Origin of the sequence: Microbacterium sp., assembly GCF_040394595.1 — a bacterium.
Classification (GTDB): domain Bacteria; phylum Actinomycetota; class Actinomycetes; order Actinomycetales; family Microbacteriaceae; genus Microbacterium.
This window is the reverse complement of the sequence record NZ_JBEBSA010000021.1, coordinates 1-43,691: the sequence shown is the minus strand read 5'-3', so window position 1 is coordinate 43,691 and position 43,691 is coordinate 1. Positions and strand designations below refer to the sequence as shown.

The window sequence follows — 43,691 nt, the reverse complement described above, 5'->3', positions numbered from 1 at the left end:
CGGGACTTTGTGACGAATAGACGGACCGGACGGGACGCCCCGCGGATGCAGAACCGGACGGGACGCCCCGCGGATGCAGAACCCCACCGGACGGGGCTGCCCCCGAAGGCGCAGGCTAGAGCCCGAGGGCGTGCGCGGCGGACTGCGCACGGCTCACGAGCTCGGCCCGCTGCTCGGCCACCCGCACCGGGGCCGTGCCGCCGACGCCGGTGCGCGAGGCGACGGAGCCCTCGATCGAGAGCACCTCGCGCACCTCGGGGACGAGATGCTCGGACACCGTGAGCAGCAGCTCGTCCGAGGCGGCCTCGAGACCGATCCCGCGCTCCTCACAGGCGCGCACCAGCGCACCCGAGATCTCGTGCGCATCCCGGAACGGCACGCGCCGCTTGACCAGCCACTCGGCCACGTCCGTCGCGAGGGAGAAGCCCTCCGGCGCGAGCGCGGCCATCCGCTCGGTGTCGAACCGCAGGGTCGCGATCATCCCGGCGAACGCCGGCAGCACGACCTCGAGCGTCGCGACCGAGTCGAAGACCGGCTCCTTGTCCTCCTGCAGGTCGCGGTTGTAGGCCAGGGGCAGTGCCTTGAGCGTCGCGAGCAGTCCGGAGAGGTTGCCGATCAGCCGCCCCGACTTCCCGCGCGCGAGCTCGGCGATGTCGGGGTTCTTCTTCTGCGGCATGATGCTCGACCCGGTCGAGTAGGAGTCGTCCAGGGTGACGAAGCCGAACTCGCGGGTGTTCCAGAGGATGACCTCCTCCGAGAGACGGGACAGGTCGATGCCGATCATCGCGGCGACGAAGGCGAACTCCGCCACGACGTCGCGGGCCGCGGTGCCGTCGAGGGAGTTCTCCGCCGGGCGGTCGAGACCCAGCTCGGTCGCGACCAGGGCGGGGTCGAGTCCCAGCGTCGACCCTGCGAGGGCGCCGCCGCCATAGGGAGAGACACCCGCGCGGACACGCCAGTCCGCCAGGCGCTCCAGCTCGCGGACCAGCGGCCACGCGTGCGCCTGGAGATGGTGCGCCAGCAGCACGGGCTGCGCGTGCTGCAGATGCGTGCGGCCGGGCAGGATCGCCTCCGGGTGGGCCTCGGCCTGTGCCACCAGCGCGTCGATCACCCGCAGGATGCCCCGCGCGACGACCTTGGCGTGGTCGATGAGGTACATGCGCACCAGAGTCGCGATCTGGTCGTTGCGGCTGCGCCCCGCCCGCAGGCGTCCGCCCAGTTCCGCGCCGACCTCAGCGATGAGCGCCTTCTCCAGTGCGCCGTGCACGTCCTCGTCGCCGGGGTCCGGCAGGAGCGCGCCGTCGGCGATCCGCGCGGCCAGGGCGTCGAGCCCTTCGTGCATCCGCGCCGCCTCGTCGGCCTCCAGGTACCCCGCGGCCTCGAGCGCCTTCGCGTGCGCATGCGAGCCGGCGATGTCGTAGGGCGCGAGGATCCAGTCGAAGTGCGTCGACCGGCTCAGCTCCGCAAGCTCCGGCGAGGGACCCCCGGCGAATCGGGCGCCCCAGAGCGCGCCCTCATTGGTCCCGTGCGCGCCGGTCACCGGGCGTCCTGCTTCCCGAGCAGCCAGACCAGGAGGGCCTTCTGCGCGTGCAGCCGGTTCTCGGCCTCGTCCCACACCACGCTCTGCGGTCCGTCGATCACCTCGGAGTCGACCTCGTACCCGCGGTCCGCGGGCAGGCAGTGGATGAAGATCGCCTCCGGGTCGGCGAGGCCCATGATCTCGGTGGTCACCTTGTAGCCGCCGAGCTCGCGAAGACGGAGGATCTTCTCCTCCTCCTTGCCCATCGAGACCCAGGTGTCGGTGACGACGACGTCGGCGCCGAGGGCCGCCTCCCGCGGATCGGTCAGGAGGGTGATCGAGCCGCCCGTCTCCGCCGCACGGCGCTCTGCGTCCGCGACCACGTCGGGACGCGGCGCATAGGCCTCCGGCGCCGCGATCCGCACATGCATCCCGGCGGTGACCCCGGCGAGCACGTAGGAGTGCGCCATGTTGCTGCGGCCGTCACCGAAGAACGTCAGCGTGAGCCCCGCGAGCTCGCCCTTGTGCTCGCGGATCGTGAGCAGGTCGGCGAGCAGCTGGCAGGGGTGGAAGTCGTCGGACAGCGCGTTGATCACGGGGACGCGCGTGCCCGCGGCCATCTCCTCCAGGCCGTGCTGCGCGTAGGTGCGCCACACGATCGCGGCGACCTGGCGCTCCAGCACGCGCGCGGTGTCGGAGGGGGTCTCCTTGCCGCCGAGCTGGCTGTTCGCGGTGGAGATGATGAGCGGGGAGCCGCCCAGATCGGCGATGCCGACCGCGAACGAGACGCGGGTGCGGGTCGACGACTTGTCGAAGATCACCGCGACGGTCTGCGGGCCGGCCAGGGCCTTGTTCGCCCAGCGGTCCTTCTTCAGCTCGATGGCGAGATCGAGGATCTCGGCCTGCTCGATGGGGCTCAGGTCGTCGTCGCGCAGCAGATGGCGGGTCACTTCTGCTCCTCCGGGTCGGTCGTGGTGGGGGTGGATGCGGCGACGGCGCTCAGCGCCGCGCCGAACAGGGTGAGGAACTCCGCCACCTCGGCATCGCCGATCGTGTAGGCGGGGGCGATCCGGATGACGTCCTCGGTCGGGGCGTTGACGATGAGCCCCCGCTCCTGAGCGGCCGCGCGGACCTCCCCGGCGACCGGGGCGGACAGCGTGATGCCGATGAGGAGACCGGCTCCCCTGGTTCCGCTGACGAGAGGAAGCGACTCGACGCCCGCGCGGAGCTCAGTGCCGCGGGCACGGACGTTCGCGAGCAGATCGGCGTCCTCGATGTGACCGAGCACCGCGTTGGCCACCGCGCTCGCGAGCGGGTTGCCCCCGAACGTGGAGTTGTGCGTGCCGGGATAGAACAGGTCGCTCGCTGCGCCGAAGGTGATCATCGCGCCGAGCGGGAAGCCGCCGCCGATGCTCTTCGCGAGGGTCACCGCGTCGGGCTCGACGCCGGCGCCCTGGAACGCGAACCACTCACCGGTGCGGCCCGATCCGGTCTGCACCTCGTCGAGGATCAGCAGCGCGTCGTGCGCCCTGGTCAGCTCGCGGGCCGTGGCGAGGAAGCCGTCCGGCATCGGGACGACGCCCGCCTCGCCCTGGATCGGTTCGACGATCATTGCCGCGACGGTGCCGTCGAAGGCCGCCTCGAGGGCGTCCGTCGACCGTGCGACCGTGCGCACGTCCGGCAAGGCCGGCTGGAACGGATCGCGGTACGCCGCCTTGGGGGTGAGGGAGAGCGTGCCCATGGTGCGGCCGTGGAAGGCGCCCTCGACCACGAGGATCGTGGTGCGCCCGCTCCGGTTGCCGTGCAGGCGGGCGAGCTTGATCGCGGTCTCGTTGGCCTCGGCGCCGGAGTTCGCGAGGAACACACGGCCCTGCTCCCCCGTGCCGGCGAGGCGCTTCAGCCGTGCGGCCAGCTCCAGCTGTCCCGGGCTCGCGAAGTAGTTCGAGACGTGGCTGAGGGTCGCCGCCTGGCGCGAGACCGCGTCGACGAACACGGGGTGGGCGTGTCCGAGGCAGTTCACGGCGATGCCGCCGAGGAAGTCGAGGTAGCGCGCGCCCTCGTCGTCCCAGACCGCCGACCCCTCGCCGCGGGTGAGGAGCGCGAGACGGCCGCCGAGGCTCATCAGATCGCGCGATGCGTCATCCTGCCAGTGCGTCATCCTCTGACGACCTCCGTTCCTATTCCCTTGCTGGTGAAGAGCTCGACGAGCACCGAGTGCGGCACCCGTCCGTCGATGATCGCGGCCGAGTCGACCCCGGCCTCGACCGCGTCGAGGCACGCCCGCATCTTCGGGATCATCCCCGACTCCAGGCGGGGCATGAGCTCGGCGAGCTCCGAGGACGTGAGGTGCGAGACGAGCGAGTCGCGGTTGGGCCAGTCGGCATAGAGACCTGCCACGTCGGTGAGCACCACGAACTTGCGGGCCTTGAGGGCGATCGCCAGAGCGGAGGCCGCGGCGTCCGCGTTCACGTTGAGCGACTGACCGGGATGGTCGAGATCGGGGGCGATCGACGACACCACCGGGATGCGACCGGCCGCGAGATGGTCGAGCACCGGCGTCGGGTCGACCTGCACCACGTCTCCGACGCGGCCGAGGTCGACCTCTTCGCCGTCGAGCACCACACCGCGACGACGTCCGCCGAACAGCCCCGCGTCCTCGCCGCTGAGCCCGGTGGCGATCGGGCCGTGCGAATTGATCTTCGCGACGAGCTGCGGGTTGATGTGGCCGGTGAGCACCATCCGCACCACCGAGATCGCCTCGGTGGACGTGACCCGGTACCCGCCCTTGAACTCGCTCGGGATCGCGAGGCGGTCGAGCATGTTCGAGATCTGCGGACCTCCGCCGTGCACCACGACCGGCTGGACGCCGACGTAGCGCAGGTAGGCGATGTCCTGGGCGAACGCGTCCTGCAGCTCGTCGCTGATCATCGCGTTGCCGCCGTACTTCACCACGACGATCTGGTCACGGAACTTCTTCAGCCACGGGAGCGACTCGATGAGGGTCGCGGCCTTGTCCGCGGCGACCGAGGGCGGGGTGTCCTGGATGTCGGTCATGAGGAGTAGGCGCTGTTCTCGTGCACGTAGTCGTGGGTGAGGTCGTTGGTGAGGATGGTCGCCGCCGCATCCCCCGACTTGAGATCGATCACCAGATCGGTCGCACGCGGCGTGAGGTCGACCTCCTCGCGCGGCCGGTCGGGCCCGCCCGCGGTGCAGACCCGCACGCCGTTCATGAACACGTCGACGTCGTAGGGGTCGAACACCGCCCCGGTCGTGCCGATCGCTGCGAGCACCCTCCCCCAGTTCGGATCGTTGCCGAAGATCGCCGCCTTGAAGAGGTTGTTGCGGGCGACCGAGCGCCCCACCTCGACGGCGTCGGACTCGGATGCGGCGCCGCGCACCTCGATCGTGATGTCGTGGCTGGCCCCCTCCGCATCCTGCTGCAGCTTCTTGGCGAGCTGCGCGCACACCTCGGCGAGCGCCTCGTCGAACGCTCCGGGATCGGGACGGACGCCGCTCGCACCGTTCGCCAGGAGGGTCACCTGGTCGTTCGTCGACATGCAGCCGTCGGAGTCGAGCCGGTCGAAGGTGGTCCCCGTCGCCCGGCGCAGCGCCGCGTCGGCCTCCGAGGGCTCGAGGTCGGCATCGGTCGTGATGACGACGAGCATCGTCGCGAGGCCGGGCGCCAGCATCCCCGCTCCCTTGGCCATGCCGCCGATCGTCCATCCGTCGCGCGAGACCGCGACCGTCTTCGCGACGGTGTCCGTGGTCATGATCGCCTCGGCCGCGGCCTGGCCGCCGTCGGCGCTGAGGCCCGCGATGCCCCGCTCGACGCCGTCGAGCACCCGGGAGCGGAACAGCTCGTCACCAGTGCCGATGAGCCCGGTGGAGCAGACCACCACGTCACCGGCGCTGACGCCGAGCAGCTCGGCCGCCTTCTCGGCGGTGAGGTGGCTGGTCTGGAAGCCGAACGCCCCGGTGAAGCAGTTCGCCCCGCCCGAGTTGAGCACGACGGCCTCGACCACCCGGTCGGCGACCACCTGCTGCGACCAGATGATCGGGTTGGCCTTGGCACGGTTGCTGGTGAAGACCGCCGCGCCGACCTTGCGCGGGCCGCGGTTCACGACCACGGCGACGTCGGGCTTTCCGGTCGACTTGAGGCCGGCGGCGACCCCGGCCGCCTCGAATCCCTGCGGGGCGGTGACGCTCACGGGGCGACTCCGTTCACGGTGAGGGCGCGGTCCTCGGGAAGGCCCAGCGCGATGTTCATGGACTGGATGGCAGCGCCGGCGGTGCCCTTGACGAGGTTGTCGACGGCGGTGACGACGGTGACCCGGTTCGCCGCCCGGTCGATCGCGAGGCCGATCAGCGCCGTGTTCGCGCCGAGGACGTCGGCGGTGCGAGGGAAGGCGCCTTCGGGGAGGAGCTGCACGAACGTCTCGTCGCCGTAGGCGTCCTGCCAGGCCGCGCGGATGTCCTCATCGCTCGCATCCGCGACGATCGGTGCCGTGGAGGTGGCGAGGATGCCGCGCGCCATCGGGACGAGCACGGGGGTGAACGATATCCGGATGCGCGCGGGGTCGGTGCCGGAGGCGGCGACGAGCGCCTGCCGGATCTCCGGGATGTGCCGGTGCGTGCCGCCGACCGCGTACGGATTGGCGGTGCCGAGCAGCTCGCTGCCGAGCAGGTGCGGTCTGAGGCTCTTGCCCGCACCGGAGGGGCCCACCGCGAGAACGCTGACGATGTCGCCCGGATCGATCACCCCGGCGGCTACGCCGGGTGCGAGGCTGAGGCTCACGGTCGAGGCGTTGCATCCCGGTGCGGCGATCCTCGTGGCGCCCCGGAGGCTCTCGCGCTGCTTCGCGCCCGCTACCGGCAGCTCCGGGACGCCGTAGGCCCACGGCTCGTGGAAGTCGCCGCCGTAGAAGGCGTCCCAGGCGTCCTGAGAGGTGAGGCGGTGGTCGGCACCGGCGTCGATCACCAGCGGGACGTCGCCGAGCGCGTCGGTGTACTGCCCCGACTGGCCGTGCGGCAGCGCGAGGAAGACGATGTCGTGGCCGGACAGGACCTCGGGGGTCGTGTCCTGCAGCGTGAGGCCGCTCAGCGACCGGAGGTGCGGCTGGTGCTGCACCAGCGGCTGCCCCGCGTTCGAGTGCGCGGTGACGGTGCGGATCTCGATGTCGGGATGCGCGGCCAGGAGACGCAGGATCTCGCCCCCCGCATAGCCTGATGCGCCGGAGACGGCGACGGAAAACGTCATGGATCTACCTTAACGGTCGGGGATGTACGGGCCGGGGCGGCGACACCGGCACTCTCCCCGTCTCTCCTGACGGGCCGTCGCAGCACGACGGGAGCACGGGGTCGCCTAGAGTCGGCGGCCGCCCCGGCGTCGGCGCACGGGGGCGACGCTCACGAGGAGCGAGGCGGAGGGGTGCGCGACCGAAGGCATGCCGCGACGATATCGCCCCCTCCGCGCCGACCGCAAATCCCGGACGTCACACGTCGTGCCCCCGCCCCGCGGCGTCCGCGGGCAGCGGTGCGTCGAAGAACGCGAGCTCATGACGCGCCGCCTCCTCGAAGGCACGGAACATCCGCTCCCTGGTGGCCGGGTCGGCCGCGGCGGCGGTCGCCGCGGTGATCGCGATCGCCCGGTCGGCCGCCTCGGCGAACACCGGATCGGCGTAGGTCGCGAGCCAGGATGCATAGGGGTGCTGCGGATCGCGCGCGCGATCCCCGAACGCCCCGGCGTGCAGACGCTCCCCGAGATCGGCGTAGAGCCAGTAGCAGGGCAGGACGGCCGCGATGAGCACGGCGTAGTCGCCCTGGAACGCCGCCGCCCGCAGGTGGTCCAGATAGGCCGTCGTCGCCGGCGCGGGCTCGGCGCGGAAGGTCCCCTCGACGACACCCTGTTCCGGGGTGAGCCAGGACGCGTGCAGCTCGAGCTCGCCGGCGATCGCCCCCTGCGCGCCCTGTGCCCAGAACGCCTGCTCCTCCGGTGTCGGGGCGAGGCGGGATGCCTCGGCGAGCACACGGGCGTAGTCGCGGAGGTACAGCGCGTCCTGGGCGAGGTAGAACCGGAAGGGGTCCCCCGCGAGCGTGCCGTCGGCGAGGTTCCGGATGAACGGCAGCCCGTCGATCCCCCGGCGCACCGGCTCGATGCGCCGCCACCAGCTCTCGACGACCTCCTCGGCGGTCGGCGCGGCCACCAGCCCGCCGCGGCGGCGGAGCCCAGCGAGGTGATCGGTCGGCCCGTTGCCGCGGCCCACGTCGAGATCGGCTCCGGCACGGAGCGACTCCCGCAGCCACGCGCGGGTCTCCTGCGCGGCGCCGGCCCAGCGGCGCTCATCGTCGACGTCCCCCTCCCAGCGGGCGCCGAGCCTGGTCGCCAGCGCCGAGGACAGCGAGCAGCCTGTTCCGTGCGTCGCGCGGGTGTCGATCCGCGCCCCGGGGAACTCGGCGATCACGCCGCCCGGGCCCACCAGGGCGTCCGGCGCCTCGGCGCCGCCGAGGTGCCCGCCCTTCGCGAACACCCGCACCCCGGTCGCGGCGGCGAGGCGGCCCGCCTGCGCGAGCGCCCCGGCCCAGCTCTCGGCCGTCGGCTCACCTGCGAGCACCGCGAGCTCCGGAAGGTTCGGCGTGATGAGGTCGGCGAGCGGCAACAGCTCCCGCAGCGCCTCCTCGGCGTCGGGGGCGAGCAGGCGGTCTCCGCTCGTCGCGACCATCACCGGATCGAGCACGACGTTCGGCGGAGCGGTCTCCCGCAGCCACGCGCCCACCTCCCTGATGATCCCGGCGTCCGCGAGCATCCCGATCTTCACCGCGTCGATGTCGACGTCGTCGGAGATCGCGTCGAGCTGCGCGCGCAGCACCGCCGCCGGCGGCGTGTGCACGTCGCGCACTCCGCGGGTGTTCTGCACCGTCAGCGCCGTGATCGCGGCCATGCCGTAGCCGCCGTTCGCGGCGATCGACTTCAGGTCGGCCTGGATGCCGGCACCGCCCGAGGGGTCGCTGCCCGCGATGCTGAGCACGCGGGGCGGACGGTCACCGTGCCACGCACGGGCGAAGGCGCGCGTCGCCGACCGGGGGTCGTCCGCCGCGCAGATCGCGGAGACGACGGCGACGCCCGCGGCACCGGCGTCCCGCAGCGCGGCGACGTCGCCGAGGCCGATCCCGCCGATCGCGACGCAGGGCAGCGGGCTCTCGGCGGCGAAGGCGCGGAAGCCGGAGACGCCGAGTGCCGGCGGGTGGTCCGGCTTGGTCGCGGTCGGATGGATCACGCCGACGCCGAGGTAGTCGACCGTCCCCGCGGGCAGCGCGGAGACAGCCTCCCGGTGCGCGGACGTGTTGGCGGTGAGCCCGATGATCGCGTCCGGGCCGAGCGCTTCGCGCGCCTCGCGCACCGGGGCGTCGGACTGCCCGAGATGGATGCCGTCGACGCGTGCGCCCCGGCGCCGGGCCTCGAGCACCGCGCCGAGGCGGTCGTCGGCGACGAGGAGCGCACGACCGGCGATCACCTCGGAGAGCTCGATCAGCTGCGCGAGGAACTCCTCGTCGGAGGCCCGTTTGTCGCGCAGCTGCACCATGCGTGCCCCGCCCGCGACGGCCGCGGCCACGACCGCGGGAACACCGCGCCGGCCGCAGAGCCCCGCGTCGGTGACGAGGTAGACGGACAGGTCGGCGGAGGTCACCCGGCTCACGCGGCGACCTCCTCGACGCGGATGCGTGCCCGCGCGGGCACGTCGTCGGGCCGCAGCCCGTCGAGGGCGTCGAGCAGCGCGGCGGCGAAGGTCCCCGGCCCCGCGGCCCGCGCGGCGGCGTCCTCCGCGGCGAGCGTGTAGACGAGCACCGCCGCCGCGACCGCGAGGAGCGGCTCGTGCTCCGTGGCGCGCGCCGTGCCGAGGAAGGCCGCCATCACGGCGCCCAGGGCGCACCCGCCGCCGGTGACCTTCGTCAGCAGCGCATCGCCGTTCGCGATGCGGATCTCCCGGGCTCCGTCGGTGAGCAGATCCACGGGCCCGGAGACCGCGACCACGCTGCCGTGCGCGCGCGCGAGGGCGCGGGCGGCGTCGGAGGCGGCGTCGGTGCTGTCCGTCGCATCGACCCCGCGGCCCCCTGCGCTCCGCCCCGCGAGCGCGAGGATCTCGGAGGCGTTGCCCCGCACCGCGGTGGGCCGCCGATCGCGCAGCTCGACGGCCAGCGCCGTGCGGATCGGCAGCACCCCGATCGCGACCGGGTCGAGCACCCACGGCGTGCCCGCGGCGCACGCTCCCTCGACGGCCTCCGCCATCGCCGCCCGCTGCTCGGGCGCCGGCGTGCCGAGGTTGACGAGCAGCCCGGACGCGGCACCCGCGAACAGGCCGGCCTCGCCGACGATGTCCACCATCGCGGGCGCGGCACCGAGGGCGAGCAGCACGTTCGCCGTGAAGCCCATGACGACGCCGTTGGTGATGCAGTGCGCGAGCGGAGGCGCCGCGCGCAGGGCGGTGAGGAGTTCCGCGGCGGCGCCCGCCACGGAATCGGGGGACAGTGGACGCACAGGATCGCTCATCGCGACATCCCTTCGCTAGTACGAACTAGATCAGGTTCGACGGGTGTGATCTCAGCCGCTGGGCGGCACCCCGTGTCACTGTCCGCGAGTCTATCGGGCTCCGGACCCCGCGGTGACGAAGACAGCGCCCCGCGCCGAGGCGGGTGCTCGGCGCGGGGCGCTGTTCGCGTGGTTCGGGCCGCTCAGTCGCGGATGACCGCCCCGAAGCGCTCGGTCGCGACGGCGACGCCGGAGAGCTTCGCCTCGGTGGCCTCGGCGGCGGTCAGCGTGCGATCCGGGGCACGGAACCGCAGCGCGAAGCTGAGGCTCTTCGTCCCCGCGGCGACACCTTCGCCCCGGTAGTCGTCCACAAGCCGCGCCGACTCGAGGAGCTCGCCGGCACCGTCGAGCAGCGCCCGGCGCACCTCCGCGGCGGGCACCGCGACATCGACGACGAGCGAGACGTCCTGGGTCGCCGCGGTGTAGGTCGACAACGAGGCGGCGACGATCCGCTCTCCGGCGAGCTCCAGCGCACGGTCCAGGTCGAGTTCCAGCACGACGGCGCGTCCGGGCAGATCGGCGTCGGCGGAGACGGCGGGATGCAGCTCGCCGAGGTAGCCGATGACCTCGCCGCCGATGCGCAACGCTCCGGTGCGGCCGGGGTGCAGCGCCGCGCGGCGGTCCTGCACCACCTCGATCTCCCGCCCGGCGGCCTCGCCGATCACGCGTACGGCCTCGAGGGCGTCGGAGAGCCCATAGGCCTCCGCCGCCCGTCCCGGCTGCCGGGAGACCGCATTGCCGGTGAACAACGCGCCGACGTGGCGCGCCTGCGGCGGGATCGACGCGTCCAGCGCGGCGAGCGTCTCTTCCGAGGGGCGCACGCCGAGCGGCGGGACCTCGTCGGTGCCGTAGGTCACGCCCGGCTCGGGGAGGAACACGACGCCGGTCTCGAAGATCGCGAGGTCGGTCAGGCCGCGCGCGATGTTGCGGTGCGCGGTCTGCAGCAGGCCGGGGATGAGCGAGCGACGCAGGAACGGCGCCTGGCCGTCGAGCGCGTTCGCCAGGCGGATGCTGGGCAGGTGCTCGCCCGAGGCCGACCCGTGCAGGTCGTTCTGCGCCTCGGAGGTGAACGGGAAGGCCGGCGTCTCGACCAGGCCGGCGGCGGCGAGGGCGTTCGCGACCCGACGGCGCCCCTGCTGCAACGCGGTGAGGCCGCGGCCGGAGGGCGGCGTCGGCAGCACGGACGGGATGCGGTCGAGTCCGTGGATGCGGGCGACCTCCTCCGCGAGCGTCCACCGGTCGGTGAGGTCGGGCCGCCAGCTCGGCGGGGTGACGTCCCAGCCCTCCGCCGTCTTCTCGAGGGAGGCGCCGATGGTCTCCAGGGCGCCGGTGACCTCGTCCTCGGCGTAGTCGATGCCGATGAGTCCCTCGACGAAGCCCGCGGGCAGGGCGATCGGGGCGATCTCGACGACCGGACGCAGCGCGCCGCCCTCATCGGTCAGCGTTCCCCCGGCGAGCTCGACCATGAGGTCGGCGACGCGCCGGGCGGCGATGAACGGGATCAGGGGGTCGACGCCGCGCTCGAAGCGCTTGGAGGCCTCGCTCGGCAGCTTGTGCCTGCGGGCGCTGCGGGCGATCGTGACCTGGTCGAACGTGGCCGCCTCGATGAGGACGTTGCGGGTGGTCTCGGTCATCTCGGTGGTGCCGCCGCCCATGACGCCGGCGAGGCCGATCGGCCCGGACTCGTCGGTGATGAGCAGGTCCTCGACGTGGAGGGAGCGCTCCTGGCCGTCGAGCGTCGTCATCTTCTCACCCGGGTGCGCACGGCGCACCGTGATGCCCCCGGTGAGCTTGTCGAGGTCGTAGCCGTGCAGCGGCTGGCCGAGCTCGAGCATCACGTAGTTGGTGATGTCGATCAGCACGCCGAGCGAGCGCATCCCGGCGAGCGTGAGGCGTGCGATCATCCACGGCGGGGTCGGACGCGAGGGGTCGACGCCGCGCACCACGCGGGTGGCGAACTCGGTGGCGCCGGCCGCGCCGCGGATCGGCGCGTCGTCCCGCACCACCGCGGTGAAGCCCGCGGTCGGGTGGGCGACCTCCTCGGCGCTGCGCAGCCCCGGGTCGCGGAAGGCGGCTCCCGTGGCGTGCGCGTACTCGCGCGCGACGCCGCGCACCGAGAAGCCGTAGCCGCGGTCGGGGGTGACGTTGATCTCCACGGCGACGTCGTCGAGTCCGAGCAGCGCGATCGCGTCGGTGCCGACGGGGGCGTCGACGCCGAGCTCGGACAGGATGAGGATGCCGTTGTGCTCGTCGCCGAGCCCCAGCTCGCGCGCCGAGGCGATCATGCCGTCGGAGACGTGTCCGTAGGTCTTGCGCGCCGCGATCGGGAACGGGCCGGGCAGCACGGCTCCGGGCAGCGTCACCACGACCTTGTCGCCGACGGCGAAGTTGCCCGCGCCGCAGACGATGCCGCGGGGCTCGGCCTCGCCGACGTCGACCTGGCACCAGCGGATGGTCTTGCCGTTCGACTGCGGCTCGGGAGTGAACGCGAGCACCTGGCCTACGACGACGGGGCCGGAGATCTCGAAGCGGTGGATGTCCTCCTCCTCGAATCCGACGGTGACCAGCGCCGCCAGGACGTCCTCCGGCGTGGCGTCCGGCGCCACGTCCACGTACTCACGCAGCCACGAAAGAGGGACGCGCATCACACCACCATCCCGAACTGCTCGCTGAAACGGACGTCTCCCTCGGCCATGTCGCGCATGTCCTGCACATCGCTGCGGAACATCAGAGCCCGCTCGATGCCCATGCCGAACGCGAAGCCGCTGTACACCTCGGGGTCGATGCCCGCCGCGCGCAGCACGTTCGGGTTGACCATGCCGCAGCCGCCCCATTCGATCCAGCGCGCCCCGCCCTGGAAGGTGGGGTGCCACAGGTCGAGCTCCGCGGAGGGCTCGGTGAACGGGAAGTAGTTGGTGCGGAACCGCGTCTTCGCCTCGGGTCCGAACATCTGGCGCGCGAAGTGGTCGAGCGTGCCCTTGAGGTGGGCCATCGTGATGCCCTTGTCGACGACCAGTCCCTCGAACTGGGTGAACACCGGCAGGTGCGTGGCGTCGAACTCGTCGGTGCGGTAGACGCGGCCGGGGCACAGCACGTAGATCGGCACGTCGCGCTCGAGCATCGACCGCACCTGCACCGGGCTCGTGTGCGTGCGCATGACGAGGTGGCGCTCGGGCGGGTCGACGAAGAAGGTGTCCTGCATCTGGCGGGCCGGGTGGTCGACGTCGAAGTTCAGCGCGTCGAAGTTGAACCACTCGTGCTCGAGCTCCGGCCCCTCCGCGATCTCCCATCCCATGCCGACGAAGACGTCGCAGACCTGGTCCTGCAGCAGGGTGAGCGGGTGCCGGGCGCCCACCGCGCCGCGCGGGGCGATCGCTGTGATGTCCACGCGCTCCGCCTCGAGACGCGCGGCGGTCTCGGCCTCGGCGAGCTCGGCCTCCTTGGCGGCGAGCGCCTGCGTGACGCGTCCGCGCCCCTGGCCGATCAGCTTGCCGAACGCGGCCTTGTGCTCGGGGGCGACCTGTCGCATCGAGGCGTTCAGCACCGCGAGCGGCGATCCTTCCGCGACGTGGTCGTGGCGGGCCTGCTTCAACGCAGCGGTGTCGGCCGCGCCGCCGATCGCGGCGAGCGCGGCGTCGACGGCGGATTCCACCGCCTCCGGCGTGATTTCGAGAGAGTCGGACACGAGAACCGAGTCTACCGGCGCCTCAGGACGGTCCGGGGACGGGGACCACTGGGAGAACGGCGCCGGCTCGGTGTCCCCCGGTCGACTGCCGGCGCCGCTCTCTCAGTTCGTCGACGGCGGGATGGCGTTCCCCGCGTCGAACTTGCCTCCGGCCCGCTGGAGCGCGATCACCTCGGTGACCGTCGAGCCCTCGTGGATGCGAGGATCGCCCCCTCCGCCCGTGGGCGTGTAGCCCTTGAGCTTCGGCGAGTGCCGCATCCGGTTCTCGACGGTCCTCGCGATCCACGACAGGAGCAGGCAGAGGACGATGTAGATGCCGCCGATCACGAAGGCCGACTGCAGGATGGGCCGCCCCTGCTGGGAGGTGAGCTGCTTGGCGAAGTACAGCAGCTCGGGATAGGTGATGATGAAGCCGAGCGCGGTGTCCTTCAGGGTCACCACGAGCTGGGCGATGATCACCGGCAGCATGGCCCTGATCGCCTGCGGCAGGAGGATGAGGCGCATGACGCCGCTCTTGCGCAGGCCGATCGCGTAGCCGGCCTCCTTCTGGCCCTTCGGCAGCGACTCGACGCCGGCGCGGAGCGCCTCGGCGAGCACGGAGCCGTTGTACACCATGAGGCCGAGGACGACGGCCCAGTACGGGTCCATCCTCATGCCGATCACCGGCAGGCCGTAGTACAGCAGCATCATGAACACGAGCACGGGGATCGCGCGGAACAGCTCGGTGATCGCCATGACCGGGACGCGCACCCAGGCGTGGTCGGACAGGCGTCCGATCGCGAGCGCGAACCCGAGGGCCAGGCTCAGCACCGCGGCGAGCGCGAAGGCGCCGAGGGTGCGCCCGAGCGCGGTGAGGATCCCGATCCACACGTTCGTGAACGAGAACACGTACCACTTCTCGGCCGAGAACTGCCCGGTCACCGCCATCCGATAGATGACGAACCCCAGGACGAGGACGACCACGAGGATCGTGACGGCCGTCAGGATGCGGTTGCGGACGATCGCCCGGGGGCCCGGGACGTCGTAGAGTACGGAGCTCATCGCGCGATCCTCCATCGGTTCTCGAGACTGCGCTGCAGCCAGCTCATCAGCAGCACCAGGATGACGAAGACGACCGCCACCCAGAGCAGCACCTCCATCGGGTTCCCGGGCCGGTTGGGCGCGTCGTTCACGGTCGCGCGCAGGGCCGCGAGCTCGGCGATCGAGAAGCCGGCGGCGACCGTGGTGTTCTTCAGCAGGGCGATGAACACGCTCATCATCGGCGGGACGACGGAGCGGAACGCCTGCGGCAGCACCACGAGCGTCATCACCTGGCCGAACGGCAGCCCGATGGCGCGCGCCGCCTCCGCCTGCCCGACCGGCACCGTGTTGATGCCGGCCCGCAGGACCTCGGCGACGTAGGTCGCGGTGTAGATGCCGATCGCGAGGATGCCGAGCACCGTGTTGGACAGCTCGGGGAGCCCGAGCTGCGGGTATCCGAAGACGAAGAAGAAGAACACCAGGGTCAGCGGCGTGTTCCTGATGAGGTTCACGTAGACGGTGCCGACGCCCCGGGCGATGGGGACCGGGGAGACGCGCATGGCGCCGACGATGATGCCGAGCACCAGAGCGATCAGGCCGCCGACGAAGAACACCAGCAGGGTGTTCCCGATCGCCTGCGACCAGAGGTCGAGGTTGCCGAAGATGACTTCCACGTCATCCTCCCCTTCTCAGACTGGGAGGGGCGGCCGCCGCGCGGCGGCCGCCCCGTCGATGTTCAGTAGGCGTCGACCTTGGGCTGGTCGACCTTGATCCCCGAGGACCCGAGGTCCTTCTCGAAGATCGCCTTCCAGATGGTGCCGCCGTCGGTGAACATGTCGTTGATGTGCGTGCGGAGCACGTCGTCGCCCTTGGCGAGACCCACGCCGTAGCGCTCCTCGGTGAAGAGGCCGCCGGTCACCTTGACGTCGTCCGGGTACTGCGCCGCGTAGCCGATCAGGATGGCCTGGTCGGTGGTCACGGCGTCGACCTTCTTGTCGATGAGGTCCTGCACGCAGGCCGAGTACAGGTCGTACTCCTGCGTCTTGATGTCGGGGAAGTTCGCCTTGATGTTCTGGATCGGCGTGGAGCCGGTCGCCGAGCAGACGGTCTTGCCCTTGAAGTCCTCGAGCTTGTCCGCCTCGGGGTCGCCCTTGCGGATGAGCAGGCCCTGGCCGGTGATGAAGTAGGGACCGGCGAAGTCGATCTGCTGCTTGCGCTTGTCGGTGATCGAGTAGGTGCCGACGTAGTAGTCGATGTCGCCGTTCACGATGGCCTGCTCGCGGTTCGCCGAGGCGATCGCCTTGTACTCGATCTTGTCCTCGCTGTAGCCGAGCGAGGCCGCGATCCAGCGCGCGATGTCGACGTCGAAGCCGGAGCGCACGTTGGTCGTGGTGTCGAGGTATCCGAGCCCGGGCTGGTCCTCCTTCACGCCCACGACGACCTTGCCGCGCTTGGCGATCTTGTCGAACGTCGGGCTGCCGTCGAGCTTCACGTCCTTGGCGACCTCGAAGAGCGGCTTGTCGCCGCCATCCCCCTTGTCGCCGCCGGTGCCGCCGGGCGTACCGGGCCCGCCGCTGTTGCAGGCGGTGAGAGCGAGCAGTGCCGCTGCGGCGACCCCGATCGATGCCAGTGTGCGTGTGCGTCGCATGTTCCGTCTCCTTCTGTGCTGTGTGTGCAGAGTCTCTGCGGTGGAAGGTCAGTGGGTGAGCAGCTTGGACAGGAAGTCCTTCGCGCGGCTGCTCTTCGGGTTCTGGAAGAAGTCCTCGGGCGTCGCCTCCTCGACGATCTGCCCGTCGGCCATGAACACCACGCGGTCGGCAGCCTTGCGCGCGAAGCCCATCTCGTGGGTGACGACGATCATCGTCATCCCCTCCTTGGCGAGCTGGACCATGACGTCCAGCACCTCGTTGATCATCTCCGGGTCGAGGGCGCTGGTGGGCTCGTCGAAGAGCATCGCCTTCGGGTGCATCGCCAGGGCGCGCGCGATCGCGACGCGCTGCTGCTGTCCGCCGGAGAGCTGGGCGGGGAGCTTCGAGGCCTGCTGGGCGACGCCGACCCGCTCGAGCAGCGCCATCGCCTCCTTGTCGGCGTCGGCCTTCTTGAGCCCGCGCACCTTGATCGGTCCGAGTGTCACGTTCTCGAGGATCGTCAGGTGCGCGAAGAGGTTGAACGACTGGAACACCATGCCGACGTCCGCGCGCAGCTGTGCGAGGCCCTTGCCCTCGGCGGGGAGCTCGGCACCGTCGATCCGGATCGAGCCGCTGGTGATGGTTTCCAGGCGGTTGATCGTGCGGCACAGCGTCGACTTGCCCGAGCCGGACGGCCCGATGATGACGACCACCTCGCCCTTGCCGACGGTGAGGTTGATGTCCTTCAGCGCGTGGAACTCGCCGTAGTGCTTCTCGACGTTCTCGACGACGACCAGGGGTTCGCCTGTGCTCATCATGCCTCCGAATCGGGATGCGATACGCGGAGGCGGTGCCCGCGACCAGGGTCGCGCGGGCATCATGACTCTCCGTCGAATCAACTGACGCCCTCAGGATAGGCACGTGCGGGACGGCGCGTCACGTGCCTTGAGTGTTTCTTGAGTGTGCGGCCGGCGCACACCGCCGCTCACCGGCGGGTGCCGCTGTAGTACTCCTCGGCGCCCGGATGGAGCGCGATCGGATCCGTGAAGATCGCCAGTCTGCGGTCGAGGAGGGCCGCCGCCGGGACCTTCTTCGCGATCTCCGCCCGAGCCGAGAACAGCGAGGCGAGGACATCCCGCACCAGCTCGTCTGGAGTGTCCGCGGCGGTCACCAAGTAGTTCGGCACCGTCATGGTGACGGTCGGCTCATCACGACCGTAGGCCCCGACCGGGAACTCGGCGAGACGGTACACGCCATCGTGCGCGGCGTTGATCCGGTCGACCACCGCGGAGTCGATCGACAACAGCCGGATCGGGAACTCCTTCGCCAGCTGCTCGATGCCGGGCGTCGGCAGGCCGCCCACCCAGAAGAACGCGTCCACGTCGCCGTCCTTCAGCGCGCGGAGGGAGGCGTCGAGACCCAGTGCGGCGTCGTCCACCGATCCCTCCGGGACCTGTGCGGCCTCCAGCACACGACGCGCGACGACCGTGACCCCGGAGTTCGCCGCTCCCAGCGAGATCCGGCGACCCTTGAGGTCGGCGATCGAGCGGATGCCGGACCCCGCGGGGACCACGACGTGGACGTACTCGTCGTAGAGCCGGGCGACGGCGCGGATCGGCAGCGGCTCGCCGAAGGCGCCGGTCCCGGCGATCGCGTCGGCGGCCGCGTCGCTCTGCGCGAAGCCGAAGGTCGCCGTCCCCGCCCCGATCCGCAGGAGGTTGTCGACCGATCCGTCGGTCTCGACGACCGTCACGTCGGCGGGGAGCTCCCGGGAGAGCACGCCGGCGAGCTGTTGTCCGTAGTCGTAGTAGACGCCGGTGGTGAAGCCGCCGGCGATCACCTCGGCCCTCCCGCCCCAGGACGGCGCGCTCGGCGCGCATCCCGCCGCGCCGAGCAGCACGGCGACGGAGGTGAGCGCGGCGAGGAGCGCGCGGACGGCCGCCCTCATCGATGCACCTCGCCCGGCAGCGTCAGGGAGACCTGCAGCCCCCCGCCCTCGGGCGAGGAGACCTGCAGCCGTCCGCCGATCGAGCTGAGCAGGTCGGTGGCGATCGCGAGGCCCAGGCCCGAGCCGGGGACGTTCTGGGTGCGCCCGCTGCGCCAGAAGCGGTCGGAGGCGTGCTCCAGCTCGTCGGCGGGCAGCCCCGGCCCGTGGTCGCGCACCGTGATCCGGCAGTCGTCGTCGATCCGCTCCGCCGACACCTCGATCACGCCGCCGTCGGGAGAGAACTTCACCGCGTTGTCGATCACGGCGTCGAGCGCGCTCTCCACGATCGTCTCATCGGTGGCACTGAGGGTGCGGGCCCGGCCGCGCAAGCGGAAGGAGACGCCCTCCTTCGCCGCGACGCCGCGCCACGCGTCCACCCGCCGTCGCGCGAGCGCCATGAGGTCGACCGTCTCGAGGTCGTGCTCCCTGGGCCCTCCCCGGGCGAAGCCGAGCAGGGTGTCGAGGATCCTCGCCATCCGGCGGCCCTCCTCGCGCGCCTTCTCGATGTCCTCCTCCCACTCCTCGTCCAGCCCGGTGGCGAGGTACTCCACCCGCAGCAGCAGTGCGCCGAGGGGGTTGCGCAGCTCGTGCGAGGCGTTCAGCGCGAACTCCCGTTGCCGCGACACCACCCGCTCGATCTCGTCGGCCATGCGGTTGAACATGAGGATCATGCGGTGCAGCTCCGGCGGACCGGTGTCGTCGGCGATCCGTGCCTCCATGTCCCCCTTCTCCACGGCCTCCATCGCCTGGTCGACGCGCCGCACCGGGCGCAGCACCCATGAGGCGAGCCGGAAGACCACGAAGAGGCCGATCGACAGGGCCAGCAGCACCACGATCGCCATGAGCGCCCACAGCCGGCCGATCTCCCCGCGCGGCACGTCGACGCTCGACGTCATCACCACGGCGCCGATGACGTCGCCGTCGTCGAAGACCGGCTCGACGAGCGAGAGGTCGGTGAAGAGCCAGGGGACCACCGACTGCGGGAGGTCGCCGCGTCGTCCCGAGAGCGCGAGGCGGACCTGCGCCTCGGTGTCGTCGTCGAGCACCGCGGGGTCTCCCCCGCTCGGAGCCCAGGGGCGCCCGGAGCGGTCGACCACGATCACGCGGGTGCCGTAGAGCTGCCGGTACCGCTGGACCTCGCCGTCGAAGACCTCCGCGTTCCCGGAGCGGAGCGCCTGCCGGGCGCTGGTGACGAAGTAGCTGAGGTCGCCGAGCTGATCCGCGTAGAAGCGCTGCTGCACGCTGCTCGCGGCGCTCCAGGCGAACCCGCCGCCGAGCAGCAGGATCACGGCGAGCAGCGGCACCAGGAAGACGATGATCAGGCGCTTGCGCACGGATCAGCGCTCCATCAGCCGGTACCCGACTCCGCGCACGGTCTCGATGAGGTCGCCGCGGCCGATCTTCCTCCGCAAGGAGGCGACGTGCACCTCCAGCGACCTTCCGAAGCTCTGCCAGTCGGTGTTCCACACCTCGCGGATCAGCCGGTCTCTCGGCACCGCCACCCCCGGGTAGCGGGCGAGCACGGCGACGATGTCGAACTCCTTGCGGGTGAGCTCGACCGGCTCCTCGTCCACGAGCACGCGCCGGGCGACCAGGTCGATCCGCACGCCGTCGATGTCCACGGCGGCATGGTCCCCCGGGGTGGGGTGCAACGGGTGGGTCCGCCGTGTGACCGCCTCGATCCGCGCCACCAGCTCGCGCACGTCGTAGGGCTTAACGACGAAGTCGTCGGCACCGGCGCGCAACCCGCGGATCCGTTCCTGCACCTGGCTCCGCGCCGTGGCGATGATGATGGGCACGCCGCTGTGGGTGCGGATGCGCCGGCACAGGTCGATGCCGTCGATGTCGGGGAGACCGAGGTCGAGCAGCACGGCCTCGGTGTCGGAGCCGAGCTTCTCGAGGGCTTCGGCCCCGTCCACGGCGCGGGCCGTCGCATAGCCGGCCCTGGTCAGGAACGCGCTCAGCGCCTCGGCGACGCTGTCGTCGTCCTCGACTATCAGAATCCGCATCCTGACCCGACCTCTCGTGCCGTCCCTCCCCGGTGACGACGGCACGACCACGCTATCAGCAGGCTCGCCGGAGCCGGCGGGCCCGCGTGATCGGGCTCACGCGCGCTGTGCGAAAGCGCTCTCGTAGAGGCAGACGCTGGCGGCCGTGGCGAGGTTCAGCGACTCCGCGCGTCCGAAGATCGGGAGTTTGAGCACGCGGTCGGCCAGGTGCAGCGCGTCGTCCGCCAGCCCGCGGGCCTCGTTGCCGAACAGCCATCCTGTCGGCTCCGCGAGGATCCCCTCCGCCCGGGCGGCGAGCAGATCGTCGCCCTTCACATCGGCGGCGAGCACTCGGATGCCCGCCTCGTGGGCGCGTCGTACGACGTCGGCGAGCTCGCCGCCGACCGAGACGGGCAGGTGGAACAGCGAACCCGTGGTCGCCCGCACGACCTTCGGGTTGTAGGGGTCCACGGTGCGGCCGGTGAGCACGACGGCGTCGGCTCCGGCGGCGTCGGCGGCCCGGATGATCGTGCCGAGATTGCCCGGGTCGCGCACCTCCTCGCAGATCGCGATGAGGCGCGGCTCCGCCGCGAAGATGTCCTTGACCGAGGTCGGCGTCTGCCGTGCGACGGCGACGAGGCCCTGGGGGGTGACCGTGTCGGCCATCGCCGCGAGCACGCTCTCCGACACGAACTCGGGCACCACCCCGGCATCCGCCGACATCGAGCGCAGGTCGGAGTGCTTCTCCCAGCTGGTCGGGGTGACGAAGAGGTCGACGATCGCCTCGGGGCGGTAGGTGAGCGCTTCGCGCACGGCCTGCGGGCCCTCGAGGAGGAACAGACCGGTCTCGGTGCGCGCGCTGCGCTTGGTCAGCTTGGCGACGGCGCGCACCCGGGGCGAGCGAGGATTCTCCAGCACGGTCTCAGTCTAGGGAAGACGCCGGGCCGCTCCCGGCACCGACCGGCCCGGAATGTCCGGAAACGCGGAACGGGCGCCTCCCGGAGGGAGGCGCCCGTTCACGGTGCGTCGATCAGGCGGCCGACTTCGGAGCGTTGACGTCCGAGGGCAGAGCCTTCTTGGCGACCTCGACGAGCGTCGCGAACGCGGCGGCGTCGGTCACGGCGAGGTCCGCGAGCATGCGGCGGTCGACCTGCACGCCGGCCAGGCCGAGGCCCTGGATGAAGCGGTTGTAGGTGATGCCGTTCTGACGGGCCGCAGCGTTGATGCGCTGGATCCACAGACGACGGAAGTCGCCCTTGCGCTTGCGACGGTCGCGGTACGCGTAGACGAGCGAGTGGGTGACCTGCTCCTTCGCCTTGCGGTAGAGGCGCGAACGCTGGCCGCGGTAGCCCGAGGCGCGCTCGAGGATGACCCGACGCTTCTTGTGCGCATTGACGGCGCGCTTGACTCTTGCCATTTTCGTATTCCTATCGTGCGATCGGGCGCGTCAGCGGCCGAGGAGCTTCTTGGCGACCTTGGTGTCGGCAGCCGACAGCACCTGGTCCTGGTTGAGGCGACGGGTGCGACGGCTCGACTTGTGCTCGAGGTTGTGGCGCATGTTCGCCTGCTGCTTCTTCAGCTTCCCGCTGCCGGTGATCTTGAAGCGCTTCTTGGCACCCGAATGGGTCTTCTGCTTCGGCATCTTCTCTTCCTTCGTGTGGCACCCGTACGGATGCTGGTGGGGTACCCGCCCTGTCGGGGGACGACGGCGGGAGACTAGGGGCGGATCACTCCGCGGCGGCGTCCTCTTCGGCGGCCGGCGAACCGGAGCGCGCCTCGCGAGCGGCCTGCTTGTTCGCCGCACGCACGGCGTTCTGCTCGGCCTTCGCCTCGGACTTGTTCTTCAGCGGTGCGACGACCATCACCATGTTGCGACCGTCGATGGTCGGGTTCGACTCGACGGTGCCGAACTCGGCGACGTCCTCGGCGAACTTCTTCAGCAGGCGCACGCCCTGCTCGGGGCGCGACTGCTCGCGGCCGCGGAACAGGATCATCGCCTTGACCTTGTCGCCCGCCTTGAGGAAGCCCTCGGCGCGCTTGAGCTTGGTCGTGTAGTCGTGGGCTTCGATCTTCAGGCGGAAGCGCACCTCCTTGAGGATGGTGTTCGCCTGGTTGCGGCGTGCTTCCTTCGCCTTCTGGGCTGCCTCGTACTTGAACTTCCCGTAGTCCATGATCTTGACCACGGGGGGCTTCGAGTTGGGAGCCACCTCGACGAGGTCGAGGTCGGCCTCCTGCGCGAGGCGCAGCGCCGCCTCGATGCGGACGACGCCGATCTGCTCGCCTCCGGGGCCGACGAGGCGGACCTCGGGCACGCGGATGCGCTCATTGGTGCGGGGATCGCTGATGCGGAACTCCTTATACGTGGGTTTCGGCCACCGGCGCGCTGCTTGCGCACCGGGCGAAATCGGAGTCGCCCCACCCGCCGGCGTAGACAGACTGCCGGCCTCGCACCCTGTCTACCGGCACGCGGCCGGCGGAGTGCAGAACCCGGTAGCCTGGAACGGCAAGCGCGGGTGGGAATGAATCCTCTTTCGTGCCGGAGCATGACGCTCCGGAGCCCGCAGAAGTCTAGCAGAAAGCACCACGAAGTGACGATTCCTGATCCCTCAGCCGATGAGCGCCATGAGCGTTGGGCGCAGCAGGAGGATGCCGCGGCCTCTGCGTCGCGCGACATCGCCGACGTCCCCGCGGTCGAGGTGATCACGACCACCGCCGTGCATCTGATGAGCGCCGCCGCGGTCAAGGTGGGCCTCGCCGACGACCCCGGTGCGCAGCTCGACCTCGACGAGGCCAGGAAGCTGATCAACGCCCTCGCCGGACTCATCACGGCGGGCGCGCCGGAGATCAGCGACATGCACGCCCGCTCTCTGCGCGACGGCCTCCGCTCGCTGCAGCTCGCCTTCCGCGAGGCGTCGTCCATCCCCGACCCGATCGGCCAGGGTCCGGGCGAGAAGTGGACCGGACCCGTCAACTGATCGCAGGGCCCGCCGGTTCGGGCAGACGCCCGAACCTCGCGAGCAGGTGCCAGACCCGTTTCAGCGTCTGCGGATCGTGCTGGGCGGAGCGGGCCGCCTCCCCGATCACGGCCGGCGTGAGCTCGGCGCCCAGCGCCCGGGCCAGCGCCGACGGCTCTGGCCCCCGGTAGTCCGGGGACAGGTCCGCGGTGCCCACGCGGTACCCGGGATGGAAATCCACCGGGCGCCCGGTTCGTACGGCCGCGGCGTGGACGGCGGTGTCGCGGAAGCACGGGTCGAGCACGACGGCCTCCACGTCCTCCGCCAGCAGGAGCCCTCCGTGGACATGCGCCTCGACGTAGCGGTCGAGCGCATCGAGGTCGTCCGCCCGCATGCGCGCCGTCAGCACGTCGACTCCGTCCGCACCGACGACGCCGTCGGGCTCGAACACCGAGTCGGGATAGCAGAAGGTCGCGCGGTCGCCGACAGCGGCCCGCAGCCGGAGGTATGCCGACCCGAAGCGCGGCGCCGGGCCGTGGCGACCGCCTTCGTGCAGCGCCCCGTAGACCGGCCTCTCGGACGACACCGCCCCGTCGTAGCGGCCGTCGAAGAGCCGGCTCTCCCAACGCCACCTGTCCCCTCCGGGCCGCGCGGTCAGCCCGCCGTTCGAGGTGCCGGTCTCGAACTGCGACCGGTAGCGGCCCGATTCCGCGATCGCCTCCATGACCGTCCCTCCGGCGAAGGGCCAGTCGGGATGGAAGTGAAGGGCGATCGTCGCGGGCACGACAGCACCCTACGCGGTGCGCCGTTCCGCCGTCGGAAACACGTCCGTCTTCTCGGGACGACCGCGGAGGACCCGGATCCCGCCTCAGGCGGCGGAGCGGGCGAGCTTCACCGTGAGGGAGTCGACGAGCACGGCCATGCGGTCGTCGGACGCCCACCGCTGCGCCAGGCGGGCGAGGATCGCGTCGAGCGTCCCTCGGTCGAGCCCGTCGATGAGCTCGAGCGTGACGATCAGCTCGGGACCGCGCATCCTCGCATCCGGATCCCCCGCCGCGACGGAGACGTCGATGACGGCCAGTTCCTGCCCGATGCTCTCCCGCAGCGCGGTGAAGACCTCCGGCGAGAGGAAGCTGGGCTCCCACCGCTGCGCCTGCGCCACCGCCCACACGGCAGGACGCCGGAGCACGAACTCGGTGTCGGATGCCGGATCGAGGACGATGAGGTCGGTCTCCTCGCTCGACGCCGACAGTGCGACCCGCACAGCCTCGACCGGGATCGGACGCGCCGCGGCGTCCCAGCGCGACATCGTCTCGACCGAGGAGAACACCGGCTGCACGCGTCGGCCGTCCGGCGCGGCGACGGTCACGATCGAGAGCTCCTGCGTCTTGTCGACGGCGAGCCCCGACGGCCCCACCCCCTCGTCCCCCTTCTCGGCGATCAACGGGATCAGCACGCGCGCGGAGCGGAACGCATCCACGACATCGACCTGCGAGCCCTGTCCGGCGCGGAACCGCAAGAGGGCGTCGAGCAGCGCGGGGTCGGCCGAGCCGTCGTCGGCGGCGTGCGGATTGGCCTCGAAGCTGCGTCCGGCCCACGGGACCCCGGCGGAGTCCCCGGCGTTCGGGCCGTGTCCATGGTCCGCGTGCCCTCCGGCGCCGTGGCCGCAGGCGTCGTCCGTGCCCTGCGACATGAGGTCAGTCCCCTGCGACGTCCAGCGCCTCGGCCAGCGTGAAGGCTCCGGCGTAGAGGGCCTTGCCCACGATCGCCCCCTCGACGCCCAGCGGCACCAGCTCGCGCAGCGCGGCGATGTCGTCGAGGTTGGACACGCCGCCCGAGGCGATCACGGGCTTCGGCGTGCGCTGGGTCATCTCCCGCAGCAGTTCGATGTTCGGGCCGCGCAGCGTGCCGTCCTTGGTCACGTCGGTGACGACATAACGGCTGCAGCCGGCGGCCTCGAGGCGCTCCAGCACCTCCCAGAGGTCGCCGCCGTCCTTGGTCCAGCCCCGCGCCGCGAGCGTCGTGCCGCGCACGTCGAGTCCGACCGCGACGGCCTCGCCGTACCGCGCGATGACGTCGGCGGCCCACTCCGGGTTCTCCAGCGCGGCGGTGCCGAGGTTGATCCGGCTCGCGCCCGACTCGAGCGCCGCCTCGAGGCTGGCATCGTCGCGGATGCCGCCGGACAGCTCGACGTTCACCCCCCGGTACTGCTTGATGACCTTGCGCAGGATCGGTGCGTTGCTCCCACGGCCGAAGGCGGCGTCGAGGTCGACGAGGTGGATCCACTTGGCACCCTGGTCGACCCACTCCCCCGCCGCGTCGATCGGGTCGCCGTAACTGGTCTCGGTGCCGGCCTCGCCCTGGGTCAGTCGCACCGCCTTGCCTCCGGCGACATCGACCGCGGGCAGCAGGATCAGAGCAGGCGTGGAGGCGAAGTCGTTCATCTCGTCCTTGTTCGGAGGTTGTTCGGACGCCCGTGGCCGGGCACGAGAACTGAGACTAGTCCCAGTTCATGGGCGGGCAAAACCCTGCTACGACAGGGAGGACACCCAGTTGCGCAGGAGCCGGATGCCCGCGTCACCGGACTTCTCGGGATGGAACTGGGTCGCCGACAGCGGTCCGTTCTCCACGGCGGCGAGGAACGGCTCGCCGTAGGTCGCCCAGGTGAGTGCCGGCTGCGGGAACGGAGGCTGCACGTCGAGCTCCCACGTCTTGGCCGCGAAGGAGTGCACGAAGTAGAAGCGCTCCTCCTCGACACCGCGGAACAGCACCGATCCCTCCCCGGGCTCGACGGTGTTCCAGCCCATGTGGGGCAGCACCGGCGACTCCAGCTCGGTGACGGCGCCCGGCCACTCGCCGAGCCCTTCGACGTCGCGTCCGCGTTCCACACCGCGTGCGAACATCACCTGCATCCCGACGCAGATGCCCAGCACCGGCCGCCCTCCGGCGAGGCGACGCTCCACGATCTCGTCGCCGCCGTGTGCGAACAGCGCGTCGCGGACCGCCGCGAAGGCGCCGACGCCCGGGACCACGAGCCCGTCGGCCTCGAGGGCCGCATCGCGGTCGCCGGTGAGCTCGACGTCGGCACCGGCCGCCGCGAGGGCCTTGACCGCCGAGTGGACGTTGCCGGACTCGTAGTCGAAGACGGCGACCTTCGGGGTGCGGCTCACAGCGCGCCCTTGGTGGAGGGCACGCCCTCGATCAGAGGATCGAGGGACTTCGCCTGGCGGAAGGCACGCGCGAACGCCTTGTACTCCGCCTCGGCGATGTGGTGCGGATCGCGTCCGCCGAGTACGCGGACGTGCACCGTCATGCCGGCGTGGAAGGTGACGGCCTCGAAGGAGTGCCGCACGAGAGCCCCGGTGAAGTGTCCGCCGATCAGGTGGTGCTCGAAGCCCGCGGGCTCGCCGTCGTGCACGAGGTACGGACGTCCGGAGATGTCCACGACCGCCTGCGCCAGCGCCTCGTCGAGCGGCACGAGCGCATCGCCGTAGCGGGAGATCCCCGCCTTGTCGCCGAGCGCCTCGCGGATCGCGTCTCCGAGCACGATCGAGACGTCCTCCACCGTGTGGTGCGCGTCGATGTGGGTGTCACCGGAGGCCCGGACGGTGAGGTCGGTGAGAGAGTGCTTCGCGAAGGCGGTCAGCATGTGGTCGAAGAACGGCACCGAGGTGTCGACGCTGCTGCGTCCGCTGCCGTCGAGGTTCAGCTCGAGCTCGACGGTCGACTCCGAGGTGCTGCGGCTGCGTCGGGCGGTGCGGGGGCTCGGGGCGCTCATGCTGCCGATCCTACCGAGGCGAGGGCGTCGAGGAACGCAGTGGTCTCGCTCTCGGTGCCGGCGGTCACCCGGAGGTGATCCGGGATGCCGACGTCGCGGATGAGCACGCCGCGATCGTAGAGCGCCTGCCAGACGCCTCGAGGGTCGGAGACCCCGCCGAACAGCACGAAGTTGGACCAGGACTCGTGCGGCAGGTAGCCGAGCCCGCTCAGCGCAGCCGACATCCGGTCGCGCTGCACGACGATCTCGTCGACCATCTGCAGCATGGTGCCGGAGTTCCGCAGTGCCGCCGTCGCGGCCGCCTGGGTGAGGGCGCTGAGGTGGTACGGCAGGCGCACCAGGCGCAGCGCATCGATGAAGGCGGGATCGGCGGCGAGATAGCCCACGCGCGCGCCGGCGAACGCGAACGCCTTGCTCATCGTGCGCGAGATCGCGAGCCGCGGGCGACCCGGCAGCAGGGTCAGCGCCGACGGCGCGGTGCGCGGGGCGAACTCCTGATATGCCTCGTCGACGATCACCACGCCGCGGGCCGCGTCGTACACGGCCTCCACGACATCGAGTCCCAGCGGGGTTCCCGTCGGATTGTTCGGCGCACAGAGGATCACCACGTCGGGATCGGCCCGGGCCACCTGCTCGGCGGCCGAGGCCGCGCTGATCCGGTAGTCGTCGCCCCTCGCCCCCGCGACCCATCGCGCACCGGTGCCCTGGCTCAGCAACGGGTACATGGAATAGGTCGGGCCGAACCCGAAGGCCGTACGACCAGGACCCGCGAACGCCTGCAGGATGTGCTGCAGCACCTCGTTGGAGCCGTTGCCCGCCCAGATCTGATCACGGTCGAGGCCGTGCCCGAGATACCGGGCGAACCCTTCGCGCAGTGCGGTGAACTCACGGTCGGGGTAGCGGTTGACCTCACGCAGCGCGACGGAGATGTCGTCGAGGATGTCGCGGGCGACGCCCTCCGGAACCGGATGGGTGTTCTCGTTGACGTTCAACGCGACCGGAAGGGGCGCCTGTGGCGCGCCGTACGGAGTCAGTCCGCGCAGATCATCGCGGAGGGGCAGTTCGTCGAGAGAGGTCACGCTTCCATGCTAGAACCGCGTGGCGACCCGCTCAGTCCGTGTAACGCGAGGGGATCGCGATCTTCTGCCCGACCATCAGGTCGGCACCCTGCAAGTTGTTCAGCCGCCCGATCGCGTCGACCACGTCCCGGCGGTCTGCCTGAGGCGCGACCTTTCCGGCGATCGACCACAGGGTGTCCCCCGGGAGGACCGTGACGGTCTGGAAGTCCACCGCCGCGCTGTGCTCGCCGGAGGCGATCGCCGATCCGCCGGCGATCCCTGCGAAGCCGATCCCGATCGCGAGGGGCACGGCGGCGAGGGTCAGCAGCACTCGGCGACCCCGTGCGGTGATCCGCAGCCGGGTCTGGCGAGGCGCGGAGCCGAAGACGACGCCCGACGAGAGACGCGGGGCCTGGTGCGCGATGCCGATGGTGCTCATGCTGTGCTCCTCATTCACGGCCCGGGACGAACCCGGGATGTTCGAGCTTTCGCATCCGCCCCTCGGCCGGGAGTGACGGATGCGAAGCTCTGTTCCGAACTTATCTTCGATATCGAACACTTGTCAAGCGTTCTTCGAATTCCGCCTCCCCGGACGGGCCGACACGCTCGAACGAATCTTCCGATTCGGCCGTGTTCTCGGATACGGTTTCGATAGCGATACCCCATCACGGACCACCGACATTCGAATCGGGCGTCCGCGATCCGAGGCACGAAGGAGCACCGATGAGCGATATGACCCCGGCATCCGAGGCGCCGCGCACCCGTCGGCGCAAGAGCCTCAGCCCCAAGCAGATGGCGATCCTCGAAGTCATCCAGGCCTCGATCGCCACGCACGGCTATCCGCCGAGCATGCGCGAGATCGGCGACGCCGTCGGGCTCAAGTCGCTCTCGAGCGTGACCCACCAGCTCGGCCAGCTCGAGCTCAGCGGCTACCTCCGCCGCGACCCCGGCAAGACCCGGGCCATGGAGGTGCTCATCGACCTCCCCGGCGCGAGCACCGAGAACCCGGCAGACGCCGCTCCCCCGGTCGGCGACGCGGCGCTCGTGCCGCTCGTCGGGCAGATCGCCGCCGGTGTGCCGATCACGGCCGAGCAGCAGGTCGAGGAGATCTTCCCGCTGCCGCGTCAGCTCGTCGGCAAGGGCGACCTGTTCATGCTCAAGGTCAACGGCGAGTCGATGATCGACGCCGCGATCTGCGACGGCGACTGGGTGGTCGTGCGGTCGCAGCACACGGCGGAGAACGGGGAGATCGTCGCGGCGATGCTCGACGGCGAGGCGACGGTGAAGACCTTCCGCCAGCGCGATGGGCACACCTGGCTCCTCCCGCGCAACTCCTCCTTCGAGCCGATCCTCGGCGACGACGCCGTCGTGCTCGGCAAGATCGTCGCCGTGCTCCGCGCGGTCTGAGACGCACGGCCCCGGGGGCGGCTCCTGGTCGGGTCGCGCCCGGCCGGGCCGCCGGGTCGGTCGGCCGGCAGCCCCTGTCCCGGATCCCGGTCTGTTCAGACGGATCCGTCCGGGAAACGGGACACCGTCCGGGAAACGGGACACTGCGCGCGCCCGGCCCGGCCCGGCCCGATCCACAGACCTGGTCCCGAATCCCTGACAGCCCGAACAGATCCATCCGGGAAACGGAACACCATCCGGGAAACGGGACACCGCCCGGGAACCGGGACACCATCCGGGAAACGGGACACCGTCCGGGAAACGGGACGCCCCGTGAGACCGGCCACCCGTCCGATCCACAGACCCTGTCCCGGATCCCGGATCATCCGGACAGATCCGTCCGCGAACGTGACATCGTCCGCCGCGGGAGAGCATCCGAGAAAGACGGAGCCGCTACCGAGCAGGACCTCAGCCCGGACCGCAGATCATGCCCCGAGTCCCGGACCGCCCAGACAGATTCATCGGCGAAACGGGACACCACTCGCCAAGCGGAAAACCATCCGCCACACGGGCCATGCCCGTACCGGCCACCCGCCCGACCCACAGACCATGTCCCGTATCCCGGACCATCCGCGCACATCTGTCCGCGAAACGTAACATCGTCCGCGAGACGGGACGCTGCACGTGCCCGGCGCCCGCCCGATCCACAGAGCTGGTCCCGAATCCCTGACAGTCCGAACAGATGCATCAGGGATACGGGACACCGTCCGGGAAACCGGACACCGCCCGGGAAACCGGACACCGCCCGGGAAACGGGACACCGTCCAGGAAACGGGACGCCCCGTACGGCAACCCGCCCGATCCGCAGCCCCTGTCCCGGATCACGGACCATCCGGACAGATCCGTCCGGGAAACGTGACACTGTCCGCGAAACCTGACATCGTCCGCCACGCGGGACCGCCGTCCGCGGATCGGACACCCCGCCCGCGAAGGGCACCGACGCGGAGGAGGCCCTCCCGAGAACCGGGAGGGCCTCCTCCGCGATGTCAGACCGCGGCCGCGACGTCCTCGCGCACGCGGTGGGTCGCCTCCACGATGTTGCGCAGCGAGGCGACGGTCTCGTCGTATCCGCGGGTCTTCAGACCGCAGTCCGGGTTGACCCAGAGACGGCGCAGCGGCAGCTCGTCGGTCGCGCGCCGCAGCAGGGCGGCGATCTCGTCGACGCCGGGGACGCGCGGCGAGTGGATGTCATACACGCCGGGACCCACGCCGTGGTCGAAGCCCGACGCGGCGATGTCCCCGACGACCTCCATGCGGCTGCGGGCCGCCTCGATCGAGGTGACGTCGGCGTCCAGAGCGCGGATCGCGTCGATCACCACGCCGAACTCCGAGTAACAGAGGTGCGTGTGCACCTGTGTGCCCGAGGCCGCGCCGCCGGTCGCCAGGCGGAACGAGCGCACCGACCAGTCGAGGTAGGCCGGCTGGTCCGCGTTCTTCAGCGGCAGCAGCTCGCGCAGCGCGGGCTCATCGACCTGGATGATCGCGATGCCGGCATCCTCCAGGTCGGCGATCTCATCGCGCAGCGCGAGGGCGACCTGGTCGGCGGTCTCACTCAGGGGCTGATCGTCGCGGACGAACGACCAGGCGAGGATCGTCACCGGGCCGGTGAGCATGCCCTTGACCGGCTTGGCGGACAGCGACTGCGCGAACGAGGCCCACGACACGGTGATCGGCGCCGGTCGCGAGACGTCGCCCCAGAGGATCGACGGACGGGTGGCGCGCGACCCGTAGGACTGCACCCAGCCGTGCTCCGTCACGGCGAAGCCGTCGAGGTGCTCGGCGAAGTACTGCACCATGTCGTTGCGCTCCGGCTCTCCGTGCACGAGCACGTCGAGGCCGAGGTCCTCCTGCAGCGACACGACCCGCTCGATCTCGGCCTTGATGAAGGCCTCGTAGTCGTCCTGCGGCAGTTCCCCGCGCAGGAACTGGGCGCGGGCGCGACGGATGTCGCCGGTCTGGGGGAACGACCCGATCGTCGTCAGCGGCAGGGCGGGGAGGTTCAGGGCCTCCTGCGCGGCCTCGCGATCCTCGTACGACGCGCGGGAGAAGTCCCCCTCGACCAGCGCTCGGGCGCGGACGGCACCGTCGCGCACCCCCGGTGCCGAGCTGCGGTCGGCGAGCGCCGCCGTCGCGGCATCGAGCTCGTCGGCGATCGCCCCGCGCCCATCGACGAGACCACGAGCGAGGGTCACGACCTGCGAGGTCTTCTGGTCGGCGAACGCGAGCCAGGAGACCAACCGCGGGTCGAGTGCCCTCTCGTCCTCGACGTCGTGCGGCACGTGCAGCAGCGACGTCGAGGTCGAGGCGGCGACGGCTGCCGCGCCGAGACCACGCAGCGCCTCGAGCCGCGCGAAGGCACCGTCGAGGTCTCCGCGCCAGATGTTGTGGCCGTCGACCACACCGCCGACGAGCGTCTTCCCGGCGAGGCCGGGCACGCGCGCCGGCACGTCGCCCCGCACGAGGTCGAGCCCGATCGCCTCGATCGGGGCCCCCGCGAGGACCGCGAGGTTCGCGTCGAGGGCGGCGTAGGGCGCGGCGACGAAGATCGCCGGACGGTCCTGCCGCCCGCCGAGCAGCGCGTAGGCCCGCTGCGCCGCGGCACCGAGCTCCGCCGTGCTCGCGGGAAGGGACTCGCTGACCAGCGCCGGCTCGTCGAGCTGCACCCACTCGGCGCCGGCGGCCTTCAGGCGCGCCAGCAGCTCGGCGTAGACCGGAAGCAGGTCGTCGAGCCGGGACAGCGGGTCGAAGCCCTCAGGGGCGTCGTCGGAAGCCTTGGCGAGGGCGAGCAGCGTCACCGGGCCGACCAGCACGGGACGGGTGCGCAGCCCGGCCGCGGCGGCCTCGGCCACCTCGCGCACACGGCGGTCGTCGGAGAGCGAGAAGCGGGTCTCCGGGCCGATCTCGGGCACCAGGTAGTGGTAGTTCGAGTCGAACCACTTGGTCATCTCCAGCGGTGCGAGGTCGCCCTCGCCGCGGGCGATCGTGAAGTACGCCGGAAGTCCGATCGAGCCGTCCTCCGCGCGCAGGTGCTCGAACCGCTGCGGGATCGCGCCGACCGCCACCGCGGCGTCGAGCACCTGGTCGTAGAAGGAGAACGACTCGGGGATGGCGGAGTCGTCGCGTCCGAGCCCCCGCTCCGCGAGGCGGTCGCGGGTGGCGGTGCGGAGCTCGGCGGCGGTCTGCTCGAGCTCCTCCTCGGTGATGCGGCCCGCCCAGAACGACTCGACCGCCTTCTTCAGCTCGCGGCGACGCCCGATGCGGGGATAGCCCAGGATGGTTCCGGCCGGGAAAGCGGTCATGGTGTTCCTTTCGAAGGTGCCGAGTGCTGCAGCTGCGGCAGGATGTCCGCCGCCGCGAGCACGTCGAGCACGGTGTCGTGCTGGTTGAACGCGTAGAGGTGCACGCCCGGAGCGCCGCCGGCGACCACGTCCGCGGCCAGCCGGGCCGCCCACTCGACGCCGATCTGCCGGCGCCCCTCGGCGGTCGGCTCGACCTCGAGCGCCACGACGAGCTCGCCGGGGAGCTCCTCCCCCGTGAGCTCGAGCACCCGCGCGAGGCGAGCGGGCGAGGTGATCGGCATGATCCCGGGCAGGATCGGGATGGTCACGCCCGCACGCCGTGCGCGCTCGACGAACGCCAGGTAGTGGTCGGGGTGGAAGAAGAGCTGGGTGATGGCGAAGGTCGCGCCGGCCGCCTGCTTCGCCAGCAGGGCCTCGACGTGCTGGGTGCTGTACGCCGACCGCGGATGCCCGTTCGGGAATGCCGCGACCGCGATGCGGACGTTGCGCCGGGGCGCGACGCGGATGGCCCCGGGGTGGCCCGGCACCGGCGACTCCTCGTAGGGGGCGCGCTCGGCCTGCACCCGGTCGATGAGCTGCACGAGCTGCGCCGAGCTCTCCAGATCGCCGAGGAAGGGCTCGCCCTCGGCATGGCCCGCCGGGGGGTCGCCGCGCAGCGCCAGGAAGCTGAGGATGCCCGCATCCAGGAACTCCCGGATCAGCCGGGCGGCCCCGGAATAGGTGTTCCCCACACAGGTGAGGTGTGCCAGGGGCTCGACCCCGGTGCGGGTGCGGATGTACTTCAGCACCTCCAGCGAGCGACCGCCCGTCGACCCGCCCGCGCCGTAGGTCACCGACAGGAAGTCGGGCCCCGCGGCGGCGAGGTGCTGGATGGTCTCGTGGAGCGCCTCGGCGTTGGCCGCGGTGCGCGGCGGATAGAGCTCGAAGGAGAAGGGCACGCGGGGCATGGTCCTCCTCGGTCCTGCGTTCTGGCGGTGCATCGGGTTCCCACACGCTAGAACGCGCGCCGTGCGCCGCGCATCGTGTGTGACGCCCCGTCACGGTGTGTGACGTCATATGACGAAACGGGGCGGCGCACTTGCCGGATAGGGTCGAGGCATGCTCGCTCCGCACGGTTCCTGGCCCACTCCCTTCGACGCGGCGGCGGTGAGCGCCGCCACGCCCCGGATCGACGGCGCCCGGTTCGTCGGCGACGAGATCTGGTGGGGCGAGTCGGTGCCCGCCGAGGGCGGCCGGCTGACCGTGCGGAGCTCCTCGGGGGCCACCCTGCTGCCGGCGCCGTGGAACGCCCGGTCGCGAGTGCACGAGTACGGCGGCGGATCCTGGACGGCGGACGCCGTGGGCACGCTCTACTTCGTCGACGCGGCCGACCAGCGGGTGTACCGCCTCCCGCGCGGCGGCGAGCCGGTGTCGCTCACCGCGGAGGGCCCCCGGTACGGCGGCCTCGAGCTGCGGTGCGGCCGTCTCCTCGCCGTGTGCGAGGACCTTCGCACAACCCCCCACCTGCGCGCGATCGTGGAGATCCCCCTCGACGGCTCCGCGGCGGACGACGAGGCGGCGGTACGGGTGTTCATCTCTGGCTCGGCGTTCTTCGCCCACCCGGTGTCCTCACCCGACGGCACCCGGATCGCATTCGTCGAGTGGAACGGACGTCTGATGCCCTGGCAGAGCGCCCGGCTGCGGGTGATCCCGGTCGACGGCGATGCGTTCGCGGAGATCGACACCCGCGCCGCACTCCAGCCGGAGTGGATCTCGGACGACGAGCTGCTGTTCCTCGACGATCCGGACGACCGGTGGAACCTGCAGCGTCTCCGCCTCGACGGCCTGGACGTGCGCGGGCGCGAGGCGGTCGCCCCCGCCGACGCCGACACGGGCGGAGGGCTGTGGGTGCTCGGCAACCGCTGGTACCGTCCGCTCGCGGACGGCCGCCTCGTCGCGATCCGGACGAACGGGACCGACGAGATCGTCGTCGTCGAACGGGACGGATCGGTGCGGGGTCTGGGTGTCCCGGTCACCGGCGAGGCGAGCATCGACGACGTCTCCGGTTCCCGCGTGCTCGTCTCCGGCGCCGGGGCCTCGTCCGGCCGCGGCCTGTGGTGCGTCGACGTGGATTCCGGCGAGGTGCGGACGGTCCGCGGCGGAGCGCGCATCGACGAGGCCTGGACGCCGATCGCCCGGCAGGTCGTGTTCGAGGGCCCGCACGGCCCGGTGCACGCCTACGACTATCCGCCCGCCAACCCCGACGCACAGGCGCCTGCAGGCGAGCTGCCGCCGTACATCGTGATGGTGCACGGTGGGCCCACCTCTCACGTCACCGGGGCCGCTTCGACGGCCTACGCGTTCTGGACCACGCGCGGAATCGGCGTGCTCGACGTGAACTACGGCGGTTCGACGGGCTACGGCCGGGAGTACCGCGAGCGTCTGGACGGCGAATGGGGGGTGGTGGACGTCGACGACGTCATCGCCGCGGCCCGGGGTCTCGCCGCATCGGGCGTCGCCGATCCCCGTCGCATCGCGATCCGCGGGGGCTCGGCGGGCGGGTGGACGGTGCTCTCCGCGCTCGTCCGCGGTGGCGCGTTCGCTGCGGGGATCAGCCGCTACGGCGTCGCAGACCTGCGGATGCTGGCCGCCGACACGCACGACTTCGAGAAGCACTACACCGACGGGCTCGTCGGCCCTCTTCCCGAGGCCGAGCAGGTGTACATCGACCGCTCGCCGCTCACGCATGCGGACAGGATCGACGTGCCGGTCCTCCTGCTGCAGGGCGCGGACGACCGCGTGGTGCCGCCCAGCCAGTCCGAGGCCATTCGCGATGCGCTGGCCGCACGGGGCGTCCCGCACGAGTACGTGCTCTACCAGGGCGAGGGGCATGGCTTCCGCCGGGCGGAGACGCTGATCTCCGCGCTGACGACCGAGCTGGCCTTCCTCAGCGGCGCGTTCGGGTTCGACCCCGCCTGACCGGGTCGGGCTACTCGCCCATCCGGTTGCGCGTCCGCATCGCGCGCTCGGCCTCGCGGGTGTCCTGCCGCTCACGGAGGGTCTGCCGCTTGTCGAACTCGCGCTTGCCCTTGGCCAGGGCGATCTCGACCTTGGCGCGGCCGTCCGAGAAATAGAGCCGCAGCGGGACGATCGTGTATCCGCCGGCCGACACCGCGTGCTGGAGCTTGAGGATCTCCTCGCGGTGCAGGAGCAGCTTGCGCACGCGCTTCGCCGAGTGGTTGGTCCAGTGCCCCTGGGAGTACTCGGGGATGTGCACCGCGTCGAGGAACGCCTCGTTGCCCTTGATGAACGCGTAGCCGTCGGTCAGGTTCGCGCGACCCTGGCGCAGCGACTTGACCTCCGTGCCGGTGAGCACGAGGCCTGCCTCGTACGACTTCTCGATGTTGAAGTCGTGACGCGCGCGACGGTTGGTCGCGATGATCTTCTCACCGCGTTCCCTGGGCATGTTCTTCTCCTGACGACGGACCAGCCCTCCAGCATATAGGCGATCCGACCGTTCCGGATGACGCAGGGCTCAGGTGCGCAGCCACCGCCGGATCGCGAAGCCCGCCGAGAGGGCTGCCAGCACCACGCCGATCACGATGAGCACGGGGACGACGAACGCCGCCTCCTGCATCCCGACCAGCGGCCGCATGAAGGGGACGCGCTCGGCGAGATAGCCCTCGACACCGAACTTCACGCCGACGAGGATCGCGGCGCCCGCGAGGAGAGAGCCGATGAAGGCGGCGAAGACGCCCTCGAGCACGAACGGCGTCTGGATCGCTCTGTTCGAGGCGCCGACGAGCCGCATGATGCCGATCTCCTTGCGCCGCGCATAGGCGGACAATCTGATCGTCGTCGCGATCAGCAGCACGGCGGCGATGAGCATGAGGGCGGCGACGCCGACCGCGATGTAGGTCGCCACGGTGAGCGCGGAGAACAGCGGATCGAGCAGCTTCCGCTGATCCTTCACCTCGTCCACGCCCGCCTGACCCGAGAACGCCTCGGTGAGCACGTCCGACCGCTGCGGGTCCTTCATGGTCACCCGGAACGCCTCGGCCATGTTGTCCACGCCGAAGGCGTTCGCCTGGTCCTCGCCGAACTGCGCGACCCACTGCTTGAAGGTGTCCTCCTTGGAGTCGTGGGTCACCGAGCTGATCAGGGGCGCGAGGGCGTCGCCCTCCAGCTCGCTCTTGACCTTCTCGACCTGCTCGGGCGTCGCGGCGCCGGAGAGGCAGTTCTTGGACGTCGACAGCGGGGAGCACATGTACACCGTGACCTCGGCGCGCTCGCCCCAGAACGACTTCATCGTGCTGATCTGCACCTGCATGAGGATCGCCGCGCCGACGAAGGTCAGCGAGACGAAGGTGACGAGCACGACGGAGATGACCATCGACAGGTTGCGGCGCAGGCCGCTCAGCGCCTCGAGGAGGATGAGTCCGGGATTCATTCGGTCGGCCCCACTTCCTCGTCGTCCGCACCCGTCAGTCCCAGCCGGTCGGCGACGCCCAGTTCGGCGACCTCCACCTCCGGCAGCACGATCGGATGCGTGCGGGGCGCACCGACGGGGGCGGCGTCCGCCGCCGCGGGCTCGGCGGGAGCCGAGCTCTGCGGAGTCGCGGGCGATACGGGGGCCGGCGCGGGCGGCGGGGTCTCGGGCGCGACGACGGGTTCCTCCTCGGTCTGCCGCTGCACCTCCTGCACGGCGGTCAGCGCCGCCGTGGCGGCCGCGCCGCGGATCTCCTCGGGGGCGAGGCGCGGGATGTTCGAGGTGTCGCCGTAGCCGCCGCCGGTTTCGTCGCGCACCATGACGCCGTCGCGCAACTCGATCACGCGACGCTGCATCTGGTCGACGAAGCCGGCCTCGTGGGTCGCCATCACCACCGTGGTGCCGCCGGCGTTGATCCGGGCGAGCAGCTGCATGATGCCGACCGAGGTGGCGGGGTCGAGGTTTCCGGTGGGCTCGTCGGCGAGCAGGATCTGCGGACGGTTCACGAGCGCACGGGCGATCGCCACGCGCTGCTGCTCACCGCCGGACAGCTCATGGGGCATGCGCTTCTCCTTGCCCTGGAGCCCCACGAGGGCGAGGGCCTCCGGCACCGCCTGCTGGATGAACCCGCGGGAGGAGCCGATCACCTGGAGGGAGAAGGCGACGTTCTGATGGACCGTCTTGGTCGACAGGAGCCGGAAGTCCTGGAACACCGAGCCGATCTTGCGGCGGAAGTAGGGCACCTTCCGGTTCGCGAGCCCGCGGAGGTCGCGACCCAGCACCGCGACGCGGCCGGTGGTCGGCACCTCCTCGCGCAGGATGAGACGCAGGCAGGTGGACTTGCCGGAGCCCGAGGCGCCGACGAGGAACACGAACTCGCCGCGCTCGACCTCGAAGTCGACCTCCGACAGGGCGGGCCTCTTCGTGCCCCGATAGTGCTTGGTGACGTTCTCGAACCGGATCATGGCGTACCGAGCCTAAGCGGGCGTCCGGCCAGGAGCGCGAGCGACACCCCCGACTCCCGCACGTCATCATGGTCTGCTAGAACAGGAAGGCGCAGACCGCGCCGCACGAAGACCGCGTCACCGCGCGATGAAGAGGGGGCAGAATGAGCACGCCAGCAGGATGGTACGACGACGGATCCGGACGCCAGCGGTGGTGGGACGGCTCCCAGTGGACCGAGCACTTCGCTCCGGAGGCTCCCTCCGAGCAGACACCCGCGGAGACCGCGGAACCGACGCCGGAGACGTCGTCCGCGCCCGTGGACGGCACCCCCGACGCCCCCGCGGCCGATGTTCCCTCCGGGGATGCGGCCGTCGCCGACGTCCCCCCGGCCGACATCTCCGCTGCCGACGTCCCCGCCGCCGTCCCGGTGGCAGACGTCTCCACGCCGGACATCCCCTCGGCGGATGCCACGGCGGCGGGCATTCCGGCGGCAGACATCGCCGCCCCGGAGACGCCGGCCTCTGAGACACCCGGATACGCGGAGACTGCCGGATACGCGGCTCCGGAGGCATCCGCACCCCCGGTTCCGGAGGCTCCCGCGGCGCCGGAGTCATCGCCCTACGCCGCTCCGGGCACCGATTCCTCGGCATACGCCGCCCCGGCGTACGGCGGGTCCGCCTATGCCCCGCCCGCCGACGCGAACGCCCCGGGATACGGGGCCCCCCAGTACGGGGCTCCCCAATACGGCGCTCCCCAGTACGGCGCACCCCAGTACGGCACCGGCTACGGGGCTCCCGCCCCGGAGAAGAAGTCCCCCTCGGTGATCGGCTGGATCGCCCTCGGCGTCTCCGCGCTCGGCCTCATCCTCGGCTGCATCCCGCCCGTGGTGATGATGTTCGGCTGGGGCCTGCTGTTCGCGGGCCTGGTGCTGTCCGTCATCGCGCTGTTCATGAAGGGCGCGAAGTGGCCGGGCATCGTCGGCATCATCCTGGCGGTGATCGGCGCATTCATCTCGGCGGTCATCGGTCTCATCTGGCTCGGCATCACGGTCACGAGCCACGCGATCGACAACGCGAAGCCGGATCCCATGCCGAGCTCTTCCCAGATCGCCGAGGAGCCGTCCCCTGACCCGTCCCCGGACGGTGAGAGCGCCGGCCGCCCCTCCCCCGACGAGATCGCGGCCGGATTCCTCATCGTCATGCACGACGCCGGCTTCACCCAGTACGACGACCCCACGGTGTCCGCCTGCATCGGCCAGTTCTTCTACGACTCGGACGTGAGCGACGAGTCGCTGCAGACGATCGCCGGCGGCAAGGACATCTACGACTCGGAGATGGCGAAGGTCCAGCAGACGACCCGGGATGCCATCCAGGAATGCACGAATTGAGCGAACCGCCCCGCGAGGGGTGAGAGGGGAAGGGCCCGGGAGCATCGCTCCCGGGCCCTTCCCCTCTCACGAGGATCAGTCGTCGTCGTCCTTGCGCTTGCGCCAGCGGATGCCCGCCGAGATGAAGCCGTCGAGGTCGCCGTCGAAGACCGCGGCGGGGTTCCCCGACTCGAAGCCGGTGCGCAGGTCCTTGACCAGCTGCTGCCCGTAGAGGAAGTACGACCGCATCTGGTCGCCCCAGCTCGCCGTGATGTTGCCGGCCAGCTCCTTCTTCTTCGCAGCCTCCTCCTCCTTCTGCAGCAGCAGCAGGCGGGTCTGCAGCACGCGCATGGCGGCGGCGCGGTTCTGGATCTGCGACTTCTCGTTCTGCATCGACACGACGATGCCGGTGGGGAGGTGCGTGATGCGCACGGCCGAGTCGGTCGTGTTCACCGACTGCCCGCCCGGACCGGACGACCGGAACACGTCGACGCGGATGTCGTTCTCCGGGATCTCGACCTCGGTGGCCTCCTCCATCAGCGGGATGACCTCGACAGCGGCGAAGGAGGTCTGCCGCTTGTCTGCCGACCCGAAGGGACTGATGCGGGCGAGGCGGTGGGTGCCCGCCTCGACGGAGAGGGTGCCGAATGCGTACGGCGCGTCGATCTCGAACGTGGTCGACTTGATGCCGGCGCCCTCCGCGTAGGAGGTGTCCATCACCTTGACGGGATACTTGTGCTGCTCCGCCCAGCGCAGGTACATGCGCATGAGCATCTCGGCGAAGTCGGTGGCGTCATCGCCGCCGGCGCCGGAGCGGATCGTGATGATCGCGGCCCGCTCGTCGTACTCGCCGTCGAGGAGCGTCTGCACCTCGAGCTGGTTGATGGTCTCGGTGAGCTGTGCGAGCTCGTTCCTCGCCTCGTGCGCGGAGTCCTCATCGCCCATCTCGTTGGCGAGCTCGACGAGCACTTCGAGATCGTCGAGGCGCCGGGCGATGCCTTCGATGCGGGCGAGCTCCGACTGTCGGTGGCTGAGGGCGCTGGTCACCTTCTGGGCGCGTTCGGTGTCGTCCCACAGGTCGGGAGCGCCGGCCTCCTCGCTGAGGCGGGCGATGTCCTCACGCAGCCTCGACACGTCGACGACCTCGCGGATGTCGCCGAAGGTGAGTCGCAGGGCCTGGATGTCGGCAGAGAGATCGAGTTCGAGCATGGCGGGACAAGCCTACCGTCCTCCGCGCTCCGCCATCGCGCGGATCGGCATGACCCTTCGGCCGGAGTAGCGTGGCGAGGGTGACAAGCACCGCGAGCAGCGTCCTCAAGCAGTTCGGCCCGATGGTGTACGCCCCCACCCTGCTGTTCTCCCTCGGAGAGGGCGCGGTGATTCCGCTCGTGCCGATCATCGCCTCGCAGCTCGGCGCGGACGTCGCATTCGCGGCGCTCGTGTCGTCCGCCCTCGTGGTCGGTCAGCTGTGCGGCAACATCCCTGCCGGGTGGGCGGTGGCGCGCTTCGGCGAGCGCTGGACCATGGTCATCGCCGGGCTGATCTCGATGGCCGCCGCGGTGGGGCTGCTCGTCTCCCCGGCGCTGTGGGGCTTCACGCTCTCGGTGTTCGTGCTCGGTTTCTGCGCGGCGGCCTTCGGCCTCGCGCGTCACGCCTTCATGACCACGCGCGTGCCGATCGAGTTCCGCGCCAGGGCGCTGTCGCTGCTGGGCGGCAGCTTCCGTCTCGGCGTGTTCATCGGGCCGTTCGTGACGGCGGGCCTGCTCGCGGTCTTCGGCACCGAACAGGCCTCGCTGTGGTTCTTCCTCGTCTGCCTCGCGGCGATGGTCGCGCTCGTCACCTTCGGCCCCGATCCCGAGAAGACGGTGGCCCCGCTGCCAGCCTTCCGCGGTGACCTGAGCGAGGACTCCGGGGAGCCGGTGACCGGGTCCATCCCGACCGGGGCGCTCCGCCAGGCACAGGCCGGGGTGTTCCGCACCCTCTGGGAGAACCGCGGGGTGCTCGGCCGCCTCGGGCTCGCGGCGGCGGCGCTGTCGGCTGTGCGGTCGGCACGGCAGGTGGTGCTGCCGCTGTGGGGCGTGTCGATCGGCCTCGACGCGCAGAACATCGCACTGGTGGTGGGCGTCTCGGGCGCCATCGACTTCGCCCTGTTCTACGCCAGTGGGCAGGTGATGGACCGCTTCGGACGGCTCTGGGCGGCGATGCCCGCGATGGTGCTGATGGGGCTCGGTTTCCTGGCCCTCTCGTTCACCCACGAACTGGACGCCGCGACGATGTGGTTCGGGATGCTCGCCGCCGTGCTCGGCGTGGGAAACGGGCTGTCCAGCGGCATCCTGCTCACGCTCGGCGCCGACACCGCCCCGGCGAACGATCCGGCGGCGTACCTCGGATCCTGGCGCACGCTCACCGACGCCGGCGGCGCGGTGGCCCCCGTGCTCGTGTGGGCGGTGACAGCGGTGAGCTCCCTGTCGTTCGCCGCCGGCGCGATGGGTCTCATCGGACTCATCGGCGCGGCCGGCTTCATCCGCTGGATCCCGCGTTTCGTGCCGCGCACCTCGCCCGGGAGCTGACCGCGGTCGTCGTTCACCGCAGCGCCGTGCGGCTGGTCGCGGTCGCCCGGAGCGGCACCCCGTCGGGCACGAACATCGACACGAGCGGCGGATGCCATTCGCCGCCGACGGTCACCCGGGCGGTCACGCCGTCGGCGGTGGTCGCCTCGACGAGGAGCGCGTCGCCCGGGAGCGCCTCGAGGAGCGCGGTCGCCTGCGCACGAACGCCGGCCTCCGTCAGCGCGGCCCGCGCACCGTCGCCGTCCGCGACCAGCACGAATCCATCGGCGCCGGCGAGCGCGGCCGCATCGGCGAGGGCGTCGAGGCGCTTCTGCGCGATGTAGAGGTCGGTGGCGCAGGCGCAGACGAAGAGCACGGCGACGACGAGCAGCGCATATCCCAGTAACAGGGGCAGGATGCTGCCCTCGTCATCCCGCCACCGAGGGCGCCCGCGCGGGCCGGTCATCCGCCGCCCCACTGCCGCGAGACCCGCTGCGCCGCCGATGCCTCGATCGGGACCGCGGTGAGGCGATCGATCCCGGCCAGGGAGGGGACCAGGGGCAGCGCGGCGGTCGCCCGCACGGTGACGATCAGCGTCGCCCCCGATCGCGGGCAGTCCCCCGCAGGTACGCAGGAGAGCGAGACGTCGAGCTCGTCCATGCCGTACTCCTCCCTCACGCTGCGGAGCACGGCGTCAGCGCGCGCCGTCGCCGTGCGGGCATCCGGGGCCTGCGCCATGGCGCGTGCCGCATGGCGCGCGGCGGCCTCGGCGCCGAGCGTCTGCTCCTGCACGACGCCGAGCGAGATCACCAGGTAGACGAGAGGCACGAGCAACAGGATCCCGGTCACGATGAACTCGAGCGCCGCGGACCCCTCGTCCTGCGCGAAGACCTCAGCCGTCCTCGAACGACTCCATCGGCGCATGCGCCTCCACCTCCCATCCGAACGGGATCCCGAGCAGCCCGATCACCGGGAGCGTCGTGCGCACGCGGACGACCGCCGTCGGATGCCCGAGCACGCGGCTCTCCCCCGCGCTCACCTCTTCAGCGAATCGTGGCCCGATCGCCCTGCCGATGATCTCGGCCGTGCGCTCCGCACCCTCGGACGGCGAGGCGTCGGCGAGCGCGGCCCGGTGAGCTCCCTCGACGGCGGCGTCGTGCACGACGTTGCGCACGTAGATCGCGAGGGCGAGCTGGAGGACCGCCAGCGTGAGGGCCGTCAGCAGGGCGCCGACGAGCACAAACTCGACCGGGCTCGACCCGCGCTCCGCCCTCGGGTCAGCCGAGACCGGAGACGCGGGAGAGCGCATCGTTGAACAGATTGACCAGGGCGGGGCCGGCTACGGCCCAGATGAGGACGACGAGGCCCGCCGTCATCAGCGTCACGAGCACCCAGCCGGGGACGTCCCCGCTCTCGT

At 71.2% G+C, this 43,691-nt stretch carries 42 protein-coding genes and 1 riboswitch; of the genes, 5 read left to right on the top strand and 37 right to left on the bottom strand.

Going from position 1 to position 43,691, the window contains the following annotated elements; genetic code table 11:
- Positions 1–115 precede the first annotated feature (115 nt).
- The 21 genes from argH to infC all read right to left on the bottom strand — a co-directional run bounded on the left by argH (position 116) and on the right by infC (position 22,729).
- Entirely contained in the window at positions 116–1,540 is a 1,425-nt protein-coding gene (argH, locus tag ABWO84_RS14640; RefSeq protein ID WP_353115837.1) for an argininosuccinate lyase, read from the bottom strand.
- Complete coding sequence (gene argF / locus ABWO84_RS14635; RefSeq protein ID WP_353115835.1) at positions 1,537–2,469, bottom strand: ornithine carbamoyltransferase; 933 nt, start codon at positions 2,467–2,469, stop codon at positions 1,537–1,539. The genes argH and argF overlap by 4 nt, the downstream gene beginning before the upstream one ends.
- A complete protein-coding gene (locus tag ABWO84_RS14630) occupies positions 2,466–3,677 on the bottom strand; it encodes an acetylornithine transaminase (protein WP_353115833.1) in 1,212 nt (403 codons plus the stop codon). The genes argF and ABWO84_RS14630 overlap by 4 nt, the downstream gene beginning before the upstream one ends.
- On the bottom strand, positions 3,674–4,573 hold the full coding sequence (gene argB, locus ABWO84_RS14625; RefSeq protein WP_353115831.1) for an acetylglutamate kinase: 900 nt from the start codon (positions 4,571–4,573) through the stop codon (positions 3,674–3,676). Before argB ends, ABWO84_RS14630 begins: the two co-directional genes overlap by 4 nt.
- Positions 4,570–5,727 carry a bifunctional glutamate N-acetyltransferase/amino-acid acetyltransferase ArgJ gene (gene argJ, locus ABWO84_RS14620; protein WP_353115829.1) on the bottom strand — a complete coding sequence of 386 codons (1,158 nt, stop codon included), beginning with the start codon at positions 5,725–5,727 and terminating at the stop codon, positions 4,570–4,572. Before argJ ends, argB begins: the two co-directional genes overlap by 4 nt.
- A complete protein-coding gene (gene argC / locus ABWO84_RS14615; RefSeq protein WP_353115827.1) occupies positions 5,724–6,776 on the bottom strand; it encodes an N-acetyl-gamma-glutamyl-phosphate reductase in 1,053 nt (350 codons plus the stop codon). Before argC ends, argJ begins: the two co-directional genes overlap by 4 nt.
- Positions 6,777–7,011: 235 nt before the next feature.
- Positions 7,012–9,213 carry a bifunctional hydroxymethylpyrimidine kinase/phosphomethylpyrimidine kinase gene (locus ABWO84_RS14610; protein ID WP_353115825.1) on the bottom strand — a complete coding sequence of 734 codons (2,202 nt, stop codon included), beginning with the start codon at positions 9,211–9,213 and terminating at the stop codon, positions 7,012–7,014.
- Positions 9,210–10,064 (bottom strand): hydroxyethylthiazole kinase, encoded by an 855-nt coding sequence (gene thiM, locus ABWO84_RS14605; RefSeq protein ID WP_353115823.1) that lies wholly within the window; start codon positions 10,062–10,064, stop codon positions 9,210–9,212. Before thiM ends, ABWO84_RS14610 begins: the two co-directional genes overlap by 4 nt.
- Positions 10,055–10,147: riboswitch (TPP riboswitch) on the bottom strand. (Overlaps the previous gene by 10 nt.)
- 99 nt (positions 10,148–10,246) lie before the next feature.
- Complete coding sequence (gene pheT / locus ABWO84_RS14600) at positions 10,247–12,748, bottom strand: phenylalanine--tRNA ligase subunit beta (RefSeq protein WP_353115821.1); 2,502 nt, start codon at positions 12,746–12,748, stop codon at positions 10,247–10,249.
- Entirely contained in the window at positions 12,748–13,788 is a 1,041-nt protein-coding gene (pheS, locus tag ABWO84_RS14595) for a phenylalanine--tRNA ligase subunit alpha (RefSeq protein ID WP_353115819.1), read from the bottom strand. The genes pheT and pheS overlap by 1 nt, the downstream gene beginning before the upstream one ends.
- A 102-nt stretch (positions 13,789–13,890) precedes the next feature.
- Positions 13,891–14,829 (bottom strand): amino acid ABC transporter permease, encoded by a 939-nt coding sequence (locus ABWO84_RS14590; protein WP_353115817.1) that lies wholly within the window; start codon positions 14,827–14,829, stop codon positions 13,891–13,893.
- On the bottom strand, positions 14,826–15,482 hold the full coding sequence (locus ABWO84_RS14585; protein ID WP_353115815.1) for an amino acid ABC transporter permease: 657 nt from the start codon (positions 15,480–15,482) through the stop codon (positions 14,826–14,828). The genes ABWO84_RS14590 and ABWO84_RS14585 overlap by 4 nt, the downstream gene beginning before the upstream one ends.
- 62 nt (positions 15,483–15,544) lie before the next feature.
- On the bottom strand, positions 15,545–16,456 hold the full coding sequence (locus ABWO84_RS14580; protein WP_353115813.1) for a glutamate ABC transporter substrate-binding protein: 912 nt from the start codon (positions 16,454–16,456) through the stop codon (positions 15,545–15,547).
- Between the two features lie 48 nt (positions 16,457–16,504).
- Positions 16,505–17,251, bottom strand: a complete 747-nt coding sequence (locus ABWO84_RS14575; protein WP_353115811.1) for an amino acid ABC transporter ATP-binding protein — start codon at positions 17,249–17,251, stop codon at positions 16,505–16,507.
- 170 nt (positions 17,252–17,421) lie between these two features.
- Positions 17,422–18,384, bottom strand: a complete 963-nt coding sequence (locus tag ABWO84_RS14570) for a TAXI family TRAP transporter solute-binding subunit (RefSeq protein ID WP_353115809.1) — start codon at positions 18,382–18,384, stop codon at positions 17,422–17,424.
- Positions 18,381–19,757, bottom strand: coding sequence for a sensor histidine kinase (locus ABWO84_RS14565; RefSeq protein WP_353115807.1), 1,377 nt, complete (start codon positions 19,755–19,757; stop codon positions 18,381–18,383). The genes ABWO84_RS14570 and ABWO84_RS14565 overlap by 4 nt, the downstream gene beginning before the upstream one ends.
- A gap of 3 nt (positions 19,758–19,760) precedes the next feature.
- Positions 19,761–20,432 (bottom strand): response regulator transcription factor, encoded by a 672-nt coding sequence (locus tag ABWO84_RS14560; protein WP_353115805.1) that lies wholly within the window; start codon positions 20,430–20,432, stop codon positions 19,761–19,763.
- Positions 20,433–20,528: 96 nt separating this feature from the next.
- A complete protein-coding gene (locus tag ABWO84_RS14555; protein ID WP_353115803.1) occupies positions 20,529–21,329 on the bottom strand; it encodes a TrmH family RNA methyltransferase in 801 nt (266 codons plus the stop codon).
- Between the two features lie 112 nt (positions 21,330–21,441).
- Positions 21,442–21,828, bottom strand: coding sequence for a 50S ribosomal protein L20 (gene rplT, locus ABWO84_RS14550; RefSeq protein ID WP_353115801.1), 387 nt, complete (start codon positions 21,826–21,828; stop codon positions 21,442–21,444).
- Between the two features lie 30 nt (positions 21,829–21,858).
- Positions 21,859–22,053, bottom strand: coding sequence for a 50S ribosomal protein L35 (gene rpmI / locus ABWO84_RS14545; protein WP_353115799.1), 195 nt, complete (start codon positions 22,051–22,053; stop codon positions 21,859–21,861).
- A gap of 85 nt (positions 22,054–22,138) precedes the next feature.
- On the bottom strand, positions 22,139–22,729 hold the full coding sequence (gene infC / locus ABWO84_RS14540) for a translation initiation factor IF-3 (RefSeq protein ID WP_502915424.1): 591 nt from the start codon (positions 22,727–22,729) through the stop codon (positions 22,139–22,141).
- Between the two features lie 276 nt (positions 22,730–23,005).
- Between infC and ABWO84_RS14535 the strand changes: the two genes are divergently transcribed.
- Positions 23,006–23,386: a DUF1844 domain-containing protein gene (locus ABWO84_RS14535; protein WP_502915423.1), complete on the top strand. Its 381-nt coding sequence runs from the start codon at positions 23,006–23,008 to the stop codon at positions 23,384–23,386.
- Here ABWO84_RS14535 and ABWO84_RS14530 read toward each other — a convergent pair.
- The 7 genes from ABWO84_RS14530 to ABWO84_RS14500 all read right to left on the bottom strand — a co-directional run bounded on the left by ABWO84_RS14530 (position 23,379) and on the right by ABWO84_RS14500 (position 28,640).
- Positions 23,379–24,149: a DUF3626 domain-containing protein gene (locus ABWO84_RS14530; protein ID WP_353115795.1), complete on the bottom strand. Its 771-nt coding sequence runs from the start codon at positions 24,147–24,149 to the stop codon at positions 23,379–23,381. The two genes, ABWO84_RS14535 and ABWO84_RS14530, sit on opposite strands and share 8 nt — an antisense overlap.
- Before the next feature lie 84 nt (positions 24,150–24,233).
- The gene (locus tag ABWO84_RS14525) at positions 24,234–25,058 is read right to left on the bottom strand and encodes an SseB family protein (protein ID WP_353115793.1); all 825 of its coding nucleotides are present in this window, start codon (positions 25,056–25,058) and stop codon (positions 24,234–24,236) included.
- A gap of 4 nt (positions 25,059–25,062) precedes the next feature.
- A complete protein-coding gene (gene priA, locus ABWO84_RS14520) occupies positions 25,063–25,809 on the bottom strand; it encodes a bifunctional 1-(5-phosphoribosyl)-5-((5-phosphoribosylamino)methylideneamino)imidazole-4-carboxamide isomerase/phosphoribosylanthranilate isomerase PriA (RefSeq protein WP_353115791.1) in 747 nt (248 codons plus the stop codon).
- An 87-nt stretch (positions 25,810–25,896) separates the two neighbouring features.
- Positions 25,897–26,535, bottom strand: a complete 639-nt coding sequence (gene hisH, locus ABWO84_RS14515) for an imidazole glycerol phosphate synthase subunit HisH (protein ID WP_353115789.1) — start codon at positions 26,533–26,535, stop codon at positions 25,897–25,899.
- Entirely contained in the window at positions 26,532–27,143 is a 612-nt protein-coding gene (hisB, locus tag ABWO84_RS14510; protein WP_353115787.1) for an imidazoleglycerol-phosphate dehydratase HisB, read from the bottom strand. Before hisB ends, hisH begins: the two co-directional genes overlap by 4 nt.
- Entirely contained in the window at positions 27,140–28,222 is a 1,083-nt protein-coding gene (locus ABWO84_RS14505; RefSeq protein WP_353115785.1) for a histidinol-phosphate transaminase, read from the bottom strand. The genes hisB and ABWO84_RS14505 overlap by 4 nt, the downstream gene beginning before the upstream one ends.
- A 31-nt stretch (positions 28,223–28,253) precedes the next feature.
- Positions 28,254–28,640 carry a LysM peptidoglycan-binding domain-containing protein gene (locus tag ABWO84_RS14500; RefSeq protein WP_353115783.1) on the bottom strand — a complete coding sequence of 129 codons (387 nt, stop codon included), beginning with the start codon at positions 28,638–28,640 and terminating at the stop codon, positions 28,254–28,256.
- Positions 28,641–28,933: 293 nt separating this feature from the next.
- Here ABWO84_RS14500 and lexA point away from each other — a divergent pair, with 293 nt between their 5' ends.
- Positions 28,934–29,608, top strand: coding sequence for a transcriptional repressor LexA (gene lexA, locus ABWO84_RS14495; RefSeq protein ID WP_353115841.1), 675 nt, complete (start codon positions 28,934–28,936; stop codon positions 29,606–29,608).
- A gap of 1,025 nt (positions 29,609–30,633) precedes the next feature.
- Here lexA and metE read toward each other — a convergent pair.
- Both metE and ABWO84_RS14485 read right to left on the bottom strand, forming a co-directional pair.
- Positions 30,634–32,946: a 5-methyltetrahydropteroyltriglutamate--homocysteine S-methyltransferase gene (gene metE, locus ABWO84_RS14490; protein ID WP_353115781.1), complete on the bottom strand. Its 2,313-nt coding sequence runs from the start codon at positions 32,944–32,946 to the stop codon at positions 30,634–30,636.
- Positions 32,943–33,893: a methylenetetrahydrofolate reductase gene (locus ABWO84_RS14485; RefSeq protein ID WP_353115779.1), complete on the bottom strand. Its 951-nt coding sequence runs from the start codon at positions 33,891–33,893 to the stop codon at positions 32,943–32,945. Before ABWO84_RS14485 ends, metE begins: the two co-directional genes overlap by 4 nt.
- A 151-nt stretch (positions 33,894–34,044) precedes the next feature.
- On the opposite strand from ABWO84_RS14485, the gene ABWO84_RS14480 reads away from it, so the two are divergent.
- Positions 34,045–35,904 (top strand): S9 family peptidase, encoded by a 1,860-nt coding sequence (locus ABWO84_RS14480; protein WP_353115777.1) that lies wholly within the window; start codon positions 34,045–34,047, stop codon positions 35,902–35,904.
- A gap of 10 nt (positions 35,905–35,914) precedes the next feature.
- Here ABWO84_RS14480 and smpB read toward each other — a convergent pair whose 3' ends face one another.
- From smpB to ftsE, 3 genes are all read right to left on the bottom strand, one after another.
- Complete coding sequence (smpB, locus tag ABWO84_RS14475) at positions 35,915–36,391, bottom strand: SsrA-binding protein SmpB (RefSeq protein WP_353115775.1); 477 nt, start codon at positions 36,389–36,391, stop codon at positions 35,915–35,917.
- Between the two features lie 69 nt (positions 36,392–36,460).
- Positions 36,461–37,375, bottom strand: coding sequence for a permease-like cell division protein FtsX (gene ftsX, locus ABWO84_RS14470; protein WP_353115773.1), 915 nt, complete (start codon positions 37,373–37,375; stop codon positions 36,461–36,463).
- Positions 37,372–38,379 (bottom strand): cell division ATP-binding protein FtsE, encoded by a 1,008-nt coding sequence (gene ftsE / locus ABWO84_RS14465; RefSeq protein WP_353115771.1) that lies wholly within the window; start codon positions 38,377–38,379, stop codon positions 37,372–37,374. Before ftsE ends, ftsX begins: the two co-directional genes overlap by 4 nt.
- A gap of 143 nt (positions 38,380–38,522) precedes the next feature.
- On the opposite strand from ftsE, the gene ABWO84_RS14460 reads away from it, so the two are divergent.
- Entirely contained in the window at positions 38,523–39,746 is a 1,224-nt protein-coding gene (locus tag ABWO84_RS14460; protein ID WP_353115769.1) for a DUF2510 domain-containing protein, read from the top strand.
- Between the two features lie 75 nt (positions 39,747–39,821).
- On the opposite strand, the gene prfB is transcribed toward ABWO84_RS14460, so the two are convergent.
- On the bottom strand, positions 39,822–40,934 hold the full coding sequence (prfB, locus tag ABWO84_RS14455) for a peptide chain release factor 2 (RefSeq protein WP_353115767.1): 1,113 nt from the start codon (positions 40,932–40,934) through the stop codon (positions 39,822–39,824).
- Positions 40,935–41,056: 122 nt separating this feature from the next.
- Here prfB and ABWO84_RS14450 point away from each other — a divergent pair, with 122 nt between their 5' ends.
- Positions 41,057–42,295: an MFS transporter gene (locus ABWO84_RS14450; RefSeq protein ID WP_353115839.1), complete on the top strand. Its 1,239-nt coding sequence runs from the start codon at positions 41,057–41,059 to the stop codon at positions 42,293–42,295.
- A gap of 13 nt (positions 42,296–42,308) precedes the next feature.
- Here the strand turns inward: ABWO84_RS14450 and ABWO84_RS14445 are convergent, their stop codons facing one another.
- The 3 genes from ABWO84_RS14445 to ABWO84_RS14435 are packed head-to-tail and all read right to left on the bottom strand — an operon-like array spanning position 42,309 to position 43,583.
- Positions 42,309–42,740: a pilus assembly protein TadG-related protein gene (locus ABWO84_RS14445; RefSeq protein WP_353115765.1), complete on the bottom strand. Its 432-nt coding sequence runs from the start codon at positions 42,738–42,740 to the stop codon at positions 42,309–42,311.
- Positions 42,737–43,198 (bottom strand): TadE family protein, encoded by a 462-nt coding sequence (locus tag ABWO84_RS14440; RefSeq protein WP_353115763.1) that lies wholly within the window; start codon positions 43,196–43,198, stop codon positions 42,737–42,739. Before ABWO84_RS14440 ends, ABWO84_RS14445 begins: the two co-directional genes overlap by 4 nt.
- Entirely contained in the window at positions 43,167–43,583 is a 417-nt protein-coding gene (locus tag ABWO84_RS14435; RefSeq protein WP_353115761.1) for a TadE/TadG family type IV pilus assembly protein, read from the bottom strand. Before ABWO84_RS14435 ends, ABWO84_RS14440 begins: the two co-directional genes overlap by 32 nt.
- Between the last annotated feature and the right edge of the window lie 108 nt (positions 43,584–43,691).

What these genes read in the sequence shown, in the direction of transcription:
- ABWO84_RS14630 (WP_353115833.1), bottom strand. Translation starts at nt 3,677, where the DNA reads ATGACGCACTGGCAGGATGACGCATCGCGCGATCTGATGAGCCTCGGC.
- argB (WP_353115831.1), bottom strand. Translation starts at nt 4,573, where the DNA reads ATGACCGACATCCAGGACACCCCGCCCTCGGTCGCCGCGGACAAGGCC.
- argC (WP_353115827.1), bottom strand. Translation starts at nt 6,776, where the DNA reads ATGACGTTTTCCGTCGCCGTCTCCGGCGCATCAGGCTATGCGGGGGGC.
- thiM (WP_353115823.1), bottom strand. Translation starts at nt 10,064, where the DNA reads ATGAGCGATCCTGTGCGTCCACTGTCCCCCGATTCCGTGGCGGGCGCC.
- pheT (WP_353115821.1), bottom strand. Translation starts at nt 12,748, where the DNA reads ATGCGCGTCCCTCTTTCGTGGCTGCGTGAGTACGTGGACGTGGCGCCG.
- ABWO84_RS14590 (WP_353115817.1), bottom strand. Translation starts at nt 14,829, where the DNA reads ATGAGCTCCGTACTCTACGACGTCCCGGGCCCCCGGGCGATCGTCCGC.
- ABWO84_RS14580 (WP_353115813.1), bottom strand. Translation starts at nt 16,456, where the DNA reads ATGCGACGCACACGCACACTGGCATCGATCGGGGTCGCCGCAGCGGCA.
- ABWO84_RS14575 (WP_353115811.1), bottom strand. Translation starts at nt 17,251, where the DNA reads ATGAGCACAGGCGAACCCCTGGTCGTCGTCGAGAACGTCGAGAAGCAC.
- ABWO84_RS14570 (WP_353115809.1), bottom strand. Translation starts at nt 18,384, where the DNA reads ATGAGGGCGGCCGTCCGCGCGCTCCTCGCCGCGCTCACCTCCGTCGCC.
- ABWO84_RS14560 (WP_353115805.1), bottom strand. Translation starts at nt 20,432, where the DNA reads ATGCGGATTCTGATAGTCGAGGACGACGACAGCGTCGCCGAGGCGCTG.
- rplT (WP_353115801.1), bottom strand. Translation starts at nt 21,828, where the DNA reads ATGGCAAGAGTCAAGCGCGCCGTCAATGCGCACAAGAAGCGTCGGGTC.
- rpmI (WP_353115799.1), bottom strand. Translation starts at nt 22,053, where the DNA reads ATGCCGAAGCAGAAGACCCATTCGGGTGCCAAGAAGCGCTTCAAGATC.
- ABWO84_RS14525 (WP_353115793.1), bottom strand. Translation starts at nt 25,058, where the DNA reads ATGTCGCAGGGCACGGACGACGCCTGCGGCCACGGCGCCGGAGGGCAC.
- priA (WP_353115791.1), bottom strand. Translation starts at nt 25,809, where the DNA reads ATGAACGACTTCGCCTCCACGCCTGCTCTGATCCTGCTGCCCGCGGTC.
- hisB (WP_353115787.1), bottom strand. Translation starts at nt 27,143, where the DNA reads ATGAGCGCCCCGAGCCCCCGCACCGCCCGACGCAGCCGCAGCACCTCG.
- ABWO84_RS14500 (WP_353115783.1), bottom strand. Translation starts at nt 28,640, where the DNA reads ATGAGCACCATCGGCATCGCGCACCAGGCCCCGCGTCTCTCGTCGGGC.
- lexA (WP_353115841.1), top strand. Translation starts at nt 28,934, where the DNA reads ATGACCCCGGCATCCGAGGCGCCGCGCACCCGTCGGCGCAAGAGCCTC.
- metE (WP_353115781.1), bottom strand. Translation starts at nt 32,946, where the DNA reads ATGACCGCTTTCCCGGCCGGAACCATCCTGGGCTATCCCCGCATCGGG.
- ABWO84_RS14485 (WP_353115779.1), bottom strand. Translation starts at nt 33,893, where the DNA reads ATGCCCCGCGTGCCCTTCTCCTTCGAGCTCTATCCGCCGCGCACCGCG.
- ABWO84_RS14480 (WP_353115777.1), top strand. Translation starts at nt 34,045, where the DNA reads ATGCTCGCTCCGCACGGTTCCTGGCCCACTCCCTTCGACGCGGCGGCG.
- smpB (WP_353115775.1), bottom strand. Translation starts at nt 36,391, where the DNA reads ATGCCCAGGGAACGCGGTGAGAAGATCATCGCGACCAACCGTCGCGCG.
- ftsX (WP_353115773.1), bottom strand. Translation starts at nt 37,375, where the DNA reads ATGAATCCCGGACTCATCCTCCTCGAGGCGCTGAGCGGCCTGCGCCGC.
- ftsE (WP_353115771.1), bottom strand. Translation starts at nt 38,379, where the DNA reads ATGATCCGGTTCGAGAACGTCACCAAGCACTATCGGGGCACGAAGAGG.
- ABWO84_RS14460 (WP_353115769.1), top strand. Translation starts at nt 38,523, where the DNA reads ATGAGCACGCCAGCAGGATGGTACGACGACGGATCCGGACGCCAGCGG.
- prfB (WP_353115767.1), bottom strand. Translation starts at nt 40,934, where the DNA reads ATGCTCGAACTCGATCTCTCTGCCGACATCCAGGCCCTGCGACTCACC.
- ABWO84_RS14450 (WP_353115839.1), top strand. Translation starts at nt 41,057, where the DNA reads ATGGTGTACGCCCCCACCCTGCTGTTCTCCCTCGGAGAGGGCGCGGTG.
- ABWO84_RS14445 (WP_353115765.1), bottom strand. Translation starts at nt 42,740, where the DNA reads ATGACCGGCCCGCGCGGGCGCCCTCGGTGGCGGGATGACGAGGGCAGC.
- ABWO84_RS14440 (WP_353115763.1), bottom strand. Translation starts at nt 43,198, where the DNA reads ATGCGCCGATGGAGTCGTTCGAGGACGGCTGAGGTCTTCGCGCAGGAC.
- ABWO84_RS14435 (WP_353115761.1), bottom strand. Translation starts at nt 43,583, where the DNA reads ATGCGCTCTCCCGCGTCTCCGGTCTCGGCTGACCCGAGGGCGGAGCGC.